General features: G+C 61.1%; 47 protein-coding genes and 2 tRNA genes (1 of these 49 running past the window's edge). 8 read left to right on the plus strand and 41 right to left on the minus strand.

Annotated elements, in window-relative coordinates:
• Nucleotides 1-175 precede the first annotated feature (175 nt).
• Nucleotides 176-637 carry a transcriptional repressor LexA gene (gene lexA / locus Q7L05_RS02340; protein WP_303901343.1) on the minus strand — a complete coding sequence of 154 codons (462 nt, stop codon included), beginning with the start codon at nt 635-637 and terminating at the stop codon, nt 176-178.
• 103 nt (nt 638-740) lie between these two features.
• On the opposite strand from lexA, the gene Q7L05_RS02345 reads away from it, so the two are divergent.
• The 3 genes from Q7L05_RS02345 to Q7L05_RS02355 all read left to right on the plus strand — a co-directional run bounded on the left by Q7L05_RS02345 (nt 741) and on the right by Q7L05_RS02355 (nt 2,539).
• Nucleotides 741-1,394: an SCO family protein gene (locus Q7L05_RS02345; RefSeq protein ID WP_303901346.1), complete on the plus strand. Its 654-nt coding sequence runs from the start codon at nt 741-743 to the stop codon at nt 1,392-1,394.
• A 9-nt stretch (nt 1,395-1,403) separates the two neighbouring features.
• Nucleotides 1,404-2,258 carry an archaetidylserine decarboxylase gene (gene asd / locus Q7L05_RS02350; protein WP_411293308.1) on the plus strand — a complete coding sequence of 285 codons (855 nt, stop codon included), beginning with the start codon at nt 1,404-1,406 and terminating at the stop codon, nt 2,256-2,258.
• A 71-nt stretch (nt 2,259-2,329) separates the two neighbouring features.
• On the plus strand, nt 2,330-2,539 hold the full coding sequence (locus Q7L05_RS02355; RefSeq protein ID WP_303901349.1) for a DUF3330 domain-containing protein: 210 nt from the start codon (nt 2,330-2,332) through the stop codon (nt 2,537-2,539).
• Nucleotides 2,540-2,658: 119 nt separating this feature from the next.
• Here the strand turns inward: Q7L05_RS02355 and epmA are convergent, their stop codons facing one another.
• Both epmA and efp read right to left on the minus strand, forming a co-directional pair.
• Nucleotides 2,659-3,618 (minus strand): EF-P lysine aminoacylase EpmA, encoded by a 960-nt coding sequence (gene epmA, locus Q7L05_RS02360; protein WP_303901352.1) that lies wholly within the window; start codon nt 3,616-3,618, stop codon nt 2,659-2,661.
• Between the two features lie 7 nt (nt 3,619-3,625).
• The gene (gene efp, locus Q7L05_RS02365) at nt 3,626-4,195 is read right to left on the minus strand and encodes an elongation factor P (RefSeq protein WP_303901355.1); all 570 of its coding nucleotides are present in this window, start codon (nt 4,193-4,195) and stop codon (nt 3,626-3,628) included.
• A gap of 238 nt (nt 4,196-4,433) precedes the next feature.
• Here efp and epmB point away from each other — a divergent pair, with 238 nt between their 5' ends.
• Entirely contained in the window at nt 4,434-5,429 is a 996-nt protein-coding gene (gene epmB / locus Q7L05_RS02370) for an EF-P beta-lysylation protein EpmB (protein ID WP_303901358.1), read from the plus strand.
• A gap of 186 nt (nt 5,430-5,615) precedes the next feature.
• Nucleotides 5,616-7,688 carry an EAL domain-containing response regulator gene (locus Q7L05_RS02375; protein WP_303901360.1) on the plus strand — a complete coding sequence of 691 codons (2,073 nt, stop codon included), beginning with the start codon at nt 5,616-5,618 and terminating at the stop codon, nt 7,686-7,688.
• Between the two features lie 96 nt (nt 7,689-7,784).
• Here Q7L05_RS02375 and htpX read toward each other — a convergent pair whose 3' ends face one another.
• From htpX to Q7L05_RS02390, 3 genes are all read right to left on the minus strand, one after another.
• Nucleotides 7,785-8,717: a protease HtpX gene (gene htpX / locus Q7L05_RS02380; RefSeq protein WP_303901364.1), complete on the minus strand. Its 933-nt coding sequence runs from the start codon at nt 8,715-8,717 to the stop codon at nt 7,785-7,787.
• A 561-nt stretch (nt 8,718-9,278) separates the two neighbouring features.
• Nucleotides 9,279-11,165: an ATP-binding cassette ATPase Uup gene (uup, locus tag Q7L05_RS02385; protein ID WP_303901367.1), complete on the minus strand. Its 1,887-nt coding sequence runs from the start codon at nt 11,163-11,165 to the stop codon at nt 9,279-9,281.
• Between the two features lie 135 nt (nt 11,166-11,300).
• Complete coding sequence (locus Q7L05_RS02390) at nt 11,301-11,885, minus strand: DNA-J related domain-containing protein (RefSeq protein ID WP_303901371.1); 585 nt, start codon at nt 11,883-11,885, stop codon at nt 11,301-11,303.
• A 137-nt stretch (nt 11,886-12,022) separates the two neighbouring features.
• On the opposite strand from Q7L05_RS02390, the gene Q7L05_RS02395 reads away from it, so the two are divergent.
• Complete coding sequence (locus Q7L05_RS02395; RefSeq protein ID WP_303901374.1) at nt 12,023-14,662, plus strand: calcium-translocating P-type ATPase, PMCA-type; 2,640 nt, start codon at nt 12,023-12,025, stop codon at nt 14,660-14,662.
• Nucleotides 14,663-14,791: 129 nt separating this feature from the next.
• Here the strand turns inward: Q7L05_RS02395 and Q7L05_RS02400 are convergent, their stop codons facing one another.
• From Q7L05_RS02400 to Q7L05_RS02570, 35 genes are all read right to left on the minus strand, one after another.
• Nucleotides 14,792-15,760: a YihY/virulence factor BrkB family protein gene (locus tag Q7L05_RS02400; protein WP_303901377.1), complete on the minus strand. Its 969-nt coding sequence runs from the start codon at nt 15,758-15,760 to the stop codon at nt 14,792-14,794.
• Between the two features lie 19 nt (nt 15,761-15,779).
• The gene (locus Q7L05_RS02405; protein WP_303901380.1) at nt 15,780-16,937 is read right to left on the minus strand and encodes a class I adenylate-forming enzyme family protein; all 1,158 of its coding nucleotides are present in this window, start codon (nt 16,935-16,937) and stop codon (nt 15,780-15,782) included.
• A 28-nt stretch (nt 16,938-16,965) separates the two neighbouring features.
• On the minus strand, nt 16,966-17,319 hold the full coding sequence (locus Q7L05_RS02410) for an AMP-binding protein (RefSeq protein ID WP_303901383.1): 354 nt from the start codon (nt 17,317-17,319) through the stop codon (nt 16,966-16,968).
• A gap of 255 nt (nt 17,320-17,574) precedes the next feature.
• Nucleotides 17,575-17,651: transfer RNA gene (locus Q7L05_RS02415), tRNA-Met, on the minus strand.
• A 252-nt stretch (nt 17,652-17,903) separates the two neighbouring features.
• The gene (locus Q7L05_RS02420) at nt 17,904-20,123 is read right to left on the minus strand and encodes a Calx-beta domain-containing protein (RefSeq protein ID WP_303901386.1); all 2,220 of its coding nucleotides are present in this window, start codon (nt 20,121-20,123) and stop codon (nt 17,904-17,906) included.
• On the minus strand, nt 20,123-21,835 hold the full coding sequence (locus tag Q7L05_RS02425) for a S8 family serine peptidase (RefSeq protein WP_303901389.1): 1,713 nt from the start codon (nt 21,833-21,835) through the stop codon (nt 20,123-20,125). Before Q7L05_RS02425 ends, Q7L05_RS02420 begins: the two co-directional genes overlap by 1 nt.
• Before the next feature lie 198 nt (nt 21,836-22,033).
• Nucleotides 22,034-22,501 carry a hypothetical protein gene (locus Q7L05_RS02430; protein WP_303901392.1) on the minus strand — a complete coding sequence of 156 codons (468 nt, stop codon included), beginning with the start codon at nt 22,499-22,501 and terminating at the stop codon, nt 22,034-22,036.
• 51 nt (nt 22,502-22,552) lie between these two features.
• Nucleotides 22,553-24,403 (minus strand): Ig-like domain-containing protein, encoded by a 1,851-nt coding sequence (locus Q7L05_RS02435; protein ID WP_303901395.1) that lies wholly within the window; start codon nt 24,401-24,403, stop codon nt 22,553-22,555.
• A gap of 36 nt (nt 24,404-24,439) precedes the next feature.
• A complete protein-coding gene (locus Q7L05_RS02440; protein WP_303901398.1) occupies nt 24,440-25,732 on the minus strand; it encodes a multicopper oxidase domain-containing protein in 1,293 nt (430 codons plus the stop codon).
• Between the two features lie 16 nt (nt 25,733-25,748).
• Entirely contained in the window at nt 25,749-27,011 is a 1,263-nt protein-coding gene (locus Q7L05_RS02445) for a multicopper oxidase domain-containing protein (protein WP_303901401.1), read from the minus strand.
• A gap of 87 nt (nt 27,012-27,098) precedes the next feature.
• Entirely contained in the window at nt 27,099-32,051 is a 4,953-nt protein-coding gene (locus tag Q7L05_RS02450; RefSeq protein ID WP_303901404.1) for a hypothetical protein, read from the minus strand.
• 927 nt (nt 32,052-32,978) lie between these two features.
• A tRNA-Lys gene (locus Q7L05_RS02455) sits at nt 32,979-33,051 on the minus strand.
• Between the two features lie 65 nt (nt 33,052-33,116).
• The gene (locus tag Q7L05_RS02460; RefSeq protein WP_303901407.1) at nt 33,117-34,418 is read right to left on the minus strand and encodes a YeeE/YedE family protein; all 1,302 of its coding nucleotides are present in this window, start codon (nt 34,416-34,418) and stop codon (nt 33,117-33,119) included.
• A 74-nt stretch (nt 34,419-34,492) separates the two neighbouring features.
• Entirely contained in the window at nt 34,493-35,179 is a 687-nt protein-coding gene (gene queC, locus Q7L05_RS02465; RefSeq protein WP_303901410.1) for a 7-cyano-7-deazaguanine synthase QueC, read from the minus strand.
• Nucleotides 35,180-35,333: 154 nt separating this feature from the next.
• The gene (gene queE, locus Q7L05_RS02470) at nt 35,334-35,990 is read right to left on the minus strand and encodes a 7-carboxy-7-deazaguanine synthase QueE (protein WP_303901414.1); all 657 of its coding nucleotides are present in this window, start codon (nt 35,988-35,990) and stop codon (nt 35,334-35,336) included.
• Between the two features lie 29 nt (nt 35,991-36,019).
• Nucleotides 36,020-36,775, minus strand: coding sequence for a tol-pal system protein YbgF (ybgF, locus tag Q7L05_RS02475; protein WP_303901417.1), 756 nt, complete (start codon nt 36,773-36,775; stop codon nt 36,020-36,022).
• A gap of 1 nt (nt 36,776) precedes the next feature.
• Nucleotides 36,777-37,319, minus strand: a complete 543-nt coding sequence (pal, locus tag Q7L05_RS02480; protein WP_303901420.1) for a peptidoglycan-associated lipoprotein Pal — start codon at nt 37,317-37,319, stop codon at nt 36,777-36,779.
• A gap of 10 nt (nt 37,320-37,329) precedes the next feature.
• Nucleotides 37,330-38,631, minus strand: a complete 1,302-nt coding sequence (tolB, locus tag Q7L05_RS02485; RefSeq protein ID WP_303901423.1) for a Tol-Pal system beta propeller repeat protein TolB — start codon at nt 38,629-38,631, stop codon at nt 37,330-37,332.
• Nucleotides 38,632-38,636: 5 nt separating this feature from the next.
• On the minus strand, nt 38,637-39,581 hold the full coding sequence (gene tolA, locus Q7L05_RS02490) for a cell envelope integrity protein TolA (RefSeq protein ID WP_303901426.1): 945 nt from the start codon (nt 39,579-39,581) through the stop codon (nt 38,637-38,639).
• A gap of 2 nt (nt 39,582-39,583) precedes the next feature.
• Nucleotides 39,584-40,000 carry a protein TolR gene (gene tolR / locus Q7L05_RS02495; RefSeq protein ID WP_303901429.1) on the minus strand — a complete coding sequence of 139 codons (417 nt, stop codon included), beginning with the start codon at nt 39,998-40,000 and terminating at the stop codon, nt 39,584-39,586.
• A 6-nt stretch (nt 40,001-40,006) separates the two neighbouring features.
• Nucleotides 40,007-40,687, minus strand: coding sequence for a protein TolQ (tolQ, locus tag Q7L05_RS02500; protein ID WP_303901432.1), 681 nt, complete (start codon nt 40,685-40,687; stop codon nt 40,007-40,009).
• Nucleotides 40,688-40,720: 33 nt separating this feature from the next.
• Complete coding sequence (gene ybgC / locus Q7L05_RS02505; RefSeq protein WP_303901435.1) at nt 40,721-41,137, minus strand: tol-pal system-associated acyl-CoA thioesterase; 417 nt, start codon at nt 41,135-41,137, stop codon at nt 40,721-40,723.
• Nucleotides 41,130-42,194: a Holliday junction branch migration DNA helicase RuvB gene (ruvB, locus tag Q7L05_RS02510; RefSeq protein ID WP_317623081.1), complete on the minus strand. Its 1,065-nt coding sequence runs from the start codon at nt 42,192-42,194 to the stop codon at nt 41,130-41,132. Before ruvB ends, ybgC begins: the two co-directional genes overlap by 8 nt.
• Nucleotides 42,195-42,505: 311 nt before the next feature.
• On the minus strand, nt 42,506-43,117 hold the full coding sequence (ruvA, locus tag Q7L05_RS02515; protein ID WP_303901441.1) for a Holliday junction branch migration protein RuvA: 612 nt from the start codon (nt 43,115-43,117) through the stop codon (nt 42,506-42,508).
• Nucleotides 43,114-43,629, minus strand: coding sequence for a crossover junction endodeoxyribonuclease RuvC (ruvC, locus tag Q7L05_RS02520; RefSeq protein WP_303901443.1), 516 nt, complete (start codon nt 43,627-43,629; stop codon nt 43,114-43,116). Before ruvC ends, ruvA begins: the two co-directional genes overlap by 4 nt.
• Before the next feature lie 46 nt (nt 43,630-43,675).
• Nucleotides 43,676-44,422, minus strand: coding sequence for a YebC/PmpR family DNA-binding transcriptional regulator (locus Q7L05_RS02525; RefSeq protein WP_303901446.1), 747 nt, complete (start codon nt 44,420-44,422; stop codon nt 43,676-43,678).
• 200 nt (nt 44,423-44,622) lie between these two features.
• On the minus strand, nt 44,623-44,997 hold the full coding sequence (locus tag Q7L05_RS02530; RefSeq protein ID WP_303901449.1) for an FHA domain-containing protein: 375 nt from the start codon (nt 44,995-44,997) through the stop codon (nt 44,623-44,625).
• Complete coding sequence (locus tag Q7L05_RS02535; protein ID WP_303901453.1) at nt 44,994-45,593, minus strand: FHA domain-containing protein; 600 nt, start codon at nt 45,591-45,593, stop codon at nt 44,994-44,996. The genes Q7L05_RS02530 and Q7L05_RS02535 overlap by 4 nt, the downstream gene beginning before the upstream one ends.
• Nucleotides 45,578-46,327, minus strand: coding sequence for a Stp1/IreP family PP2C-type Ser/Thr phosphatase (locus Q7L05_RS02540; protein ID WP_303901456.1), 750 nt, complete (start codon nt 46,325-46,327; stop codon nt 45,578-45,580). Before Q7L05_RS02540 ends, Q7L05_RS02535 begins: the two co-directional genes overlap by 16 nt.
• A gap of 11 nt (nt 46,328-46,338) precedes the next feature.
• Nucleotides 46,339-48,651, minus strand: a complete 2,313-nt coding sequence (locus Q7L05_RS02545) for a protein kinase domain-containing protein (RefSeq protein ID WP_303901459.1) — start codon at nt 48,649-48,651, stop codon at nt 46,339-46,341.
• 67 nt (nt 48,652-48,718) lie between these two features.
• A complete protein-coding gene (locus tag Q7L05_RS02550) occupies nt 48,719-49,354 on the minus strand; it encodes an esterase/lipase family protein (protein WP_303901462.1) in 636 nt (211 codons plus the stop codon).
• A 202-nt stretch (nt 49,355-49,556) separates the two neighbouring features.
• Entirely contained in the window at nt 49,557-50,651 is a 1,095-nt protein-coding gene (nadA, locus tag Q7L05_RS02555; protein WP_303901465.1) for a quinolinate synthase NadA, read from the minus strand.
• A gap of 288 nt (nt 50,652-50,939) precedes the next feature.
• A complete protein-coding gene (gene aspS / locus Q7L05_RS02560; RefSeq protein WP_303901468.1) occupies nt 50,940-52,730 on the minus strand; it encodes an aspartate--tRNA ligase in 1,791 nt (596 codons plus the stop codon).
• Nucleotides 52,731-52,946: 216 nt separating this feature from the next.
• Complete coding sequence (locus tag Q7L05_RS02565) at nt 52,947-53,591, minus strand: DUF502 domain-containing protein (protein ID WP_303901471.1); 645 nt, start codon at nt 53,589-53,591, stop codon at nt 52,947-52,949.
• An 11-nt stretch (nt 53,592-53,602) separates the two neighbouring features.
• Entirely contained in the window at nt 53,603-53,860 is a 258-nt protein-coding gene (locus tag Q7L05_RS02570; RefSeq protein ID WP_303901474.1) for an FmdB family zinc ribbon protein, read from the minus strand.
• A gap of 528 nt (nt 53,861-54,388) precedes the next feature.
• Between Q7L05_RS02570 and Q7L05_RS02575 the strand changes: the two genes are divergently transcribed.
• Nucleotides 54,389-56,218: an ABCB family ABC transporter ATP-binding protein/permease gene (locus Q7L05_RS02575; RefSeq protein WP_411293309.1), complete on the plus strand. Its 1,830-nt coding sequence runs from the start codon at nt 54,389-54,391 to the stop codon at nt 56,216-56,218.
• A 308-nt stretch (nt 56,219-56,526) separates the two neighbouring features.
• A protein-coding gene (locus Q7L05_RS02580) for a thymidine phosphorylase family protein (RefSeq protein WP_303901477.1) crosses the window boundary here: on the plus strand, nt 56,527-57,671 show its 5' portion. The gene runs 412 nt beyond the window's last position; the window shows 1,145 of its 1,557 coding nt (coding positions 1-1,145); its start codon is at nt 56,527-56,529; its stop codon lies off the right edge, out of view.

Here is a 57,671-nt window from a genome sequence, read left to right on the forward strand (position 1 = left end):
CTTCGCTCTACCGACTGCGTCCATGCAGTCGTATTCGCCTCGAAAGATCGAAAAAATCTGTCTCAAACCGGCTTCCCCTCGCTACGATCGGTCAAGTCCGACAGGCCCCTAGCCAAAAAGAAGGTCGCGGAGTACAGCAAGCGCTGGCAAGATCCCCATGAAGGTGCAGGAGTGGCTACTCCACCGACCGGATAACTCCGGTGACAATGCCGAGGATCTGCACCTCTTCGTTCTTGAGGTAGATGGGCCCCATGTAGGGGTTTGCCGGTTGAAGGCGAACGCCGTCGCGTTCAACATAGAATTTCTTGAGAGTGACCTGTTCGCCGCCGATCATGGCAACTACCGACTGACCATTCTCGGCCGTTTCGCGCTTTTCGATGATGACGACATCGCCGTCCTGAATATTGTCATCGATCATGGAGTGGCCGCGAACCCGCAGTGCATAGGTGTTTTTCCGCACCATGTTGTGCGGCACGGAGATACTCTGGTTATCTTCGTTTAGGGTTACCGGCCGGCCGGCCGAGATCCAGCCGAGCAATGGCACTTCGACGGTATTCACCGGGGTGGCAGCCACCTTTTTCAGGTCGGGATGCCAGATAGACCTATTGGTCTTGGGGATCAGTATACTAACGGACATTTGAACGCCCTCTGGGATTTCAAGTCAACTTACGTGCGATACCGGATGGCGTCAATGCGATGCTCCGGTGCTCCGATCCATGCTTTTTGAGAGAATTGCTGCCATGAATGGAAACCAACCGCTGAAACCCGGTGTCATCACCGCCGCGCTAATCATCATGGTAGCGGTAGGTTTATTGACGTCGTGCGGGGACACTGATGTGCCTCTTACGCCCGAACTTCGCAATGCCCTCTACCCCGAACCCCGGGAACTGGGCGAATTCAGTCTGACCGGCAGCGAGGGGGAACCTTTTGGTCCTGCCAGTCTCGAAGGACAGTGGTCGCTGATCTTCTTCGGCTATACCCATTGCCCGGACATCTGCCCGACCACTTTGCTGATCCTGAATCAGTTCCACAAAGGACTCGAAGCGCACCCCGGGGCACTGGCCAACACCCACATCGTGTTCATCTCGGTGGACCCCAAGCGCGACACCCCGGAGCATTTGAAGCAGTATGTCACCTACTTCCATGACGACTTTCTGGCTGCAACCGGCGAGCGTGAGCAGATCGATCGCCTGGTGGAGGCTACCGGCGCGATTTACATGTTCGAAGGGGATACTTCGAGCGATGACTACATCGTCAACCACAGTGCCGCCATCTCTCTGGTGGACCCCCAAGGCCGCCTCTACGGGCGATTTTCGCCGCCGCACGATGCCGGAGAGATGGTGCAAACCTTCCTGCAAATCCGGCGCCATTACGGCGACCTTGCGGATTCCTGAGTGATAACCGTGATGGATTATTTCAAGGCGTGGCCGCAGTATTTACTGCCGGGTCACCTGCTTTCCCGACTGATGTACGTGTTGACGCGGATACGGGTCAGCGCGTTCAAGAACTTGTTTATCGACACCTTTATCCGGCTTTACAAGGTGGATATGCAGGAGGCGATGGAGCAAAACCCGCACGCCTACGAGCATTTCAACGCGTTCTTTACACGAGCCTTGCGCCCGGAAGCACGCCCGGTGGCCGGTGAAGCCGAAGCGGTTGCCTGCCCGGTGGACGGCTCCGTCAGCCAGACTGGCGCGATTGTCGATGGCAGCATTTTCCAGGCAAAGGGCCATGCCTATACCACGGAAGAGTTGCTGGGCGGCTCGCGGGAGCGGGCGGCACCTTTCCACAACGGCGCATTCGCAACGCTCTACCTGGCGCCGAGCAACTACCATCGCATTCACATGCCTTTCAGTGGGCGCCTTACGGAGATGGTGCATGTGCCCGGGCGGCTGTTCAGCGTCAGCCCGGCCACCGCACGCGCCATCCCACGGCTGTTCGCCCGTAACGAACGGGTGGCCGCCCTGTTCGAAACCGATATCGGCCCGATGGCGGTGGTGATGGTAGGCGCGGTTTTCGTAGCGAGTATTGAAACGGTTTGGGCCGGCCAGGTGACACCGCCGGCCGGCCGGATCATTCGCCAATGGAACTATCCGGAAGATGAGTCGCCCTACTTTGCCAAGGGGGAGGAGATCGGCCGCTTCAACATGGGCTCGACGGTGATCGTGCTGTTCGGTCCCGATGCGGTTGACTGGGCTTCGGAAATCGGCCATGACAGCGGGGTATGCATGGGTCAGCTGCTGGGGACGCAGCAGTAATGGAAGCCTTGCGATCCCCGAACGGCTTTAACCTATTCTTAGGGAGAGCCGTTTAACGCCGGGAGACGTCCATGGATCCCAACAAATACAAGCGCCACGAACCCGAAGAGCCGGAACATCTCAACTGTCGCGTCTGCCTGAAAGAGATCCCCTCCTCCGCGGCCCACACGGCCGAAGGGGTGGACTATATCTACCATTTCTGCGGCGTCGAGTGCCTTGAAGAGTGGAAGCAGAAGGAGAAGCGGGATGAGGGACCGCTCAACCACCCGGAAGACGTCTAGCAGGTTGATTGAAATGCTCCCTCTCCCCGATGGAGAGAGCTGGGGTGAGGGGGCTCACGTGAAAATTTGGCCTCGCTCTCCCACCTTGCTCGCTACGGACACCTAAGTCCGACAGGCTGCTAGGCCCGGTCGATGGGAAAGCCGATCACGTCGGCGACTGAATCCAGCCTGAGGGTCCGCATGACCAGCCGGTCCACCCCGAGCGCGACGCCACTACAATCGGGCAGGCCATTTTCCAGTGCTTGCAAGAGGCGCTCATCGGCAGCGACATCCTCCTGACCCCCGGCACGCCGCTGCTCCCGTTCGGTGGCGAACCGAAAGCGCTGTTCCCCCGCATCGGAAAGCTCATGGAAACCATTGGCCAGTTCCACGCCCTCCACATAGAGTTCGAATCGTTCCGCCACCGGCGGGTCACCCTCCCGTACCCGGGCCAGTGCCGCCTGCGAAGCCGGGTAGTCATGGACGAAGGTAAGCCCCTCGAGGGTGGACTCCACCCGATGGCTGAACAGTAGATTGAGCCAGGCATCCCGATCGCCTCCCAGATCGGGGACGGGTCCCAGACCGCAGGCTTTCGCACAGGCGCCGAGTTGTGCAGCATCAGCCCGGTGCGGGTCGAGTCCAAGCACCTCTTCAAAGGCCTGGGCGTAGGAAACTCGCCGGGCGGGCGCGTAATTCAGGAAGGAGCGGACCAGGGCTTCCACCTCATCCATCAGTTCCGCAATGCCGAATCCCGGCCGATACCACTCGAGCAGGGTGAATTCCGGGTTATGGAGCCGCCCCATTTCACCCTGGCGAAAGACCTTTGCCATCTGAAAGATGGGTCCGCTGCCGGCCGCGAGCAAGCGCTTCATCGGGAATTCGGGCGAGGTATGCAAGTAGAGCGGGAGACCACCGGCGGCGCCCGGCCCCTGGTAGCGAGTCGTAAAGCTGTCGATGTGCGCGTCGGTGGTCCCCGCCACCGAGAGAATAGGGGTCTCCACCTCCCATACCCCACGTGCTTCGAAAAACGCCCGTATCCGGGAGAGGACACGGGCGCGTTCCCGCAGGCTGCCGAGCGTGGCTGCAGGCCGCCAACCCAAGCTGCCGTTACTCCTTGGCGCGGGAGATGTATTGTCCCGTACGAGTATCGACCTTGAGAACGTCACCGATGTCGATAAAGAGCGGCACCTGCACGACGGCACCGCTCTCCAGCCTGGCGGGCTTGGTACCACCGGTTGCGGTATCACCGCGAATGCCGGGGTCGGTCTCGACCACCTTCAGGGTCACATGGTTGGGCGGCAACACGCTGATGGGCACGCCGTTCCAGAGGGTCACCGTGCAGACATCCTGCTCCTTCAACCACTGCTTGGCATCGCCAACTGCGGTTTCATCGGCGCCCACCTGCTCGAAGGTCTCGGTGTTCATAAAGTGCCAGTGTTCACCATCATTGTAGAGATACTGCATTTCGGTATCGAGAACGTCGGCAGCCTCGATGCTTTCACCCGATTTGAAGGTCCGCTCGATGACACGGCCCGTCTTCAGGTTGCGCAGTTTGACGCGGCTGAACGCCTGTCCCTTGCCGGGTTTGACGAATTCGTTCTCGACAATGGACGCCGGGTCGCCATCAAGCATCACCTTGAGGCCGCGTTTGAATTCGTTGGTGCTGTAAGTCGCCATACCTATCCTCTTGTTTAAACCCGGACATCCACCGCAAAGAGCGGGAGCCCACCCTGCCGACAAGCCATTTGGGCCTTTGCGTCTCTGCGGTGAATCATTCGGGTCAAAGACCTGCCGTCGACGTTTCACGCCAGGACTGCAATAATCCGCCCCCGAACCTGTCCGGCGCGGGAGACTGGGCACCAAATGAACCCGAAAAAACGAACGGTGCGGCGGAAAGCCGCCAAATAAAAGCGCAATGATAACCCGAAGCGAAGACTGGAAAAATGCCCTCGCCGACGCAGTACGGGATCCGGCCGAACTCATTGAGCTACTCGACCTGCCACGGGAGCTCGTCGAAGCGGCCCGGCGGGCGGCTATCGCTTTCCCGCTACGGGTGCCCCGGGGATTTATCGCGCGCATGGAACCGGGTAATCCTGCAGACCCCCTGTTGCGCCAAATCCTTCCCCTGGATGCCGAAAACACGCCGCTGGCGGGTTACACCACCGATCCGGTTGGTGACCGCTCGGCCGCGGTCGTTCCCGGACTGCTGCACAAGTATCACGGCCGCGTACTGCTGGCGATCACCGGCGCCTGCGCCGTCAACTGCCGGTACTGCTTCCGGCGTCACTTCCCCTACAGCGCGGAAAACCCGGCCCGGGGGGATTGGCAGGAAGCGCTAAGCTATCTGCGGAAGCATGAAGAGGTGAATGAAGTCATCCTGAGCGGCGGCGATCCGCTGGTCTATGATGATGAACACTTGGCCGGATTGGCGCAGCGATTGGCCGACATCCCCCATTTGAAGACACTGCGCATCCATTCACGTCTCCCGATCGTTCTCCCCGAAAGGGTAAACGACGCGTTACTGGCCTGGTTGACCGGCAACCGGCTGCAACCGGTAGTGGTCGTTCATGCCAATCATCCAGCCGAACTGAACTACGAGGCGAATGCGGCCCTCGAACGGTTGAAAAGCGCGGGTATCCCCCTACTCAACCAGACCGTATTGTTGAAGGGGGTCAATGACCATCCCGACAGCCTGGCGGAACTCAGTGGCGAGCTGTTCGCTGCCGGCGTGATGCCCTACTATCTGCACCTGCTCGACCGCGTGCAGGGAGCTGCCCACTTCGAGGTTCCCGAAGCGCATGCGATTGAACTCATTGCGATTCTGCGAGCCCGCCTCTCCGGCTATCTGGTGCCGCGCCTGGTGCGCGAGATTGCGGGCGCTCCGGGAAAGATCCCGATAACCGAGGTGTAAAGGCATACCCTTGCTCCATGCTGGCGAGCGATGCACATCCAAAAAATCAAGGTCTTGCATCGCTCTTTTCAGAGCATACGGTTCGCCCGGCCGACAACCTGAAGCAGTGGAAAACGACGGACGATTCCGGTACAAGTAAGCCCCTGCCGAAACCCGGGAAGGTCAGAACACAACGGATAGACGCCAGTGAAACACGAAGACATCATCTGCATCATTGTCATCGACGACTCTTCGAACGATGCCGAAACCGTTGCGAACCGGCTGCGTGATACCGGTCGTGCGGTCCGTGCAGTGCGGGCCGAGGACGACGAAGATCTTCGTAAGCACATGGCCCAGCACCAATGGGACATGGTGCTCAGCAAGCCCGAAATCCCCTTTTTTGGCGCCCACGATGCCCTTGACGTAATCGGCAAGATGGGAGTCGATCTGCCCGTCCTCATCATCGCCGATGACGCCTCAGAACAGACTGTTACCGATCTGCTGGAGTCGGGCGCCCGCGATGCGGTTCTGATGGCACGTCCGCAACGACTTTTGCAAACGATGCTTCGCGAAGTGGATGATCGCCACAAACGTCGGCAGTATCGAAATTGTGAAAGGCTGCTGCAGGAAGCCAATCAAAGGGCCCAGGGACTGGTGGAGAGCTCGCGAGATGCGATTGCTTACGTCCACGAGGGTATGCACGTCTTCGCCAATTCATCGTATCTCGACACTTTTGGCTACTCCGATGTCATCGAACTCGAAGGGCTGCCCATCATGGACATGGTTGCGCCGGAGGACCAAGGAAAGTTCAAGAACTTCCTGCGCCGTTATACCAAGGGCAACACCGAAGCTGACACTATTGAAATCCACGGTCTGAAATGCAATCAGGCCACCTTTGACGTGACCATGGAATTCTCTCCGGCCTCTTATGAAGGTGAAAGCTGCATCCAGATCATCATTCGTGACCAATCGCTCGACAAGGCGCTGAAACAGAAGCTGGATGCGCTCTCCAAACGGGACCTGCTGACCGGCGTCTACAACCATCAATTTTTTCTCGATACCTTGAAAAAGGTTTCCGGGAAAACCGGTCAACACGGTGCCGTACTTTACATTCGCCCGGACAATTTCAAGGAACTCCGGCAAAAAATCGGTATCGCTGCCAGCGATATGGTACTTACCGACATCGCCACGGTGATCAATAACGAACTGAAAAATGGTTCCGAGGCCGTGGCACGATTCGAATCAAACATCTTTACCGCCATCCTGCACAACGCCAAAACCGATAGGGCCGAGGCCGTCGCACGGCGAATCAGGGACGCGGTAGCCGCGCATATTTCCGATGCCGGCGGGCAATCCGTTACCACCACCTGCTGTATTGGTATCGCCTTTTACAGTGAGTCCCTTCCCGATCCACAGGCGGTGATCACCCGGGCGGAAAAGGCCTACAGCCAAGCCACCGAGAAAGGCGGCGGCAGCATCCACATCCATAATCCGGGCACCGACGAGATGGTCGATACGGAGCGACTCACGCTTTGGGAGAAGCAACTAAAACACGCCCTGCGCAGCAACGGCTTCCGCCTTCTCTACCAACCGGTGGTCAACCTCAAGGGCAATGATAGGGAAAATTACGAACTACTGCTGCGGATGCCCGGCAAAAACGGCACCGATATCGCGCCCGGTGAATTCATTCCGGCAGCGGAGAAAACCGGGTTGATTATGGCCGTAGATCGGTGGGTAGTGGCCAATGCGGTCAAAGTGCTCTCGGAACAACGGACCGGAAAAAGCACCAATTTCTTCATCAGGCTCTCCGGGGCATCGATCCGCGATACCCGCCTCCTGCCCTGGCTGCGGGACCTGATCAAAGCCTCCCGACTGGAGGACAACACACTGACCCTGACCATTAGCGAATCGGTGGCAAGCAGTACCATCAAGGCGCTGAAGGTTGTCGCCAAGGGCGCCAGGGAGTTGCGGCTGCAGATCGCCCTGGACCACGTGGGGCTGGCACCAAATTGCATCAATCTGCTGAAACACTGCGATGCCGATTTCGTGAAAATCGACGGCAGCCTGATTGGCCGCATGAGCCAGGACCCGGCGGTCAAGGAGAAGGTCCTGCAGATTACTGCCAGCGCCAAAGAGACCAATAAGCAGGTGATCGCCGAATCCGTCGAAGATGCCCAGACACTCGCTAGCATCTGGTCCTCGGGGATGGACTTCATCCAGGGTCATTTCGTGCAGCCCCCATCGTCAAAGATGGATTATGACTTCAACTCGGCCGGTTAGTGAACCGGTTAGTGATCACCTCGTTTACTACAAGGTCCGCCGGAACAAGGGGTAACCACTGAGAAGGCGTGCGAGGATTGAAGACGCTCTCTGTCCTCAGTGGCTACTTTTTCCTGCGCTCCTCTCCCCCTGTTCCCCTTGGTTCAGGACCCTGGTCTTGAGTGCGGCGATACGCTCCTCCAAAGGCGGGTGGGTCATGAACAGACGCTTGAGCCCCTGGCCGATAGCGCCGTTGATGCCGAACGCAGCCATGCGATCCGGCAGATGAGGCTGACCGGCGGTCAGGCGCAGGCGCTCCAGGGCGGCAATCATATTGCCGCCACCGGCGAGCCGGGCGCCACCGGCATCCGCACGGAACTCACGGCGACGGCTAAACCAGAAGACAATGGCTGAAGCCAGAATGCCGAGCACGATCTCGGCGATGATGGTGGTAATCCAGAAAGCCGGACCGTGCCCGCGCTCCACTTTGAAAACCACCCGGTCCACCAAGTGACCGATCACCCGCGAAAGGAAGATCACAAAGGTGTTCACCACCCCCTGAATCAGAGCCAGCGTCACCATATCGCCATTGGCCACATGGCTCACCTCGTGGGCCAGCACCGCCTCCGCCTCATTGCGGCTCATGTCCTTTAGCAGACCGGAGCTTACCGCCACCAGCGCCTTGTTGCGGTTGGCTCCGGTAGCGAACGCGTTGATATCCGGGGAGTCGTAGATGGCCACCTCCGGCATACCGATGCCGGCTTCCCGTGCGTGGCGGCGTACCGTTTCGGTCAGCCACTGTTCGGTGGCGTTCTTCGGCCGCTCAATGATTTGGGCGCCGGTCATCCGCTTGGCGGTCCACTTCGAGATGGCCAGCGAAATGAAGGCACCGCCGAAGCCGAAGAGAGCCGCGAATACCAACAGCGAACCCAAATCGAGTCCGACCCCCTGCTCATCCAGGATTCGCTCCACCCCCAGAATCCGCAATGTAACGCTAAGCACCAGAATGATGGCGATATTCGTCGCCAGAAAGAGCATGATTCGTTTCATGTCTGACCCGCCTTTCTGTTCTTCATTGAAGAGACATTCGTCAAATCACATAACGATATTTATCGCTCCGGCGACTGGATAGCAGGTGCTTATCTCTTGGCGCCTTGAAGTATGCCGTGCTGCCGGCTGGCAGAATCCGCTGCAGCCGGATCCAATTACCGAACGATCGGGGCGATTCGCGGGGTATCCCTTCTAGCCGACGCGCCTATCGAGTATGGCACTCCAGGAGCCTGTCGGACTTGACCGATCGTAGCGAGGGAAAGCCGGTTTGAGACAGATTTTTCGATCTTTCGAGGCGAATACGACTGCATGGACGCAGTCGGTAGAGCGAAGCAGGATGCCCGAGCCGAGTGGGTCTATTTAATGAGAAAGATCGGAAAACCTGGCCAAATCCGGCTTTTCCGCACGACTCCATGGATGGAGGAGTCAGAGCGAAGCAGGATGCCCGAGCCGAGCAGATCAGTGTTAAGTCCGACAGGCTCCTGGTCTCCTGTCGTCATCGCGGGGCATGCACAAGGGAAATCCAGGGAAACCCGAAGCTGTTAGCCAATAGTTGGCCGGCTATGCCGATTCCAGACTCTCCCATCGCTGGTAAGCTGTGGACAGCTCGTTCTCGAGGGCCTCCAGGCGTGCTTTAATCTCGGCAATCCGCTCGCTGTCAGCGCGGTAGAAGTCGGAACCGGCCATTTCCTGGTGAATCGCATCGATTTCGCCCTCCAGCTCCTCAATCCGCTGCGGGAGGGCGTCCAGTTGACGCTGTTCCTTGTAGCTGAGCTTGCGCGCATCGGGCCTCTCTGGCTCCGCAGGACGCGCTTTCACGCTTGGTTCCGACCTCTTGCCGACCCGCCTGGGCGTCTTTCGCTGACGCAGCCACTCCTCATAGCCACCCACGAATTCTCCGATCTGACCATCACCTTCAAACACCAGTGTGCTGGTTACCACGTTATCCAGAAAGGCGCGATCATGGCTCACCAGCAGCAGAGTACCGGAGAACTCATAGAGCCGTTCCTCCAGCAGTTCGAGCGTCTCGACGTCCAGGTCGTTGGTGGGTTCGTCCATCACCAGCACGTTGGCCGGTTTAAGAAACAACTTGGCCAGCAACAGACGGTTGCGCTCACCCCCGGAGAGTGTGCTCACCGGGGAGCGGCAGCGCTGGGGCGCGAAGAGAAAGTCCTGGAGATAGCTCATCACATGGCGGCTCTGACCTCCCACGGTGACCATATCCCGCCCTTCGCCAACATTGTCGATGACCGTGGCGGTCTCATCCAGCTGGGCGCGATACTGGTCGAAATAGGCCACCTCCAGTCGCGTACCGGGCTTCACCTGCCCCTGGTCGGGTTGCAATTCGCCCAGCAGGATCTTGAGCAGCGTGGTCTTTCCCACACCGTTAGGACCGATTAGCCCGATCCGGTCGCCACGGAAAATCGTGGTCGTGAAGTCGCGGATAAGGGTATGCCCCTGATAGCCGTGGCTGACGTTATCCACCTCGGTAACGATTTTGCCGGAGCGCTCCGCGTCGTCAAGCTGGATCCGTGCCGTACCGACCCGCTCACGCCGCCCCTGTCGCTCTTTCCTGAGTTCCTGCAGACCACGCACCCGTCCCTCGTTACGGGTGCGGCGCGCCTTGATCCCCTGCCGGATCCACGCCTCTTCCCGGGCCAGTTTTTTGTCGAAATTGGCCTGTTGACGGGCCTCCGCCTCCAGCGCCTCGGCCTTGCGGCACAGGTAGGTCGCATAGTCCCCCGGCCAGCTCGTGAGTTGACCGCGGTCCAGCTCAACGATGCGGGTAGCCAGGCGCTGCAGGAAGGCACGATCATGGGTGATGAACAGCAGAGTGCCGGAGAAGCCGGCAAGAAACTCCTCAAGCCATTTGATGGCATCGATGTCCAGGTGGTTGGTGGGCTCGTCCAGCAACAGCAGGTCGGGCTCGGAGACCAGGGCCCGGGCGAGCATCACACGCCGCTTAAGACCACCGGAGAGCTCACCGAAAGCGGCGTCACCGTCGAGCGACAGCTTCGACAGCGCCGTCTCTACACGCTGGTTCAGCTGCCAGCCATTTTCCGCCTCAAGCCGTTCCTGGACACTCTCCAGGCGCTGGAGCAGGGCTTCATCGCCGCTGGTGGCGAGACGGTGGCTCACCTCGTGGTACTCCGTCAAAAGCGCGCCCTGAGCGCCCAGCCCGCCGGCCACCACGTCGAACACATCGGCCTCCACGCCCATCGGAACCTCCTGACCGAGTCGGGCCACCACCAGCCCCTGGCTGCGGACCACATCGCCCTCGTCGGGGACGAGCTCCCCGGAAAGAACATGCAACAGGGTTGACTTGCCGGTGCCATTGCGTCCGACCAGGCAGAGCCGTTCACCGGGCTCGATCTGCAGATCGACACCATCGAGCAGCGGCGGACCGCCGAAACCGAGTTTGATTTTTCGTAGAGTAAGCAGAGGCATGGGGCTGGTTTTCTTTTCCTTAAAACGGCAGTGAGCGCGGCAGCGACCACTCGACAACTTCGATTCGATCGCGAGCGGATAGTTTAGTTTAATGGAAAGTGTGGTTAGGAGTCTGCGCCGGCGCACCGGTTTCGCCTACGGAGGGTAATGGCGGGTCAGTACACCCATGGCGTGGTTGATTTCCTGGAGGCGACTGAGGTCCCCGCCCCGGTCCGGGTGATGGCGCATGGCCAACTGGCGATAGCGGTGTTTGACGTCCGCGTACTCCACCGGCTCCTTTAGTCCCATCAGGGCTAGAGCGGTGCTCTTCTCGCCGTTGGTATCGAACCGGCCCCGGAAACCATCCAGCAGTGCCTTTACATCCTGTTCAGAGGTGCTGACCAGCTGCGAGTGATCCAGGTAATACTCGCGGAGCGGGTCGCTGGTCGCAAGCCCTCCGGTGCCGGAATGATAAGGGTCGAGCGCAATCCGCAGGACATCGATGGCCAATTCCCCCTCCCGCGCTTGCCGGTAACGGTCCCGTAACCGATAGAGAATATGGAAAAGCAGAAAATGCTGCCGAAACAGCGCAAGGCGATCACTCGGGTGGTAACGCTCGAACTCCAGCCAGCCGGCTTTTCGCAGGCGACCGATTAATTCAAACTCCCCGAAACCGCACGGATTGCCATGCAGCTCGTCGCGGATGGCCTGCTCCAGCCTTTCGATGCGTTCCGAATCCATGCCATGATCCTACCGGGCGGGGCGCTCCCCTGCCATGCTCGATCCGCGCTGCTGTTGCTTTTCCTATGCTGTAGGGGACGATTTCCCGACATAGCCTTCCGTTGCAGCGCTACAGCCCGAGCCCACCTGAGGAGCTAATGGCAAAAGCGACACCGAAGCGGGACAGCGATACACCCTGGCATGCGCTCTCGACAGAGGACGCGACACGCCGACTCTGCGCGTCTCCCGAAAAAGGCCTGACGGCCCCGGAGGCCGACGCCCGGCGCGAGCGTGAGGGACCCAATCAACTTGAAGAGCCGCCCCGGGCCGGCCCCGTTCGACGTTTTCTCGAACAGTTCAGGGGTCTGCTGATCCAGCTGCTGCTGTTTGCTGCCGTGCTCTCCGTCGCCATCGGCCACCTGCAGGATGCCGTCGTCATCGCCGCTGTGGTGGTGATTAACGCCTTCATGGGCTTCTATCAGGAGTATCGGGCCGAGCGCGCCCTGGAGGCGTTGTCGGCGATGCTGGCGCCCGAGGCCGAGGTGCGCCGGGATGGACACCGGCAGATGCTGCCCGCATCGGAATTGGTTACCGGCGATGTGGTGCTGCTGGACGCTGGCGATCGGATTCCGGCCGATGGCCGCATCCTTTCCGCCCACGGGCTGGAGGTGGACGAATCGGTGCTCACCGGTGAATCCGTACCGCTGGGAAAGGATGCCGAGCCGGTAGCAGCCGGGATACCGCTCACCGGGCGCCAGGACATGCTTTACATGAACACCACAGTGACCCGTGGTCGTGCCGAGATGCTGGTAACGGCCACCGGCATGCGCACCGAAACCGGGCAGCTGGCGCAATCGCTGGCCACAGAGAAAGCCGGCCCGACGCCGATGCAGGTGGAACTCGATGTGCTCGGGCGCCGCCTGGCTGCGGTAGCAGGCGTGATCGTCGCCGCGGTGATGGTGGGCTCTCTGGTACGCGGCGCCGATCTCACCGAGACCATCATGCGTTCCATTGCCCTGGCAGTGGCGGCGGTTCCCGAGGGACTCCCTGCCGTGGTCACGGTCACCCTGGCACTGGGGGTGCACCGGATGGCGGCCCAGCACGCCATCGTCAGACGCCTGGCTTCGGTCGAAACGCTGGGCTCCACCAACGTCATCTGCACCGACAAAACCGGCACGCTGACCCAAAACCTCATGACGGCCCGCATGCTCTATTTCCGCGGACGGAAAATCGCGGTTTCCCAAGCCGGCGACGATTCGGACCTGCGCCCCATATTGGCCCCCCTGGCGCTCTGCAATGACAGCCAGATCCGGCACGAACAGATCATCGGCGATCCGATGGAGGCCGCCCTGCTTCGTCTGGCGCGGGATAAAGACTTCGAACGGGAACGACAGCTGGAGCGCTGGCCGCGGGTGGCGGAGGTGCCGTTCGATGCAGCTCACAAGTACATGGCGACCTTTCACCTGGACGCAAACCGGGTCCGTATCTTCCTCAAGGGCGCCCCCGAAGCGCTGCTCCCGCTCTGCGGAAATTACCTGGATGCAGAGGGCGAATCACCGCTGGATGAGGATGCCTTCAGGGCAATCCTGGACCTCAACACGGAATTCGCCAGTGCCGGACTCCGGGTCCTGGGGGCTGCGGAGAAGGTCATCGATGCGGGCGAATTTGATGCCGGCAACGACCTCAAGGGCTATCTGCACGGAGTGACGTTCACGGGGTTGGTCGGGCTCATGGATCCCCCCCGCCCGGAGGCCCGGAAGGCAATCGCGCGTTGCGGTGAAGCGGGCATCGACGTCAAGATGATCACCGGCGATCAGAAGGTCACCGCTTCGGCCATTGCCGGCGAACTGGGCATTCGGGGCGATGTGCTGACCGGAGAAGAGCTGGAGCAGCTGAGCGACGACGCCCTGGCTGAACGGATCGCGGCCATTGCCGTTTTCGCCCGCGTCAGCCCCGACCAGAAAGTCCGTATCGTCCGTGCCATCAAAAAGAGCCACCGTGTCGTCGCGATGACCGGTGACGGCGTCAACGACGCACCGGCCTTGCGCAGTGCCGACATCGGCGTGGCCATGGGCGCCGGCGGCACCGATGTGGCCCGCGAGGCTGCCGATCTGGTGCTGACCGACGACAACTTCGCAACCATTGTCACAGCCGTGAAGGAGGGGCGAACCATCTACCAGAATATCGTCAAGTTCGTCCGTTTCCAGCTCTCCACCAACATCGGCGCCCTACTCACTGTCGCCACCGCGCCGCTGTTCGGCCTGCCCCTCCCGTTCAATGCCATTCAGATCCTGTGGGTCAACATCATCATGGATGGTCCGCCGGCCATGGCGCTCGGGGTAGACCCGGCACGAAAAGACACCATGGCCCGACCGCCACGGGACCCGGAATCCAGCATTCTGTCGGCACGCCGACTCGGTAATCTGGCCAGCTATGGCATCACCATGGCCATCGGCACTCTGGGGGTTCTGGCCTGGGGGCTTTCAGCGCGGGAGACCACCCATGCACTCACGCTGACATTCACCACATTCGTACTGTTCCAGGTGTTCAACGCCTTCAATGCACGTGCCGAGCAGATCTCGGCCTTCGGCCGCGACTTCTTCGCCAACCGTTACCTCTGGATGGCGCTCTTTGGCGTCGTACTGCTGCAAGTCATCGCCGTCCACTGGGCGCCGGCTCGGGAGATTTTCGGGACCGTGCCGCTGACGCTGATCGATTGGGGCATCGCCACCGGGGTGGCCTCGAGCGTGCTGCTACTCGAAGAAACCCGGAAATTGATCTTGCGCTGGGTCGGCTAGTGGCTAGTGGCTAGTAGCTAGTAGCTAGTGGCTAGTGGCGAGGGGTGAGGGGTGAGGGGTGAGGGGCGAGTAGCGAGTAGCGAGGGGCGAGTAGCGAAGGACGCTTGCTTGTTCTCGCCAGGAAGTGCATCACGCCTTGAAGCGGTCCCGGTCTTCGCCCGCCACATGGTCGGCCGCAGTCGCACCGCGTCTTCCCCGCGGAAGGGGTTCCCCGGTGGTTGTATCCACCTCCGTCTGCATCTCCATCTCCCTGTTCAATTCAGCGCCCAGCAGGACCACGAAGGCCGAGAGATAAAACCACATCAGCAGCACAACGATGGCCGCCATGGAGCCGTAGGTCTCGTTGTAGGAACCGAAATTGGAGACGTACCAGGAAAACAGTCCGGAGGCGATCAACCACAGCACCGTCGCGGTCAGTGCGCCGTAGTTCAGCCATCGCCATCGGGGAGGATGGCGACTGGGGGCGAAGCGGTAGAGGATCCCGATCCCGAATGCCGCCAGAAGCGCCAGGATCGGCCATCGCAGCCAATTGACCAGGCTTTCGATCACGCCTGGCAAGTTGACAAAACTCAGTATCGCCGGCACCGCCACAACCATTCCGGTGGCGAGAATGACCGCGACAATGGCCCCCAGAGTCAGTAGCAGGGCAACCCCGTTGAGGCGGAAAAAGCCGCGCTCCTCCTGCTCCTCGTAGACGATATTGAGCGCGGTCATCAGTGACTTGGTGCCCTTGGTAGCACTCCAGAGGGCAACGAGAACGCCGATCAACAGACCGATACCCAATTGTGATCCGGCACTGTCGACCACCTGCTGCAACTGGCTGGAGACGATACTCGCCACCTCCTGAGGCATAATGCCCTCCATGGCGCCGACCAGCCGTTCGACATCGGTCGGACTGGCTACCAGGCCATAGAGTGACACCAATGCGATAAGGGCCGGGAACAGCGCGAGGAAGGCGTAAAACGCCACGCCGGCCGATATGACGCTCAGATTATCCTGGCTAACGTCCCCCTTTACCCGTTTCCCGACCGCCCTCCAGTCTCCGGCACTCAGCTCCCTCGGGCGCGATGCGTTCATCGCCTGTTGATGATCTGCCATGGTTCCATCCTCCGGTGGGTCAGGCCGTCCGCTTCATGCCGGCCAGCATGTTCCTCTTGACCTTGCCGGACGGTGTCCTCGGCAACGCCTCCGAAAAGAGCAGTTCCCTGGGCAGCATGTGCGACGGCAGGTGGTGGCGACAGAATCGGAGCATGCTATTCACGCTGGGAGTCACGTCCGGGTTCGGCACCACCACCGCCCGGACGACCTGCCCCAGCAATGCGTCCTCTATGCCGACCACGGCAACCTCCTTGGCGTCCGGGTGCCTGGCGATGACCTCTTCAACCGCCCCCGGCGAAAAGCGGTGGCCACCACTTTTGATCATTTCGTCAGCACGCCCCACCAGGTAGAAATATCCGTCCCTATCCTGCCAGGAGAGATCACCGGTGTGCAGCCATCCGTCGCGCAACACCTCGTCAGTCGCCCTCGGGTTCCGCCAGTATCCTGCCATGACATTCTGTCCACGGGCGCAGAGCTCTCCGATACCGCCGGGCACCATACCCATGCCCTGCTCATCCCTGATGCTCAGTTCGACTCCGGGAATCGGCAAACCGATCGAGCCTCGCTTCTCGGCCCAGCGGTCCGGCGGTAACCAGGTGAGACGTGCCGTCGCCTCGGTTTGGCCATACATCACATAGAACGCCACACTTGGCAGTTGCTCCCGGACCTGATCGACTGCATCGGCCCGCATCCCGCCACCGGCCTGCGCCAGATAACGCAGGTGCGGCAAGGGCTGTTTGAATATTCCATGCTGAAGCGCAAGGTAGTACGTGGTCGGTACACCGAAAAACCCGGTCACCGCCTGCTTCGCCAGGAGCTCTCGCACCGCATGGGGATAAGCCATTCCGTTGCCGATCACCAGGCGCGCACCGGCGGCGATATGGGTATTGAGAATGGAGGTCCCATAGGCGTAATTCAGGGGTAGCAGACAGAGCCCGATATCATTTTGGTGCAGATGGAGGTACCCGAGAATGGAGCGGGTATTTGCCTCAAGATTACCATTGGTGATCATGACTGCCTTCGGATTTCCGGTAGTTCCGGAGGTGCAGGCAAGAGTGGTCAATCGGCCGGGATCATTGAGAGCATCGTAATCGGGGTCCCCCGATTCAGCCGCCAGGACGGCTTCCCAGGCGAAGACCCGACCACCCGACGAAACTGATGGAGACCGTTTTCCCACCAATATCACGTCCAGGGTCGGGAGCTGATTACACGACTCCTTCCAGGAACGTTCGGTCCCTTCCGTGATTCAGCCACCTGGCTTCAACCCTGTCCGTCATCGTGGCAAGCTCGGAAACGCGCACATCGGGTCTGAGCGGCACGACCACGGCCCCCGCAGCGATAATCCCGTAATAGGCAGCGACGTACTCGACTCCGTTGGCCAGCGCCAGGATCACCCGGTCACCGCGCTTCACTTTCGATTTTTGGAAGAACCCGCAAACCGCTCGTACCATCGACCAGAGTTCGTTGTAAGTGACGCCGGAAGCGCCGAGGCGAATAGCCTCACGATCCCCATTGGCGATTACCGACGCCTCAAGCTGATGCACAATGCTCCTATCCATAGAGTCCACCTTCCCGAAATCAGGCCCGGAGCTGCTGCCGACGCGAGAGAGGCCAGTGTCCCCCGAGACGATTGATACTTTGGCGACTGCCTTACGGGAACCCCCTGCAAGTGCCGCTTCCGAAAAGCCCAAAGGTATCGTTGAGGATAGCCGGTTTAGCACTCTCCAAGGGATTGCCGACAAATTCACGGAAGGCAAGCTGAACAGGACGCAAAAAAAACGCCGACACGGATTACCGTATCGGCGCTTCAAATGTGGTAGCGGGGGCAGGATTTGAACCTGCGACCTTCGGGTTATGAGCCCGACGAGCTACCGTACTGCTCCACCCCGCAACTGTCTGTTTCCCGGCACCCGGGAGGAGCGAAAGGTTAGTGGCTCCGGTCCGAACTTGCAACCTCTATTTTCGAAACCCTTCGCCTATTGCTCGCCAGAATCCGCATCGTTCGTTCGCGGGAGCGAAAACCAATGAACACCCGGAAATAAAAACGGGACCGATTCATGGCCCCAAGGCGGTCGCCATACCCGAGCCGAGGAGACCCCCGAGTTCGGCCGGTACGGATATGACGATCTCGGTGTGGTGCCTATCATTCTGCTCTCGTCGGGCTGAGGCGGTTTGCGACAACTAATCTCATACTCATAATCAGCGCGATGAGAATACCGATTCCTGCCGACCCTCCACCGCCACTGTTTTCGGGGAGGTCGGGGGTTGGTGCTACGAGAGCCTGCTCATCATCCAGAATCGCAACCGTGACCTCGGCAAGGACATTGTCACCCGACGCATCCAGTAGACTGACAAGAAACGATTCATCTCCTTCGACCTCACTGTCATCTATCAGTGTGATCGGAACGGAGAGTTCGGCCTTATTGGCCTCGAAAATGAGATTACCCTGCCGGGCAAGGAAATCCTTCCCGGCTTTGGCCAGTCCGTCCAGGGTTCGAAACCTGACCTCCAGTGGCTGGGAAGCATCACCCATGCGCCTGAAAACGACATTGGCGAGCGGTGCGTTCTCCCCGACCTCGATTTGCGAAATCGCCGATATGGCACTTTCCGTCCCGCTGTCATCGTCGAGAACCGAAATCTCTGCCGTCGCGGGTCCACTGATGGGAGCACCGCTCAGTTCCAGCAAAAAAGCTTGCCGGGGTTCCGCTACACCATCATCAATGATGGGAACCGAAACGGTGTGCTGTTCCGACGCCCCTGAAAAGCGAAGTTCGCCGGCTACCGCTTGATAGTCGCTGCCGGCCACTGCCGTTCCGTCCCGTGTCGCGTATCCCACCGCCAGCTCCCTCTCCCCACCGGTGCGGTATACGGTGACATTGACCGAACCGGCCCCTTCGGAGACAGCCGGGGAGACGTTGAGGATCTTGACAACACCGACAGACGCGGTTTCATCATCAAGAATCGTGATGCCGGTTGTGGCTGTATCGATTAGCGCATTGATGGGGTTAGAGAGCTGCAGAGTAAAGTGCTCCTCCCCTTCCAATTCCGTATCGTCCGTGACCGCGATGAGCACGGTCTGCAGGGAAATGCCTGCAGGGAATTCGAGGGCTCCCCGGGTTGCCACGTAGTCGGACCCCTCCAGGGCCGTTCCGGGGGCGGTGGCATACTCCACGCGGCTGTCTGTCGTAGTCCTATCCCGCTGTATCGTCACCGCCAGCGATGGGTCGGTTTCATTCACCTGGTAGGTCTGCTGTGAGAAGCTCAGAATCGGAGGAGGCGTGCTTCCCGGCTCCTGCAGGGATACCGCAAGCACTGCCGTTTCCCCGTAGCCACGACAGCCTGTGATAACGTCGGGATAGCCGTCGCCATTCAGGTCAGCGACGGCTACCGGGCCGGGCTCGATGCAGTTGACTATACCCTCCCACATTCCTCCTGGACCCGACCACTCGATTAATCCAATGGTATTGTTTGCGCGATCAGTACCCACCAGTTCGGCGCGTCCGTTTCCATCCATATCCGCTCCAGCCAGCCCCCAGGGGGAAGGAGCGGCAACCGAACCCACGAAAGCCGGCGGCTCGTTTGCAGCGGTAATCTTCCATATGTCGACGCCTTCCGACGTGCCTACCGCAGCCTCGGGATGACCATCGCCATCAATGTCGGCGGCGATAATAGCCGTCGAACCGCCGAGCAGGGCCATTTCCGAAAAGCCCCCGGCACCATCCGACCTGAGAATGCCCTGGGGAAGCGCGAGCTCGGGTCGGCCGTCACCATCGAAATCGGCGCTCGTTCCGTCCGTTGCCTGCCAACGCAGGGCGTCGGCGATGGCATGGCCCGTAGCGAACCCGCCTCCGCCGTCGCCAGGGAAAAGAGTCACCCCGGCACCCACCGCAGCGATGACCGCCAGGTCCGGGGACCCGTCACCCGTGAAGTCCCGAGCGACAATGTCAGCGGGAAAAGCACCTGCTCCGTCCAAGATGCCCGACGGCGAAAAGCCGCCTGTCCCGTCGCCCCTGAATAGGTGGACGAGCCCCTTGTCATCGCCTTCGGTCACCGCCAAATCGACTCGCGCATCGCCGTCCCAATCGCCTGCGGCGAGACCGTAGGGTTTGAACGCTACGGCCAGCGGGTGATCGGTCAAGACACCGTCGCCTCCGTTCAGATGGACGCTGAGCTTGCCGTCGCCGCTACTGAGCCCGTACATCGCTACCGCCACGTCAACAGCACCATCGCCGTTGAAGTCGGCGACCTCGATATCCGTAGGGTCAGTCCCGGACAGCTCGTATTCAACGGGCGGGCCGAAGACGGCAGGGCTGCTCAGGGGCCACAAGGCCAATCCCAGCAGAACAAAACGACGGTATCCCATTACCTTATGGCCGTTTCGGCGGGTACGGCGCCTTCCGGTCCGCTCACAGTCACCGTGCCGGGATCGCCGCCGATACCGCGGGCGGTCAACTCCCAAGACAAATCCTTCTTGCGCCAACGCATGTCACCGAAGCCCTCCACCCGCAGCACCGCATCCGGCCCCAATTCGCTGGTGGCGGCAACCGTCAGGGTGTCCCTGCGTGCGGTGTACATCGTCTCGGTTACGACGATAGTCAGGTCGTAGCCGTTGCAGTCCTGGTCGATACCGTCGCCGACTATCTCCTCGGCTCCGGGATAAATGGATGCATCGTTGTCGTTGCAGTCCTCTGCCGCGGAATAGCCGTCGCCGTCCGCATCGTCGGGGGCGGTGCCGGCCAGAGCATCGTAGGCCGCGGTTAACCGGGGCAGGCCGTTACCGTAGGCGTTGTCCGCACCGGCCGGCCCGAGGTCGGCGGCCGAACCTGCGAGCGCCGCCTCCAGCTCAGCGACGCTGGAAGTGGGATAGGCGTCACGCATCAGAGCAAAAGCGCCCGCCAAATGGGCCGCGGCAATGGAGGTGCCGCTGACCGACACATAACTGTCCGGAAACAGACCGCCGTAGGTTAGGTCGGCGGTGTAGACCTCCACCCCCGGCGCGCTCAACTCGGGGTAGATGCCCCCATCGCAGGCAGAGGGGCCACGCCCGCTGAAGTCGGCCACGGAATACGAACTGTCCACTGCACCGGCTGCAAAGGCATTACCGTAGTTTCCCGGGCTCACGCTGCTGCCGCCATCCGGACCGCTGTTGCCACCGGAAAAGGCGACAGCAATTTCGGCCAACTTGAGCAGTTGCACATCTTCCAGAAATTCCGTATCGCAGGTCCCGACGCTGTTGAGCAACGCCCATGCCGCCACCACGACTTCCGGCGAATCGTCCACATCCGGATTACCATCGGGGTCCAGCGCCCACTGAAAGCCCTGGTGGATGCCGCTCAGGGTGGCCCGACCGCTGTCGTCGAACACTTTGGCGGCAATCCATTGCGTCCGCGGCGCAACGCCGATGGGAGAGCCGCTATTGCTGCCCCCCACAGCGACGCCGAGCACCTGGGTGCCGTGCCCGCTGGCATCATACGGCGTGACGTGTTCCCCGTACGGATCGAACCAGTCACTATCGCCGCCGCGCCATCGGGGGCCGAGGTCGGGGTGTCCGGTATCAACCCCACTATCCAGCGAAGCGACGGTAACACCGTTGCCGTCATACCCTGATGCCCATAGCGCGTCGGCCTCGATGCTTTGCAGATTCCACCCGGGCATTGCCGAAGCTCCAACTTCATTCGCCGTCAGAGTCACCTCCGCATCGAAGATAATCCGCCGAATCCCGGACCGTCTCGCCAATACCGTTATTTCACTCGCCGGCAGCTCGGCAGCCAGGGCGTTAATGTGCCACAGCTGCACGGGCTGCCCGAAAGGCCGTAGCTCCCGCAGCAGGCCGGCCTGACTTTGCTTCGCGGTATTCCGGAGCCGCACGAGCAGTTCGGCCCGGCGCTCCGAACGTTCAAAGCCCGCAAGGTCATCGGTCCGGGCTTGTGCGCTGAACTCGAGAATAACCGGAATCCGCTCCTCCGGCGATGCCGACGCCAGATGCTCTTGAAGACGCTCACCGGTCGTCCCGGCCTGGGCATGCAGTGAAAAGACAAACCCCCATCCATACAGCAGCAGCTTTCGCGCATCCATGCCTGACTCCCTGTCATCTCTCCCGTCGTCAGCCCGCATTTTTCACCACAGAGGACCAAATTCATCAATACTCTCAGTTGGACTACCTGAGTTTCCGAGCGGTGTCTCGGTATGGCCGCCTCTGTGATCGGTGTGGTTGTTCATGAAACCGGAGATTAGCCCTAACAGCTAACACCGGCTTCTGAGACGCTTACGGCGTCACTGAATGGGCACCCCTTCCACGTGCACTCCATCCAGGGAGACCGTAACCCTGTCGCCGTGTCCGAGGCTGCGGCCGGGATTGGCGAAGAGCACGAAATAGATTAGGCCCTCCTCCAGCTTCTCCGGCGATTGGCGCAGCGCCCCCACCTTGGCAAAGGAGGGCGTGGAGAGTTTTCGGCCGCTGCTCTCATCCACCAGATACGGCTTCCACTGCGCCATCAGCGGTTCGGCCTTGTCGCTATCGGTTACCTGGTAACGCAGATCCAGCATGTGCCCCGCTGCTGACAACCGCAGCGCCTGCAACTCGATGCCGAAGCGTTCGGAAAGCTCGGCGGAAGGCACGTTGATCGGTTCCCCTCCCTCTTCGGGAACGGGAGAGTTGGAAGCGGGATAGGCCGCTCCGCTCGCCAGGAGCAGTCCCAGGGATGACCACGCTACTAACCGAAACGCGGACAAAGTTTTCATCGATTTCCTCCTTGACCGTGGCGGGCGCCAAAGCGCCCGCTCATTTTCATGTTATTTAATGACATCCACGCGAACCGTGGCTTCGTTGGAGAGCGCGCCTTCGGTATCGGCAACCGTGTACCCGAATGCATCACTGCCCCGGAAGCCCGGCGACGGGGTGTAGGTGATGGTGCCGTCGGCGTTGGCAATGGCGGAACCGTGCAGCGGTTGTGTCACCACAGTTACGCTGGCCGGTTCGAGGTCGCCGTCGGGATCGCTATCATTGCTGAGCACGTTGATGGTGACCGGCTCCCTGAACGGTGTGGTGGCCTGGTCGTCGCTGGCCATCGGTGCAATGTTGGCGGCTGCTTGGACGGTCAGGCTCACGAGGACTTCAGCATGGCTGACGGTGCCGTCACTCACCGTGTAGGTGAAGCTGTCCGGGCCCGTATAGCCGGCATCAGGGGTATAGGCGAATCCGCCATCCGACTCCAGCGCAAGGGTGCCGTGGTCCGGCAAAGCGGCCGTCGCCGCAGTGAGGGTATCTCCGTCCGGATCACTGTCGTTGGACAGTACGCCGGGGGCGGCTACCGTCAGGGTGGTGTCCTCGTTCACCGCATAGCTATCGGCGGTGCCGACCGGCGCATCGTTGGTCGGGTTGACGATCAACGTGACCGTCGCCGGTGCACTCTGGAGCGTGCCGTCATCGGCCCGGTAGCTGAACACTGCACTGCCGCTGAAGTCCGGCGGCGGCGTGTAGGTGAAGGAGCCGTCAGGCTCCAGATTCAGCGACCCGGCACTGACTGGATCGTCCAGCGTTGCCGTCAGCGTCCCGTCGGCAGATTCGTCGTTCCCCAGAACGCCGGGCGCGGCCACCGCAAGCGGCTGGTCCTCATCCGTGGCATAGCCATCGTCGACGGCGATCGGCGTGCCGACCACCGTACCCACTTGCAATCCGGAAAGCATACCGCCGCCGGGCCGGCCGGCATCGGTCAGATTCAGTCGCCGGTCATAAATCGGGTACACCCCCTCCTTTTGCGGCGTAAAAACAGCATCCCGGGTCTTGGCGGGCGACAGGGTCACTGAATACTGCTGTCGCAGGTAGGGATAAGCAAAGCCATCCTCGGCCACGACCTGAAGATGGCTGCCCTGCAGCACGGGCACATGGGTGTTCAATCCCATATTGAACAGCCTCAGCAGGGTTGGCTCGCCGACCGCGCCGGCGGCGATCGGGGTCGAAACGCCTGACTGGTAGGGCTCTCCGTTGATGAGAAAGTATTTCGGACTGTAATCGACGGAACTGGGGTAAGCCGCCGTGCCGTATTCGCCGCTGGTGATCGCGGCGTTCAGTGCCGGATCGATCTCGCTGAAAAACAGCAGGGCTTCAGTGGTGGCAGCGACGCCCGGATAGGGCTCGCCGGCAGCCGCATCCTTGGTGATACCGCCATAGAGGCCCATCGGCACCTGCATCTGCGGTGAGGTCGCGCTGTGATAAACGTGACTGCCGGCGGAGAGTGACGGCCAACTGTAGGTTCCGGTTCCACCCGGTGCCGTCTCATGGGTCAATGAGCGGGCCCGGCGACGCCCCTGCGCATCGGTGGTGAACACCGGATCACCGCCCGAGGCCTCGCCGGGGATGATAAGGGATACCGGGGCCGACAGGGTATTGTGCAGGGTGATGGTCAGCCCCGGATCCTCCGGCGGGATGTCGATGATCGGACCGGGCGACGTAGACGTTTCGGTCCCGTCCAGTACGCCGTTGGCGTTGAGGTCTTCGGCGAATCCCCACTGCGTCAACTGCACGCCGTCGGGCATGATCTTCGTCAAGGGCGCAGCGATGAGGTGCACCTCCTTGGCCCCCGCCGAACCGCCGGCAAGCACCAGCGCCGCGCATAGAGCACTCCTTGTCCTGGTTACTTTCATAGTCCTAGTCCTTTGTCCGGGAATCCTTGGTTGACATTACGGAATTGGCGTGCCGGGCGGCTCGACCACCATCATGGTCATCATGCCGCCGGGGAACACGTCGAAGTTGGTCATCTCCTTTTCGACATGGGAGTGCCACATAAAGAAGAAGCCGCCGTACTCGTTAAGGCCGCCCTCACCCGGAGGCAGGCTGCCCTCGGTCCCCAGGAACGGGCTGCCGCTGTATTGACCGCCGAAGGCCAGCTCCTGTGCTTCCGGCAACTGCACCGGAAACGGCTCGCCATGGTCCGGGCAGTATTCCCAGGTGCTGTCATCGAAGTCATCGCCGTCACCGTCATTACACTCGTGTGGCGCGTCTCCGTAGATGTCCCAGCCCATCTTTCTGCCGGTCCAGTGGAACAGGGCGTCATAGGTGGCGCCGGGCACCGTCTTGATCGTGAACTCAGAGTAGGCAAGGTCCGCCCCCGCCCCCGGTGCGCTCTGCAGCAGACGCCCGTCCCTGGCGATAACCCGAGTGTTATTGCCGTGGTGGTGAAAGGGGTGCAGATCCCGACCTGCGCCGACAATGCGCATCAGCATGGTATCCCCCGGCCGCGTCCGGATCATTGCGTTGTAGGGCTGGGTCGGCAGCCATGAGGCGCCCGCCGGCGCCATGGTATCGGGCGCGGCCCGGCCGTTGATGAACCAGTACATGGGGTAGTAGGCACTGGTATCGACGCCATCCAGATTGCCGGCGGCCACCTGCTCGTGGAGGGCCGGATCCATTTCCGTTAACAGAAACAGATATTCATGGTCGAACCGGGAGTCAGCGTGGTTGTAGGCCAGGCCGGCACCCTGACTCGGCCGGACGATAAGGGCGCCTAACAACCCCATTTCCACCTGCAGGTCGGGGCGGGTTCCGCTGTGGTACATATAGGTGCCGGGCCGCCGCGCAACGAAACTGTAGGTAACCGGATCGTCCGGGCCGGTGCTCTCGCGCGTCAGCAACCCCTCGCTTCCGCCGCTGGCTGTCACCCCCGTCTGACCGGGAAAGAGCATCGAAGTGGGAACCGGCGTACCGTTGACGGCAATTTCGCTGCTGAGGGCTACCGTCACCGTGTCGCCCTGGTTGACGATCAGGGTCGGCCCGGGGTACTGACTGCGGCTGCCTTCAGGGCCGTAGCCCCAAACCGGGACGCTGCCGCCGTCAGGCATGGAGATGGTGTCCGCTGCGGCCGTCAGGTTGAAGGTGGGTCCGGGGATACCATCTATAGCCGCCCCCGCCGATGGGACTGCCAGCGTCAGCCAGCAGAATCCGGCAATCCAATTGCATATCCTTGTCCATTTCATGGCTGCCCCGCTCTCCTCAGTTGATCACGATTTCGGTCATCATGCCGCCCACATCGGCACCGTTATTGGTCAGGTACTGAAAATTGGTGGTATAGAGAAAGTACGTTCCCGGCTGGATGCCGGTGGTATCGAGGAGCACGTCCGCCGCCTCCCCGCCGCCAAGCGTCACTGAACTGGTCCGGTAGTACAGGTCCCTGCCATCGGGGGTGCCGCCCCCTCGAAGGATTCGCGCACCGCGGCCGATCACCTGCATCGGGATCCCCTGGGAGCTGACGGTGTAGAAATTGGTGACGTTCAGGTTGGAGAGCCTCAGCAGTATCCGTTCACCCTGCTGCGCCTCAATCAAAGAGTCCAGCGGCTGCGATTCGATACCGCCGTTTTCGGCCGGTGCTTGCGGCGGGGTGGAACTGACCGTGTCCGGATAGCCCCGTCCGTTCAGCATCGCGTAGCGATCTTCCATATAGGCGAACGGCAGCGGCTGAGTGGTTTCGCTGGCGTCGTGGAAGGCCGGGTCGAAGGAGCCGAGCTGTATGGCGTAATCCACGTCGTAGCGGGTGGAGCCGTCGCCGTCGTTGTAGGCGTAGGTATCGCCCACGGTAGGGTCATCGTCGTTCCGGTCGGCGTTGTAATCGGGGTTGCTATGGACGTGCGTCCCGAGTGCGGTGCCGTCCGGCAGCCGGTTTTGGATCGGCCGGATATAGAGGTTGCCGAGCATCCCCATCTGCATGTGCTCCGTCGCCTCCACGTGGCAGTGGTACATATAGGTGCCCGGCTCCACCAGGTTGTAGTAATAGGTGAGGCTCGATCCCATGTTGATGGAAACCGAGGCCTCGGGAACCCCGTCAAAAATCGAGGACGCCTCGGGGAAGCCGTGGTAGTGCACGGTGTGAGGGTCGAAGAGGTCGGGCCGCACCGCCATGCCGACATTGGTCAGCGTCAGGTAGAGCTCATCCCCCTCGTCGGCCACAATGGTCGGTGCCGGGAAGGTAGCGGCCAGCATGCCGGTATCCATCGCCTTCTTCTCCGAAATTCCCGTGAGGTCGGAGAAGCCGAACATGTACAGGGGACGCCCGTCCGCCATGCGCACATAGCCATCGCCGGCCCCCAAATGCACACAGCGGGCATTGGGATGGTCCGGGTCACCCCTGCCATCGGAGATCGCATCACCGTTCTGATCACCGGGACACTGGACCGTGACGCCGGCCAGGGCCGTACCGGATGCGCCGGCGGCGATTGCCACGGCGAGAGCGGTCCGACATGGCCATAGAATCCTTTCCATTGTTCATTCCTCCTTGAATGTGGCAGCCTCTTAAGCCGTTTCAGCGGTGCCTGGTAAATCCGGCACCGGCGAAACGGCCCGGTCCCTTTACGGCATCTGTTCATCGGCCCCGGCGTCATACCCGAGACCTGCGGGGCGGGCATTTCCGTCATAGTCCACGGTCACCCCGGCGTCCGTTGCGAAGTCCAGTGCCACCGAGCCACTACCAATGTGATAGTCGCCGTTGGACAGGCCAAGCGGACCGTAGTGCACGTCGATGAAGTTGCCGCCCTCGTCGAACGCGGGCATCACCGCGAGTGTGGTCTTCGGCTCGGGATAGATGACTCCCGGAGGCCCTTGGTTGAGGTACTCGGCCAGGAAGGCGGGGTCGCCCTCGACATTGCTGCCATCGTATCCGGCTGCGTCGGTCAACACGCTGTAGAGCGGATTGAGACTATCAGCCGGATCCCCGGTCCCCAGTACGGCCAGGTCCCAATACTCCGGCGCCTCGCCGACATCCAGGTTCGGGGACAGACCGAACGGCGGGTCCTGATTGGGGTCCATCACGAAGCTGAAGGAGCGGTTGTGCCAGATGATGTTGTTCTCCAGCCCCGGGCTCGAGAACAGCGGCTCCCGCATTCGTTCAGCCGTTGCCGCCAATGCCGGGCTGTGGGCGTGACCCACAATACCCGCGGGCTGGGGGACGGACTGGTTGGGCTGCCCCGGCGCGAAGGCCGCTCCGGCCGTGGCGGTACTGTCGTTATTGGCGATGGTGTTGTGCAGCACCGTCACGTTGCCCGCGTCCTGCAGCGAGATCCCGCCGCCGGCCAGACCGGAGACGTTGTTGACCACGAAATTGTTGATGATCTCCACTGCATACCAGGTTCTCTTGGAACCGTGCTCCATGTCGAGCCCGTTCACCGACTCCAGGCGCATGCCGCCGCCATGGCCGGCTCCGGCATGGTTACCCTGGACCCGGTTGGAGAGGATCCGCACCAGCCCGGCGCCGGGGCTCAGCAGTCCGCCACCCACCGGTGCGACGCCGCCGATGAAGATGCCGCCGCCGGATACCGTGAGACCCTGATTGAACGACTGGTTGAAGGCGATGATGTTGCCCTCAATCAGCCCGTCGTTGCTCAGACCCAGGTGGCCGACACCGGCCCCGTTGCCCTGCGTGAAGTTGCCGCACACCAGGTTGTCGGTCACACGGTAGGCATCGGAACCGGTATAGAGACTGATACCCCCGCCCGCACCGCCACTGGCGCCATTCGTGTACACATGGTTATGGTGGATTGCGATACGGTCGTTGTACGCATCCTGGTACTCGAGCCCCTGGTTGGTCTCCAGAACCAATTCGGGGTGGCCCAGCCGGATGCCGCCGCCGTAGATGCCGTGATTGCCGAACACCCGGTTGTTGGCAATCGCCATGTCGTTGGCGTAGCCGTTGACGACGATTCCGCCGGCATGGTCGGCACCGGTGATGGCGAAGCCGTCGACCCAGGCCAGGGGCAGACCGTCCCTGTCCCGGCCAAACCCGCCCTTGTTGGGCATTTCATCCTTCGCAAGGACAATGACCCCCGGCCCCTCCTCGGTAAAGAGTGTGGCCGGTTCGGGCAAGCCGAAGCCCAGCTCCTGTGCCGGGAGCAAGTCCACCTCACCTGCGGTGATCAGCCCCTCGACCTTGTCTCGCCACGCCTGGAGCTTGTTGCCCGGCGCCTTCAGCGCGTCGATGACCGTGTTGGCGCCGAAGCCCTGCAGGCGGATCGGCTTCCACATGATCACCAACTCCTCGTACCGGCCGGGATGGACCAGGACCATGTCGCCGGGCTCCGCCTGGTCGATGGCATCCTGGATGGGCGTGGCGTTCGTATCAGCCGCTGGCCACACCTCGTGGACCGCCGCTTCCGCCCGACCGTTGGCGGAGAGCAGCGAGCCGACGACGATGGTGCTGCTGACACCCGCCTCCGCTCCGGTATCCGCGCGGACGATCTCCAGTTGGCCCGTAGCGGCATCCGCCGGCACGGTCCCGCTGATCAGGGTGTCGCTCCGGGCGATGCCCTCCAGCGGTGTGCCGCCGATGGTCACGCTGCCATCCGTACCAAACCCGGAACCGGCGATCTCAATCGCCTCACCCGGCTGCACATAGGGGCTGGAAACCGAATCGACCGCGGGCGTTCCCGCCGGATAATCGCAATCCAGAGTGGCCTGATTGGGTCCGGCGAACGCCGATACCGGGACCACCGGGGTATCCAGGTAGGTGGTAGTGCCCGGCATGTACTGGAAGGTGTAACAGAACTGGCTGTACTGCGGGTTATGCCGCGGGTCGTTGGCCGAGTTCATGCAGGTGATGAGCATGTTCGGCGACATGCCGCTGGGCATCGGCAGATTCGCCGTGTAGGTGGACGGGACCAGGGCGTTGTAGCGTCCCCAGCGATCGGAATAGGTGCGGGCGATCTCGTTGCCCGTCCAGTCGCGAATGGAGACCGGCAGTCCCGGCGGCGAGTATTTCTCGCCGAAGTTCGGCGCGGCCGGATCGAACTCGTTGGAGAGGTCGTCCAGGATGAAGCCGACCACGTGACCGGCCGGCGGGACCTGGGTAAACATGAAGAATTCAGCCGCCGCATTTCTCCCGTCGGACAGCGTCACCTGCTTACGGTTACAGAGGGGCCGCTGGTCACCGGCGAACGGCGCCGCGATGAACTGCTCGGCCGACCCAACCGGATTGCCGTCGCCATCGGTCTGGAAGCTCATATAGTCCGGCACCGTACGCAGCTCACCGACACAGGCCGGCGGAAGGAGCTGCGGCACATAGGTATCGCCGAAGTCGACGTTACGATCCTCCTCCTTGACCGTCTGGTAGACCGGGTGTTCGCCGGTGCCGACAATATACTCGCCGGCAGGCAGGCCCGCGACTTCGGCACCGCCCGAGACGATGCCGTCCGGGTGGTAGCTGTCAAAGGCGTAGCCACCGTCGAACACCGCCGGACGCGCCTGATTGAAGTTGCGAAGCCCGTCATAGCAATCGGTGGGGTAGAGACCGTCAACATAGAAGACTTCCCCCTGACAGCCCGTAGGCAGGCTGTCGTCCCAACTGTCGGTGGTGGTGATCTGAATGGCGTCACCGGCATCGAACAGACCATTGTCGTTGTAGTCGATGTCCTCCGGCCCGGCCGTTCCACCGTCGCGCCACCCGAAGGGGTGGTTGTCCACGTCGGCTACGGTCTCCTCGCCATCACCGTCCAGGTCGTCAATCACTCCGTCGCTGTCGCTGTCCTGATACAGGGCCACCTGAATGCGCGGAATGCCGGGCTCCCAGGGTTCGGCAGCGGCATAACGCGGGTCATTCTCCGCGCGGGTGGTGGCGTAGAAGACCATGCCGGACATTCCACCGTTCTCGCCCGGTTCGTAGGCCTTCTTGCCCCACTGGATGACGTTGGTCTGTCCTAGGAAGCCCTGGAAACCCTGCGTCAGGACCGGGCCGGTTTCGGTGCGGTAGGGCAAATAGTCATTCTCAGACTGCGGCTGCGGATTCAGGACACCGCCGAATCCCCAGGGGCCATTGTCTACCGGCCCGCCGTCATCGGCGACGATGGTGGCACCGGTGGCTTTGAGCCGGCCGAAATCCACCTCGGCCACCAGCCAGCTAAAAAAGGGGAATACCTCGTCATAAGGCGCGGCGCCCTCCATGTCGGTGGGCATGCTCTGGTAGAGCGAGCCGTCCCGGAAGCGGAGATTGGTCACCACCTCGGGAATGGGGGCCTCGCCCGGGTCCCAGAACCCGTTTTCGTTCTCGTCGTTGAAGACGTAGTTTTCCAACCGCGCGAACCAGGAGAACACAGGCACATCGAGCAGGTTGCAGCCCGGGGTGCTGTTACAGTTGCCCTGGGTATCCACGCTCACATTGGTCGAGCCGAAGATAACATCCAGGTTGGCATCCCAGATGGCAAGCTGGTAGTCGCCGGGCGGGACATTGGAGATATTGAAGCTGCTGTCGGCGCTGCACGGTGCCGCGAAGACACCCCGGCCAATGCCGACGGACATATCATTCAAACCGATCCAGCAGTCCGGGACCGGAGCCCCGGTATAGAAGGCAAAATCCGGCGGCCGCGAATTGTGCACCTGCCGCACCTGTCCCGTGACCGTGGTACGGGTCGTCCCCGGCAGCGAGGCCAGGTTATCAAAGGATTGGACAAAGCCGATAAACACGTGGGGACCAGGGGGTCCGAACTCCGTGAAATAGGACGGCTCGTCCGCCTTCACCCACGCGTCTACAGTCTTGGTGCCCTCGATGGTACTGGTTTGAACCCAACCCTGGCCCGCTGGCGGGATCACCTCCACCCCGTACTTTCCGGGGGCAAGATTCTTGATAGCAGCATACCCGTCCGGGCCAGTCAGGATGGTCCCATTCCCCATCGCGGCAACAGTGCCGTCTTCGTTGTAGGTGGTCCCCAGGGCATTGCCGAACGCGTCCTGCATCATCTGGCCCCCGGAGGCCCCGTAGCGTCCGCCGGCATCGGAGAGTTTGATCTGGAATCCGGCCAGCCCTTCTTCCTCCGGCGTATCCGGCGCATTGTTGATCGGATAGTCGTCATGAAAGACGAAGATCCGGATCTGGGCCGTGGGCAACGGCAGGCGATTGACCTTCACCTGCACCTGCCCCTGTCCGGGCTCGATGGGTGCCGCCCCGATGGTGGCCCCGCCGTCAGTTCCCGCATCTGCCGGAAGGATAGAGAGATAGTAATGCTTGTTTGGATCGAGGTCCGGAAGGGAACCCCCGGCCCAGCCCTCGGCAACCGGAGGCATGTGGCTCCGATGAAAATCGACGGATAGGCAGTTATCCAGACGCCCTTCTTCACACGTCGCAGGGGGGCCGGGGTTTATATGGTGCGTAACGTCCTCTTCGATCAGCCACCGATAACTGGTAATGGCCGACGTCCCGTCGGTTACCGATAGTTCTGGTATCTGCGCTTGGGAAATCCCGGGGAAGAATCCTAACATGAAAAAAATGACAAAAACGAACCCCAGACCGGGGCCGCCAAGCCCTCCGTTGCCTCGCTTCATGATGCACTCCCTTGCTGAGTTTCCGTCGGTTATTCACCGCGACTTGGGTAATCTTTTTTCTGTTATGAAATAGATAGGCGAGGATCAGCTGAACGGCAATGCCCATCGTCAAAAAAAACTTTGTAACTGCTCGCCCAGGTGATCGCCCACGGCCCCGGAAATCCGTCATCCCGCGTAGGCGGGGATCCAGCAGTCGAACTCAGAATACATCCTGGCCAAGAACCGTCATCCCCGCGTAGGCGGGGATCCATTTTGGGCCATGCTTTTGTTCTCTGGATTCCCGCCTACGCGGGAATGACGGAGGGGGTGAGTAGTTATAACTTTTTGTGAGCACCACCCCGAGCGAGTGCACGGCATCGGAGCGGAGCACTGTGCGTCGGGGTCACTGCGGGTGATGGCCAATGAGCGACGGGTAGCTCATTCAAGAGCTATCGCTCACACTCTACGTCGCCTATTGCGCACCGACAATCGACGCAGCCGCCGAGCGCAGCATCGCCCTCTTCTTTGACGACGTCGATGGTAACCACTAGGAATCTCTCCGAGAATCGCTGACCTACTCGGCTCGGACATCCTCGAGAATAGGTTCCAGACATTCTCTACTACCGCCATCCATGACGGCATGCTGCGCTCTAACTGCTCCACCCATGGAGTCGTGCGGCCAAGCCCGACTGGCCAGATTTCCCGCTCATTTTCGTTAAATAGAACCTTCCGGAGGGCTGCGACCAATAAGGGTGGGTACAAAACCGAGCCGATGCGTTAGCGATACTTCAAACGCCAACTACCGACGGTGGTGCAAAATCGTCTCCAATCCCTCCGAAATAGAGGGCATAAAAAAAGCCCCCGGGTTCACGCCGCGGGGGCTTTTTACGCACCAGGTTTTGTTGCTTTTTGTCGCGGAATCCGCCGAGCCTGAGTGCCAGTTTAAAGTGGGCCGTGTTGGAATCGAACCAACGACCACCTGATTAAAAGTCAGATGCTCTACCAACTGAGCTAACGGCCCGTGAGAGGCGGCATATAGTACCGGACTCGCCAAAAAAGGCAAGCCCGGCACCAACCGTTTATCGCCTAGATGGCCTCGAGTTTGCGCATGGCATTGGGGACCAGGCGCATGTCGGCCAGAGCGGTTATCAATGCCTTCGGGAAAGTCGCTTCTTCCTCGTAGACCATTTGGTAGTACTGGATTTTCATGGTCAGTGCACTCCCAAAAACGATGGAGGCCAAAGCCATCATGGAACCGACCGCCAGCGTGGAGAAGCCGGTGATGCCTTGTCCGATGGTGCACCCCATGGCCAGTACGCCACCAAACCCCATCAGAATGGCGCCGATGAAGTGGTTCATGAAATCACGAACCGAGGCAAACCACTCGAACCGGAAACCGCCGCTGAGAATGGCCCAGATGAACGAGCCGGCGACCACACCCAGAACAGCGACCACGCCGAACGTCAGCGCGGTCTTGGCGAACCCGCCGGCAGCATAACCGAGAGACTGCCCCATGGGGTTGATGAAGGTGTAGGATTGGGGATTGAAATCCGAGCTGGCGGGCTTGGCGTCCCAGCCCTCGTGAATACCCTCATTCATGTCCCAGTGGGTTTGAGCGGGATCGAGAAATTCACTGACCGAGACGGTCATTTCACCTTCGAACGAGTCCTCGAAGGTGAGCCCGATGTTGGAGCTCACATACCAGGCCCCGAGGATCGCTACACCGACTACGAGTCCGCCGAGTACGTTGTCGAAACTGCCGCGGAAATCGGCGGATTTAAAGACGAAGCCGAGCAGCAGCAGACCCAGACCGGTGCCGATCCACAGACGGGCACTCCCCGCGCCCTCGGAGCCGGCGAAGATAGTACCCAGGTCCTGTTGACCGCCGTCCAGGCTGACCGCCAGTGGCCTAATCCAGTCCAGGAACAGCAGCGACATCAGCGTCTGGTCACTGCCGGGAAACGGATTGATCATGAAATAGGCGATTACACCGATGACGCCGAACACCACAATCGATTTCAGATTGCCGCCGCCAATGCGGATTAACGTCTTGTTGCCACAACCCGAGGCCAGGGTCATCCCAATTCCGAACAGCAACCCGCCAAGGATGTTTTCGGCCCAAATCAGGTTACCCGATCGGTACGGAGGAAAGGAACCATCAGCCTGAACCAGACCGACCGCTTCGAGTCCGGTGACACCGAGCAGTGCAATGGCAATGGCGAACATCCAGGCGCGCATGCGGCCCCAGTCGCCCATATTGACCGCATCGGAGACGGCACCCATGGTGCAGAAATTCGTCTTGTTGACGACAGCGCCCATGATAAGTGCGATACCGAAGGCTCCCAAAAGCAGCGCCTGATGCGCCTGGGAAAAGCTTTCAAATAACAATGTTCTCTCCTCCAGTGGTGTTCCTTGACATCTTCGGGAGCCTTGCACATCCGCACAATAGCCCGATGGGAATATTATTGGGTTTTGTAAGGCGTCGGGTCGGGAACGCCCGCCTCGCGGAAACCGGCCGCACGTAGCCGACAGGAATCACAAACACCGCAAGCCCTTCCGCTGGAATCCGGATCATAACAGGACAGCGTCAGTCCATAATCTACACCCAGCCTATGGCCGGTGGCGATGATTTGCGCCTTCGTCATATGAATAAGCGGTGCGTGAATGGAAAAGTGTTGGCCCTCCACCCCGGCTTTGGTGGCCAGATTTGCGGTCTTTTCAAAGGCGTCGATGAATTCCGGGCGACAATCCGGGTACCCCGAATAATCGACGGCATTGACGCCGATAAAGAGGTCCAGAGCACCCAGCACCTCGGCCCAACCCAGCGCCAGAGAAAGGAAAATGGTATTGCGTGCAGGGACATAGGTGGCCGGTATCCCCTCTGACGGGCCCTGTGGCACATCGATGCTGTCATCAGTCAGGGCGGATCCCCCGAACTGCCGCAAGTCGAGGGTGAAGACACGGTGCTCCCGCACCCCCAGGCTCTCGGCCACCCGCCGGGAGGCCTCCAGTTCAATCCGGTGCCGCTGCCCGTAGTCGAAGCTGAGGGCGTAGCACTCAAATCCCCGGTCGCGGGCCATCGCCAGCGAGGTGGCGGAGTCCAGCCCGCCGGAAACAAGGGCAACCGCCTTCTTCGTGAGGTTATTCATAGCTTACCGCGACCCGATTCACCGAAGAGCGCAAGATGATATTGCCTCTCAAAGATACGGCGTGCGTCGAGTTTCCCAATGGTTTTGACGGGAGACGAGTTCCTATCCATCCAGCGGTTCCTGATCAGCGGACCTTTGCGATAGGTCTTTAATCTTAGCGGCCCGGTTCGTCGCCCCACAACAGTTTATGCAGCTGCATCTGGAATCGGACCGGAAGGCGATCTTCAATAATCCAGTCCGCCAGCTGGCGCGGTTCGATCCGGCCGAATACGGGCGAAAACAGAACCTCGCAACGATCAGCGATTCGATAGCGCTTGATCACCGCACGAGCCCATTCGTAATCATTACGGTCGGCGATCACGAGTTTTACCTGGTCCCTGCCGGTAAGAACTTCCAGGTTCTCCCAGCGGTTTTTGGTCTGCTCGCCGGACCCCGGGGTCTTGAGGTCCATCACCCGCACCACCCGCACATCAACATTGGACACATCCAGAGCGCCGCTGGTTTCCAGTGAAACCTGATAATCGGCATCACAGAGTCTGACGAGGAGCTCCCGACAGCCCCGTTGGGCGAGCGGTTCACCCCCGGTGACACAGACATGCCGCACCTCACCATATCCCCGTGAAGCTGCGACCTGCTTCACCTCTTCCATGATGGCATCCAGGGTCATGGTATGGCCACCGGTAAATGCATAGGAGGTATCACAGTACGTGCAACGCAGCGGGCAGCCGGTCAGACGCACGAACAGGGTGGGCCAGCCCGCGTCACGGGCCTCACCCTGCAGGGACAGAAATATCTCGGTGATCCGCAGCATAGTGCGGGAGGCCCCTGCCATTAAGGTGATCAGCCGCCCTGCTTGCCCAAACGTTTCAGCAGGTTCTGCGCCTGGTCCGCCTCGGTGGTGCCCGGATGCTCCCTGACCAGCTGATCCAGCACCGGCCGGGCCTTCCCGTCCTGCTTCAGCTCATGATAGCTATAGCCGATCTTCAAAAGGGCCTCTGCCACCTTGGGGCTATTGGCATGGTTATCCACCAGGGCGCGATAAGCGGCGATGGCCTTGCCGAAATCGCGCCGGGCGTAACTGGCCTCTCCGAGCCAGTACTGGGCGATATGCGCGTAGCGACCATCCGGATACTCCTCGAGAAAGTTCTCGAAGGCCTTGATCGCCTGCTCATAACGCAACTCCCGGAGGATGTCGAAGGCCTGTTGATAAGCCTGGCGCTCGGCAACCAGATCAGCGGTACCCGGGCTCTCCACGCCCGGCTTCTCCTGTGCCATATCGGGCCCGGTTTGCGCCCCGGCGGCAGGCGCCACACCTTCCCGCTCCAGACGCGACAGCCGCCGGTCGGTATCCAGATAGAGGTCGCGCTGGCGTTTTTTGAGTGAATCGAGCTCGTGGCTCACCTCTTCCAGCTCACCACGGATCACGGCAAGCTCACGCTGCTGGCTGTCGATCCGGGTCAGCATCTCCATTAGCGATTGGCTCTCCATCAATCTCTCGAGCCGCTGAACCCGGTCTTGCAAATCGTTTCGCTCGGCCGCCTGAACCGGTACGGCGGTGAGCAGCACGAAGGGGATCAGGTAGCGCAGCTTGGTCATATCAATATCCCGAATAGAGCAATTCGACCCGGCGATTCAGGGACCAGGCTCCTTCATCGTGCCCCATGGCGGCCGGGCTCTCCTCGCCGAAACTGATCACCTGCAGCTGGTCTTCAGCCGCCGCCTGTAAAGACAGGAGCCGCTCCACTGCCTGAGCGCGCCGCTCCCCCAGCGCCAAGTTGTATTCGCGGGTACCCCGCTCGTCGGTATGCCCCTCCACTGCTACGGAAACGTCGGGATTGGAGGCCAGAAAGCGACCGTGGGCAACCAGAGCCTCCCGATCGTTTTCGGACAATTCGCTGCTGTCGAAATCAAAGTAGAACACCCGTTGCGATAATGGGCTTTCCGGGTCGTCCAGCGGACTGCCTTCGAACTTACCGTCCATTCGTGCACCCGCGGCCCGGGCATCGCCCGCCACAGCCCGGTCGTCAATATCTTCGATGACAACGTCTTCACCGGCTCCGTCTCGTTCGGCCACGCCGGCACAGCCGGAGACCATGACGCTTGTGGCCAGCACTCCCCAAAACAACCAAACCTGTTTCATTTCAAACCCTCTATTCTGCAAAGAAAGGTGACCAAGCCGGTTCCCTGACATCGAATCCGGTCAGGTCAAGACGCTGGCCGGCGCTACCATCGACCGCGATCGCCTCCAGCACGCCACGTCCTCTCCTTTCGGTGGCGAAAATAATCATCCGGCCATTGGGTGCGAAGCTGGGCGACTCGTCCAGTCGGGAATCGGTCAAAATCCGGAGATTCCCGGTCTCCAGGTTCTGCACGGCAATCTGAAAGCCGCTGCGGGACTGGTGGACCATGGCCAGATGGTGGCCATCCGGCGAGACGCTGGGCCGCGCATTGTAACGGCCCTCGAAACTGAGCCGCTGCGGGCGTCCCACGGCCCCTCGCGGCCCCGTATCGACCCTATAGATCTGCGGCTTCCCGCCGCGGTCGGAGGTAAACACCAGCCCGTTCCCGTCCGGCATCCAGGCCGGCTCGGTGTCGATTGCCGAGTGTCGGGTGATACGCCTCAGCGCACGGGTACGGAGATCGAGAACATAGATTTCCGGGTTGCCATCTTTCGACAGGGTAAGTGCCAGACTCCGCCCGTCGGGACTCCAGGCCGGGGCCGAATTGATACCCTCATACTCGGCCACCTTTTCGCGCTTGCCACTGATGACGTTCTGTACATAGACCACCGAGCGGCGGGCCTCGAAGGAAACATAGGCCAGCTGCTTGCCATCGGGTGACCAGGCCGGAGACATGAGCGGCTGTTTGGAAGTAAGGATGGTCTGTTCGTTGAAGCCGTCGGCATCCGCCACCGCCAGCCGGAAACGGCGCTCGCCCTCGGCGACATCCTCCACGGTGACGTAGGTGATATGGGTATTGAAGGCGCCGCGCTCGCCGGTGAGCTCCTCGTACACGAGATCGCTGATTTGATGGGCGGTGCGACGCAGCAGCGGTGCGCGCGTGGGCATTGCGTAACCCGCCAGCTGCTTCGCCCTGAGGACATCAAAGAGCTGGAACCGGACTTGATAACGTCCGTTGCTATTTTTGACCCGTCCGACCAGCAGCGTTTCCACTCCCGCCGCCCGCCAAGCCGCAAAATCGATGGCACCGCCGTGATCCGGCTGCCCCACCAGCTGCTTACCCGAGAGCGGGGCGAAACGGCCGCTAGCGGCGAGATCCGCCTTGATGATGGCGGCGATGTCCTCGCTAAGTGGCTCCTCACCTTCCCAGCCGAACGGTAAGATAGCGATAGGCAATGCCCCTTCCGCACCGCCGGTGACGGTGACCTCGAGCCGCGCCTGAACCAGCGCCGGCATAACCAGCAGCAGCAACAAAATGAAACGTTTTGCCAACAACTTTATCCCCTCGGTTTGAAGGTAAATACGATTTCGCGATCAAAAACGTCCGGGTCCGGCGGCTCGGGCAGCGGGGAGGCCTTCCTGACCGCTGCCTCTACCGAGCGATCCAGGGCAGAGCTGCCGCAACTCTCCACGACTTGCGCCTCGACCACCTCGCCGCCGGGGATCTGATGGACCATGACCTTACAGGAAAAGTCATCAGGCGTATCGGAGGGCCGTAGCCATTTTCGACCGACTTTTTCGGCAATCCAGCCGACATACACGGCCTCGGCGGTTTGGAGCTGGCGGGTGCGATCCGCCTGCAACTGTTCCTCCGCGGCCGCCATCTTCTGCTTGAGTGCCTCTTCCGCCTTTCTCCGGCGCTCCTCGGCCCGGCGCTTCTCCGCCTCCTGGCGCTCACGCTCCTTGGCCGCCTTGCGGGCCGCCTCTTCCTCGCGGCGGCGTTTTTCGGCCTCGATTTTACGTTGCTCCTCCAGCTCGGCCAAGCGCTGCTGCTCCTTGCGTTTTGCTTCGGCCAGCGCCTTCTGCTCCGCCTTTTGCTTTTCAAGGCGCTCCTGTTCCGCCTGGCGCTGGCGCTGCGCCTCGGCACGCTGGCGCTCCAGGGCGGCTTGATGCTCCTGCTCCTCCTGGGCGCGCTGGCGCTTCAGGGCAGCCAGTTTCTCCTCTTCCTTTTTGCGGGCCGCCTCCGCCTGACGTTTCTCTTCCGCCAACTGGCGGCGCTGCGCCTCTTCCTGCGCTTTGCGCTGACGTTCGCCGTCGCGAAGGCGGTCCAGTTCCGCCTCCACCTGTCCGGCATCAACGGCGACCGCCTCCATCGGCTGTACCTTCGGGGTAGTCGCAGCAGGAGGTGGTGGCGATTGCAGCATGTTGATGCCAAGTAGCCCCACCAAGGCCAAATGGACGGCGATGGAAAAACTGTAAGCGGGCAGCCACTCTCTCGACATAATCAGTCGTCCGATTCGGTCAGCAGACCCACGCTGGAGGCACCGGCCTTCTGGAGCAGGACCATGGCGTAAACGACTTTCCCGTAGCCCACACGCTCGTCACCTTTCACGTAAACGGGGGTTTTCGGCTTCAGACGAAGGATGGCGGCCACCCGCACAGAGAGCTGTTCGGCATCGAGATCACGACTGATGGAGGTGTCGTGTTCCAGGTGATAGGCGCCCCGGGCATCGACGGCGACCACCAGCGGGGCGTCACTTTGGCCCTCGACCGGTTCGGCATCCGCACGCGGCAAATCCACCTTCACCCCCTGGGTGAGCATGGGTGCGGTGATCATGAAGATCACCAGCAGGACCAGCATCACATCGATGTACGGGACGACGTTGATCTCCGCCATTCGCTTGCGTCGCTGTCGAGGCATACGCTATCAGCCTCCGCGGTTATGCGCCTGGCGCTGCAACAGGGTGGTAAATTCCTCCTGAAAGGAGTCGAAACGGCTATCGAGCCGATCCAGGTCGTTGCTGTAGCGGTTATAGGCGATTACAGCCGGAATGGCGGCGAACAGCCCCATGGCGGTTGCGATCAGCGCCTCGGCGATCCCCGGCGCCACCATCGACAGTGTCGCATGCTGGGCCGTTCCCAGGGCGCGAAATGAATTCATAATCCCCCAGACGGTCCCGAAAAGGCCCACATAGGGACTGGTGGAGCCCACGGTGGCGAGAAAGGCCAGATTGCCTTCCAGGCGGTCCATCTCGCGACGCAGGGCCACCCGCATGGCCCGCTGTGCACCCTCGACGATGAACTCGGGTTCGATCCCCTGCTTGCGCAACCGGGCAAACTCGGCAAAACCCGCCTCGAACAGGGCCGATGCGCCGCTCAGCTCATCACGCCGTTTGGCAATCTGCTTGTAGAGTTCGACCAGATCGATACCGGACCAGAAGCGTTTTTCAAAGCTCGCCGCCTCCGCCTGTGCCCCCCGCAGTACCTGCCATTTCCGGTAGATAACGGCCCAGGACATGACCGAGGCGATCAACAGCAGCAGCATCACCAGCTGCACCAGCACGCTGGCCTCTGCAAACAGGCTGATAAGGGACATTTCAGAGTTCATATTCGGGTTTCGTCCGGTCTTTTCTTTCCAGCTCTAAGAATTGTTTTCAGTCGCTAATGCCAGGCGCTCCATTACGGTCCGCGGGATCCGTCGTGGTCTCATTGTGCGGGCATCGATGCTCACGATGGTCACATGGCCCCGGCACAGAACCTCGTCAGCGCGCCTGGCCTCCTGGTAAAACGTCAGGGATACGCCCCGTTGTCCCACGACCTTGGCGCTCACGGCCAACTGGTCATTGAAAATTGCCGGCCGCAGGTAGTCCACCTGCACGGAGCGCACCGCAAACAGAATGCCTTCTTCATCCCGCAACGCATCCTGTTCAAACCCCAATTCGCGAAGCCACTCGGTACGCGACCGCTCCATGAATTTCAAGTAGTTGGCGTAATACACCACACCACCGGCATCGGTGTCCTCGTAATAGATCCGTATCGGCAAAACAGACTCACTCACCGCCCGATTCACCCTGCCCGAACAGATCCATATCCCGTTGGCGCTGCATTTCGGCAGCCTGCGGCGGCGTCAGCCCGAAGTGCAGATAGGCGCTGGAGGTAGCCAGGCGCCCGCGCGGCGTACGCATCAGAAAGCCCTGCTGAATCAGGAAGGGCTCCAGCACATCCTCGATGGTCCCCCGCTCCTCGCCGATGGCCGCCGCCACGTTATCCAGCCCCACCGGGCCGCCATCGAACTTGTCGATAATAGCCAACAGCAGCTTGCGATCCAGCATGTCGAAACCGTTGACGTCTACGTCCAGCATGTCCAGCGCACGAGTGGCAACCTCGTCGGTAATCCTGCCGTCCGACTTCACCTCCGCATAGTCACGCACCCGCCGCAGCAGCCGATTCGCAATGCGTGGAGTACCGCGGGAGCGACGCGCAATTTCCAGGGCACCGCTGCCATCGATGGTGACCCCCAGGATCTCCGCCGAACGCGACACGATGGTTTCAAGCTCCCCTGCATTGTAAAACTCGAGCCGCTGCACGATACCGAACCGGTCACGAAGTGGAGATGTTAGGAGACCGGCGCGAGTGGTTGCCCCAATCAGGGTAAAGGGCGGCAGATCGAGTTTGATGGAGCGTGCAGCCGGCCCCTCTCCAATCATGATATCGATCTGGTAATCCTCCATCGCCGGATAGAGGACCTCCTCCACTACCGGCGAAAGCCTGTGGATTTCATCCACGAAGAGGACGTCGTGCGGCTCCAGATTGGTCAGCAGGGCCGCCACGTCACCGGGTTTCTCCAGCACCGGTCCGGACGTCTGACGCAGGCTGACACCCAGTTCGTTGGCGATGATGTGCGCCAGTGTAGTCTTGCCAAGACCCGGAGGTCCGAACAGCAAGACGTGATCCAGCGCCTCGTTTCGTCCCTTGGCAGCATGGATGAAGATCGCCATCTGATCCCGAACGGTCTGCTGGCCGACATACTCCGCCAACTGCCGGGGCCGAATGGCCCGGTCCTGGACCTCTTCCTCCACCTGCGGAGCGCCTGCAATCAACCGGTCGGTTTCAATCATTAAATAGAGACTCACCGCAAACGCGCAAAGAGCGCAAGACAAAAAATCACTTCCAACCCCGACAAACTACAAGTTCTGCGCCTGCATGCCCAGCCACGCTAAGGTACACCCAACCACATACGTCGAAGCGCACGGGCGTGAACTCTTGAGATCTGGCCGTCGGCCGTCGGACTGCATGGCGGGGATTGCTCCCGGTACTCCTCCCGCATTCCCCCGTCCCTGGAGGTAGAGCAACCCATGGAAGTGGCCACCGTCGAGCCAGAGATGTGTTTACAGCATTCTTGATATCAAGGAGTTACCATCCCGGACTATCGGCTGACCGCCTGTTTCAAGGCCGCACGGATGAGGGCCTCGGAGTCGAGGCCTTCGGTCCCGACCTTCGAAATCAGCCGGCTGGCCTCCTGAGGTTTATAGCCGAGGGAGACCAGGGCGGCAATGGCATCCTTGACGCCGCCGCCGGTCGAAGCCGGGTCGGCATCCGCCGCCGCTTTGATGTGGATGCCATCCGATATCTGCCAGTCGCTGAGACGGTCCCGCATCTCGACAATGAGCCGCTCGGCGGTTTTTTTTCCGACACCGGGCAACCGCACCAGCGAGGCGGTGTCGTCGTCCCGGATACAGCGGGCGAATTCGTCGGCACTGATACCGGAGAGGATAGTCAGGGCCAGCTTGGCCCCCACGCCGTTGACCTTGATAAGGGCCCGGAACAGTCGCCGCTCCGTCTCGGAGGCAAACCCGAACAGCAGGTGGGCGTCATCGCGCACTACCAGATGGGTGTAGAGCACGATCTCTTTACCCAAAGCCGGGAGCTGATAGAAGGTACTCATGGGCGCTTCGACTTCGTAGCCCACGCCGTTCACGTCCATCAGCAACCGGGGTGGCTGTTTCTCGGCCAGCAGGCCACGCAGGCGTCCGATCATCGCCGCCGTCCTCCGGTCTGTACCGCCCGACTGCTGATTCGCCCCAGAGTCTGGTCGGTATGCAGATGACAAAGTGCCACCGCCAACGCATCGGCAGCGTCCTCCTGAGGAATGCCGGGCAATTTCAGTAGCGCCTGTACCATGTGCTGGATCTGGGCCTTGGCGGCATTGCCTTTGCCAACGGTCGCCTGCTTGATTTCGGCGGGTGTATATTCGCTCACTTTCAGCCCTTCCATCATCAGCGCGCAGAGCGCCGCCCCGCGGGCCTGGCCCAACTTAAGCGCCGAATCGGGGTTTTTGTGCATGAAAACCCGCTCCACCGCCACTTGCTCGGGCCGATAGATGGCAACCACATCGCGTACCGAGTCGAAAATCGTCTTGAGCCGCTCGGCAAATTCACCATTACCGGCTCGAATACAGCCGCTTTCCACATAGGCCACCCGACTCCCCACCCGCTCGATGATACCGAAGCCGGTGATGCGCGAGCCGGGATCGATCCCCAAGATTCGCATTTCTTTCCCAGCCCACTTTTATTTGCCACAGTAACCCGTGGTTCGGTTAGCCCAACTGCTCGATTACTTCATCGGAGAAATCAGCATTGCTGTAGACGTTCTGCACGTCATCGAGGTCTTCGAGGGCGTCCACCAGCCGGACGACCTTTTCCGCATCATCCAGCTCGAGATCGACGGTGGTCGAGGGTTGCTGCGTCACTTCGGCGATCTGCGGCTCCAGCCCTGTCTGGACCATGGCCTCTTTGACGTTCAGAAAATTCTCGGGGGTGGTTACAACATCAATGGAGCCATCCTCGTTGGTGGCGATATCCTCCGCCCCGGCCTCCAGGGCCGCATCCATCACCGCCTCTTCATCGGTCCCTTGCGGATAGGTAAGAATACCCTGTTTGGTGAACAGATAGGCCACGGAGCCGTCCGTCCCCAGGTTGCCACCAGCCTTGGTGAAGGCGTGACGCACCTCGGAAACTGTACGGTTACGGTTATCCGTCAGACAGTCGACCATGATCGCCACCCCGTTGGGGCCATAGCCCTCGTAACGGATTTCCTCGTAGTTTTCCCCTTCCATGCCCCCCGAGCCGCGCTTGATGGCCCGGTCGATGGTATCCTTGGTCATGTTGTTGGACAGGGCGTTGTCGATGGCAGCCCGCAGGCGCGGATTGGCATCCGGATCACCGCCGCCCGTCTTTGCCGAGACCGTAATTTCGCGAATCAGCTTGGTGAAGATCTTGCCGCGCTTGGCATCCTGGGCCGCCTTGCGGTGTTTGATATTGGCCCACTTGCTGTGTCCGGCCATGGCTACCTCGCATTGTGGAAATACCGGGAGTTTACCACTGCGGGCGATCGACGCGGAAGCGGGCCTCAAGTGAGGGTGCAGTTTGTAACCACGGGGAGCACGGGGAAACAGCTTTTTCTGTCGGCAATGGTCAACCACCGGATCCGGGGGGGGCAGAACCTTATATTCGGTTCAAATCCCCGTGTCCCCCGTGGTTGACTTCAGTCCTCGACATCGGGGATCAGGATCACGGTTTGGTCCATCCCCCCCTCTTCCTGATAGAGCATTTCGTGTGCGCCGATGCGGATCCGGTCACCGGGAATAAGGCGGTAACGATCGATGCGACTGCCGTTGACGGTCGTCCCGTTGGTGCTGCCGAGGTCGATCAGATACGGCTCACGGTAGCCCTCGAGAAACGGGCTCTGTTCAAGGATCACCTCTGCGTGGACACCGCTCACTGCGGAGTCGTCCAGTTGCAGCTGGTTATCGGAGCGGCGGCCAATGGTCAGGCGCATGTTTTCCAGGGGGTACTCGCGCACGGTGACCTCTGCCAGCCGGACCACCAGGCTGCGCCGCGGCTCGGGAATCAGGTTCATGCCGGCACCTCCTGGAACCGCATCCGGGTACCGGCAATGGTGATCTCGTCACCCTGCTTGAGTACCGCACCTTCGCCCCCAACCTGCACCCCGTTGACCTTTACTTTTCCCGTCCCCTTGCCCATCGGCAGCAGGCGGTGCTGGTCGGCCTCTCGCATCACGACGGCCACCTGGCCGCCCGGTTTACCAATGGTCGCCCGCCCCCGGCTGATGTCGAGTACGGTACCGGCCTTCCCGCCGCTGATCACCTCCAGCTGCGCCCTGCCGGGTGCCGAAGCGGGAAGCACGACGGTAGCGGTATAATCCTGGGCCTGTTCGTCGATGTATTTCAATTCGTGCTGGCCGATGCGAATGGCGTCACCATGCTTCAGGAGGTGTTTGCTCACCTGAACGCCGTTAACAAAGGTGCCGTTAGTACTCTCCAGGTCGGTGACCGCCGGTTCGCCGGCCATCGACACCGCCGCATGTTCGGAACTGACGGTCTGGTCATCGAGAGGGATATCATTGTCTGGACGACGCCCGATGGTGTGGCGCTGGGTCGTCAGTGCATACTCCCGGAGACCGACTCCGTCCAACGTAATCACGAGTTTCGGCATTGCTCGCTCCTGACTCCTATTGAAAAAGAGGGTTGGATGTCGGCCACCAGGGCCGCAATGTTATCGTTACCACCCGCCTGATTGGCGAGCTCCATCAGCGCGTTTGCGACATTTTCAGGAGGGGCCGCACTATCCAGGCAGGCAGCGAGGCCATCATCATTGACCAGGTCGGTAAGCCCGTCGGAGCACAGCAAAATACGATCACCCGGCCGGCTGTGGTGACTGATGACTTCCACCTCGACCGTGCGCTGGTGCCCCACGGCCCGGGTGATCACGTTACGATGGGGCGAGTGGCGCGCCTCTTCAGCAGTGAGCATGCCGTCGTCTACCAGTTCCTGCACCAGCGAGTGGTCACGGGTAAGCTGCACCAGATCGCCCTCGCGCAGACGGTAGAGACGGGAGTCTCCGACGTGCGCCACCACCAGACGTCGCGGTGTGAAGCGCGCCAGGACGACCGTGGCTCCCATCCCCCGGTGGTGCTCATCCACTGTAGCCCTGACGTGGATCCGGCGGTTGGCCTCGGTCACGGCCCGGCGCAGCAGCCGTTTTATGTCATGCGACGAACGCCCATCGAGCAGTTCCCTGGCCGTCGCCACCACCAGTTCACTGGCCACTTCACCCGCCTGGTGCCCACCCATACCGTCGGCTACTAACGCCCATCCCTGCTCCGTGCTCCACGCGACCGCATCCTCATTGCGTTCGCGGCAGAGGCCCGGGTCGGTCGTACCCCACATCCGCACTCCGTTCACGCCGCCGCCTCCATCGCTTCGTGCCGACAGCGGCGCAGCGCCTCCGCCATGGTTCTGCCGCTCTGGTAGCGGCGTCCGACCTCCTTGTGCAGCGCCTTGTTGATGAGACGACTGACGCAGGCCGGCAAATCGCGGTAGCTGCGGATATCCGCATGACGCTCTTTGGCGATCAGGTACATCAGGCTGGGCAGCGAGTCCGACTTGAACGGCAGATCGCCGCTGAGCAACTGGAACAGGGTGGCCCCGAGGGAAAACAGATCGGAGCGGCCATCCAGGCGCTTTCCCACCACCTGCTCGGGCGACATATAGGAGGGGCTGCCGAGCACGGTACCGGTGCGCGTCTTGCTGGAGTCGGTTAGGCAGGCAACGCCGAAGTCCGTCACCTTGGCCACCGTCTCATCACGGTCGTAGATGATGTTGGCCGGCTTGATGTCCCGGTGGATGACACCCTGTTCATGGGCATAATCGAGCGCCTCCGCCACCTGAATGCCGATGGCCATTACCTCGTCCAGCGACAGCAGGTTATCGGGTCGGCACCAGTTGGCCAGACTCTCGCCCTTGAGATAGTCCATGGCGATGTAGGCCAGCTCCTGCTCCTCACCGACATCATAGATGGTGACGATATGGCGATGTTCGAGCCGTCCGGCGGTCTCTGCCTCCCGAAAAAAACGCTCACGCACCGTAACCAGATCCGACCCTTCAAACTCCTGGGACAGGGCCATGGTCTTGATTGCCACGGCCCGTCCGATGCGAGGGTCACGACCGAGATAGACCATGCCCATGGCACCCCTGCCCAGCTCCCGCTCCAGTTCATAGCGCCCGAGGGTGGGCCGGGCCAGACCGGCCGATTCGAGGATCACGGTGCCCGACGCGGTGGTTGAACCGCCCTTCCCAAGCGTGCGCTGCTCCGCCTCCCGATTGCGCTGCAGCCGCTCCTCCACGTCCCGAAAACGGGGGAAAGTGGCAGCGATCTGTTTGAATACCGCTCCGGCCTTGGTGAAATGACGTCGCCGCTCGAAGTCCACGCCGAGCCCATAGAGCCGGTCGAGAACATCATCATCCGGCGCACAGCGCCGATAACGCTCGAAGGCGGCATCGAGCTGCCCCTGGGCCTGATAGGACTCGGCCAGCAGCCGATTGGTATGGCTCAGGTCGGACCGCAGGGCGCCAACCCGGGCTTCACCACGGGTCTTGAGCCATAGCAGTGGAGCGCCCGCGAGCACCGCGATGCCGGGCACCAGCAGCGGCGTGTAGATCCCCTTTAGGATCAGGAGCCCGAATTCCGTCGTTAACACCATGACGCCCCACAGCGCCAGCAGGATCGACCCGGATGTGATGCCCAGGCGCGGCAGCACGATCATCAGCAACACGCCTGCCAGTGCAAAAGTACCCAGATGGGCCCACCAGGACCAGGGTGGCAGCGTCCAGTAGTGACCCTCCAGCAGCGCCGCCACCAGCCGCGCCTCGGCCTCCAGCGGTGAAATGCGCTGGCCGCCCGGCAGCAGTACCGGCTCGGTCACGTCGGGCGCCATCGAGCCAATCAGTACCACCCGGTCCCGCACGTCGATGTTTCCATCCAGCACTTCGGCGGCCGTGTACTGCGCCACCCGCACTTGCGGCAGGCGGGGATGGATGCGGTAGGCCATGTCGGTTTCGATGGTGCCGTTGTCGAGTTGAATGGACGAACGCCCCAAGGGTGTAGCGTTCGGGTCCACACCAAGCACCTCCATGGCCAGTCGCAGTGCAAATCCGGGCAGCAGGTCATCCCCATAGGCATGCACCAGTGGGACCCGGCCCGAAGAGGCACCCGCGGGGAAGTCGGCTGGGGCAGCGGCGGCACTGTGGACGACGAATAGAGATGCGTCCAGCCAGGCGATGGTCGGTGGTCGGCCCGTGAGCAGTCCCGGAACCCAGGCCAGCCATACCGGTGCCGGTGCTTCCGCGACACTCCAGCTCACGATACCTTCGGGAAGCGATGGGGGTTCACGTGCGGAGCGAGAGAGGAAGCCACGGGCATACACCAGCGGAAGGTCGCTGCCGGCATGGGGCAGCGCGAGCGGCTCTATGACGCCTATCGCCTTTGAGTCGGTCAACTGTTCCAGTAGACGCCTGCGCTCCGCCGGCGCCAGGCCGTCGGCATCCACCACCATGACTTTGGTATTTTTCGGTGGCGTCGCGAAATCCCCGGCAAACGCCAGCAGGCGCGCCTCCAGCGTTACTGCCAGCGGGGTGGCGGTCAACAGCCAAAAGCCGATCAACGTCAGCAGACCGGGAAGCCAGCTACGTGTTCGCTCGGGGCCTTCGCCCATGAAGTCGTCCGTGTTTGGAAGCCTAGCCTCTTGTACACGACACGTCATGATCAAACCATGACGTGGTTCAAGAAATGCTGGATTGACTCCGAGAAAAATGACCGTACCGAAGGAAGTGACAGGTCTCCGCCGCAACGCTTGCAGCGAAAACCAGACCCATGTGGGAGACCGGCAGATCGATCCGTTCGCTGGCGTTCTCCAACGATGTCTCCTCTACGGCGACTACGCCATCGTTGCTGGGCAGACGGACCAGGAAGCGGCCCATGCCGAGAGCGCGGGTGCCGGCAATCACCCCCAGCTCCCGAACACCATCCCATGGTTCCAGTTCATCACAGAGAGCTTCCGCACTGCGCCCCAGCAGTAACCGGCCGAAACGGAGTTGTCGCAGGTGCCTGGCCACTGCGCTGGTGTTGTGGGGGGTTCCGAGGGTGACGATGCGCCCCGGGCGCTGTTGGGGAAAATGCTGGAACAGTTTCCGGATCACCAGTCCGCCAAGGCTATGACCCACGAGATGGACCGTGTCGCCCGGCACAGTTGCGAGGAATCGGTGAAGGCGGTGTGCATTTGCCGACAGATCCCGGCGCAACGAACGGTAGCGAAACTGGTGCGTCTGATACCCGCAACGCGACAGACGCCGACGCAAGAGCGCCATCTCGGCTCCCGTCATCCAGAGACCGTGAACCAGGACCACCGATTCCTTCATCTCCGTGTGCCCCACCTAGAGAAAAACAGAGTTACGGCAAAGATGCCAAGGAGGGCCACTGTTCCATCGCAGAGGCGCAGAACTCGCAAAGGATCGAGGAGTCCTTGATCCCGTGTCCCACCCGGAAAGCAGCCCTCCCCTTTTGCCGCTGAAAATACCCTGCTTAGCGAGCTTGGCACCTTACGGTAAAAAGGAATGACAGCTACGGAGAGACTTCCAACATGCGCTCCAGGGCGAGCCGGGCCTGCTCGGCTTCGGCTTCGGGCACTTTGATTTGGTTAACCACGTTGCCATCCGCCAGATTTTCGAGCGTCCAGGCCAAGTGTTGCGGGTCGATACGAAACATGGTCGAGCACATGCAGACGGTGGGCGACATGAAGTGCACACTCTTGCCTTCGTGCTGTAGCTGCTCGTGCAGTCGATTCACCAGATTCAGTTCCGTACCGACCAGCCAGCGGGTACCCGGCTCGGAGTCGCGGATCGTCCGGATGATCACCTCGGTGGAGCCGACGTAATCCGATTTCTGGCATACCTCAAACGAGCTTTCCGGATGCGAGATGACCTTTGCCTCGGGGAAGCGCTCCTTGAAGCGATCGATATGTTCGGGCTTGAACATCTGATGGACCGAACAGAAGCCTTTCCAGAGGATGACCCTGGCTTTCCTGATCTGCTCCGGTGTCAAACCACCCTTGGGCTGGTCGAAATCCCACTCCACCATCTCGTCCAGGGGAATCCCCATGTCGTAGCCGGTGTTGCGGCCCAAATGCTGGTCCGGGAAGAACAGCACCTTTTCGCGCCGGCAGAAAGACCAGTCCAGTACCCGTTGGGCATTGGATGAGGTGCAGACGATTCCCCCATGGCGGCCACAGAAAGCCTTCAGATCAGCAGCGGAGTTGATGTAGGTAACCGGCGTCACCTGCTCGTCCGGCTCCAGCACCTCTGACAACTCCCGCCAGGCGCGCTCGACGTTGGCCAGGTTGGCCATATCCGCCATGGAGCAGCCGGCACCCAGGTCCGGTAGGATAGAGATCTGTTCGGGTCGCGAAAGGATATCCGCCACTTCAGCCATGAAGTGAACACCGCAAAACACGATGTACTCGGCACTGGAGTCCGCAGCCTGACGTGACAGCTTCAGGGAGTCGCCGGAGAAATCGGCAAACTGAAAGACCTCCTGGCGCTGATAATGGTGACCGAGAATCACCAGACGGTCGCCGAGTTGCTCCCTGGCCGCGGCGATGCGCGCCTCGGCCTCGGTATCGTCAAGCAGGGTGTAATCCTGAATAGGCAGTGCAGTCATTCTCTTCTGTCCAACCTCTTTCAGTGGGTTAGAGCCCCCACGCTTCCCGTTTGTTCGTTTTTGGTCAATCAACCACAGAGGGCACACGACTGCATGGATGCAGGAGGTAGAGCAACGCATGGAGCAGTTGCCGAGAGAACACAGAGAACACAGAGACCTATAGAATATCAGTCGGGCCGTTTGGTGCCCGGTGTAGGAGCGGCGAAAGCCGCGATAGACCTTTCGCGGCTTTCGCCGCTCCTACGGCGCTTTCCCGCTTTTCTCTGTGTACTCTGTGGCAATAACCAATCAGCCCTTTTTCTTTTCCTCGGCCTTCTTGTGGTAGCGGATGCCCAGTTCCACCAACTGCTCCGGGGGCACCTCCGAGGGCGCCTCGGTCATCAGGTCGGCCGCGCTCTGGGTCTTTGGAAAGGCCATTACATCCCGAATGGAGCGGGCACCAGACATCAGCATGACCAGCCGATCGAGTCCGAAGGCGATGCCGCCGTGGGGCGGACAACCGTACTTGAGAGCGGTGAGCAGGAAGCCGAACTTGGCCTGCGCCTCCTCATCACCGATCCCCAGTGCCTTGAGCACCCGTTTCTGCACCTCGGAACGATAGATGCGCATGGAGCCGCCGCCGATTTCGGTGCCGTTCAACACCATATCGTAGGCCCGGGAGTAACACTTCTCCGGCTCGGAATCGAGCAGGTCGATGTGCTCCTCCTTGGGGGAGGTGAAGGGGTGGTGCATGGAGTACCAGCGATTGTCCTTTTCATCCCACTCGAACATGGGGAAGTCCACCACCCAGCACGGTCTCCAGCCCTGCTCGACCATGTCGAGATCGTGACCGATCTTGACGCGCAGGGCCCCGAGGGCCTCATTCACAACCTTGGCCTTGTCGGCGCCGAAGAACACCAGGTCACCATCTTTGGCCCCGGTACGGGTCATGATCTGCTCCACCACCTCATCCGGCAGGAACTTGAGGATTGGTGACTGCAGACCCTCGCGGCCGGCGGCCAGGTCATTGACCTTGATATAGGCGAGCCCCCTTGCGCCATAGATAGCAACGAACTTGGTGTATTCGTCGATTGCCTTGCGGGAGAGTTCGCCACCGCCCGGCACATGCAGAGCCGCAAGACGGGAGTTCGGATCATTGGCCGGACCCGAGAAGACCTTGAATTCCACGTCCTTCATCAGGTCGTCCACGTCCACCAGTTCGAGCGGAATACGCAGGTCCGGCTTGTCGGAGGCGAAACGGCGCATGGCCTCCGCATAGGTCAGACGCGGGAACTCCGGCAGTTCCACGCCCTGCACCCGCGTGAACAGATCCGCCACCATGCCCTCCATCAGCTCCATGATCTCCTCCTCGTCCATGAACGAGGTTTCGATATCGAGCTGGGTGAACTCGGGCTGGCGGTCGGCGCGCAGGTCCTCGTCACGGAAACAGCGCACGATTTGGTAGTAGCGATCCACACCGGAGACCATCAGCAGCTGCTTAAACAGCTGCGGCGATTGAGGCAGGGCGAAAAAGTGACCCTGATGGGTACGGCTCGGCACCAGGTAGTCGCGGGCACCCTCGGGCGTGGCCCGGGTCAGCATCGGCGTTTCCACGTCCAGAAAGGCGTGGTGGTCCAGGTAGTTGCGCAGCACCTGAGTGGCCTGCGAGCGCAGTTTCAGGCGCTTGAACATGTCGGGACGGCGCAGGTCGACATAGCGATAACGCAGCCGGTGCTCCTCGGAAACCTCATCATCCTCGATATCCAGCATGAAGGGAGGGGTCTCGGAACGGTTGAGGATATTCAGCTCAAGGCCCAGTACCTCGACCTGGCCGGTGGGCAGATCCGGATTGACAGTACCCTCCGGGCGACGCCGGACACGGCCTTTCACCTCCAGCACAAATTCGTTACGTACCCGCTCGGCAGCGGCGAAGATCTCCGGATCGTCCGGGTCGATGACTACCTGTACGAGACCTTCCCGGTCACGCAGATCGATGAAGATGACCCCGCCGTGGTCGCGGCGGCGATGGACCCACCCGTAAAGGTGGACGTCCTGGTCAAGATGTGTCTCGTGGAGATGACCGCAGTAATGGCTGCGCATACCGATAAATCCCTACTCAATTCGTTGAAAACTGGCCGGAAAGGTAAAGGCGGAAATGTTACGTGGCGCGCGGTCGGTTGGCAACTGAGAAGCCCGGAATCAGCCACGCATGGGGCCTTTAGAGAACTATGAGGAACGAAACTCCCCGTGCGGGCCGGCCTTCAGGCCGGCAAGGGGAAACAGAGAGCTTTCCAGGATGCTGGGCTGAAGCCCGGCCTACACTACGGCCGCTGGCTGCTTTTCCCTGACCGGCTCATCGCGCTCGGGGGGGACAACCGCACCCATGGAAATGAGCATCTTCAGGCCCTCATCGACGCTCATGTCCAGTTCCACGATGTCCTCGCGGGGCACCATGATGAAATAGCCGCCGGTGGGATTGGGCGTGGTCGGCACGTAGAGATTGACCACTTCACGCGAGGTCCTGCGTTGGGCCTCCCCTATTGCCGTGCCGGTCAGGAAAGCCACGGTCCACACATCCTTGCGCGGGAACTCCACCAGGACCACCTTGCGGAAGGATTGTCCGGTCGAGGAGAAGAGCGTTTCGGCCAATTGCTTGGCGCCGCCATAGACGGAACGCACCAACGGGATCCGCGCCAACACCGCTTCCCAGATCGACACGACCTTGCGGCCAAAAAGATTGGCGACTGCGGCGCCGGTAATCACCACCACGGCTGCGGCGAACAGCAGCCCGAGACCGGGGACGGAAAACCCCAGATAGGCCTCGGGCTGATAGGTCTCGGGCAGCAGCAGCAGGATTCGATCCATGAACCCCACCAGGAGTTTGACCACCAGCACGGTAGCTCCCAGAGGGAGCCACACCAGAAGGCCCGCGATCAGGTAGCGGCGCAAAGCCAAAAACATAAATAGCCTGCTCAGTCGCAGGCGCAGCCGCCGCCACAGGCCGGCGCCGGCGCCTTGCTCTCCGATTCGGCAACGTTTTTCTTACTGCCGCCCTTGAAATCGGTCTCATACCAGCCGCTACCCTTGAGACGGAAGCCGGCCGCCGAGATCAGCTTGCTAAGTTCGCTCTTGCCGCAGGAGGGGCACTCGGTCAACGGTGCATCGCTCATTTTCTGCATCGCCTCCATGTGGTGGCTGCAGGCTGTACATTCGTATTCGTAGATGGGCATCGTTCGAATAACCTCAGAATCTTACAGGGTCTGTTCCCCCCGGAAACAGATTGGGCCGATCGGGGGGAAATCAAGGGAATGGAATTGAATCATTGTAACCTACTTTTGCGCCCGAGGGAGCTCCCTCGAAAACCCTGCGCAAAGGCATCAAAGACGCAATCAACCTACACCTAAACCTATTGCTGCAACATGAGCTGTGGATTAGTCAAAAACCGCAACGAGTTGGGCACTTCTATTTAATCCAACGCGGATTCTGTCGGAGTAATAAAGTGCCTTATGACAGTCCTCAATATCAGGTTGTCGGCCGCACCACGGTATGGATGCAGGGGTAGAATAACGCAAGGAGCCGTCATCGAGGGGCGCGGCCGTCGAGGATGCAGGGAAGTATTCACAGCGCACCTGCAAGGATTTATGTCGTTCGCCAACTCGCGATATATGACGGTGGAGCACCTGTTCGGACAAGCACCGGCTGGCCGGTGGAGTTACTATCGGGATTTGCGATTGTGTCCATTTTCAGCGAATACTTATATGGTCATGCGTGTCCATCATACCGAAGCCCCCAGCACCCAGCGAAACGATTGGCGTACCGTCCGTTCCCTGCTGCCGTACCTGTGGGCCTACCGGGGACGGGCGACGATGGCGATCGGCTTTTTGATCCTGAGCAAACTGGCCAACGTCGGCGTTCCGGTCGCCCTCAAGGGGATTGTCGATGCCCTCGACACCCCCGAAGGGCGGCAGGTTGCGCTTCCGATCGCCCTGCTGGTGGCCTACGGCGTGCTGCGTCTGGGCAGTTCGTCGTTCAACGAACTCCGCGACATGGTGTTTGCCCGTGTTCGCCACGGGGTCATGCGGCGCCTCTCTCTCATGGTACTGGGCCACCTGCACCGGCTGGGCCTGCGGTATCACCTCGAACGCAAGACCGGCGCCATCTCCCGGGACCTGGAGCGCGGCACCAAGGCCGCCTCCTCGATGATGAACTACATGCTGTTCAGCATCCTCCCCACCTTCATCGAGGTGACGCTGATCGCCGGCATTCTGCTCATCAACTACAGCGCCTGGTTTGCCGTTGTCACCTTTGTCACGGTGCTGCTCTATGTGGGCTTTACCTTCAAGGTCACTGAATGGCGCATGCGGTTTCGACACCGGATGAATGCCCTGGACTCCGAGGCGAATTCCCAGGCCGTGGACAGTCTTCTCAATTTCGAAACGGTCAAATATTTCAATAATGAAGAGTTCGAACATCGCCGCTACAGCCACACCCTGGGGGGCTGGGAAGAGGCGGCGGTAAAGACCCAGACCTCAATGTCGGGCCTCAATATGGGTCAGGGAATGATTATCGCCATCGGTGTCACGGCCATCATGACCATGGCGGCCCGGGGGGTGATGGCCGGCACCATGAGCCTGGGCGATCTGGTGATGGTTAATGCCTTCATGCTGCAGATGTTCATCCCGTTGAATTTCCTGGGCGTGGTCTACAGCCAGCTCAAGCATGCACTCGCGGACATGGACCAGATGTTTCGACTGCTGGGCGAAAAACCCGAGATCGGGGATGCACCCGATGCCGGAACGCTCGAGGTGAATGACGGGTCGGTGCGCTTCGAGCACGTGGATTTCAGCTACAGCAGCGACCGGGAGATCCTCCACGATGTGGACTTCGAGATCCCGCCAGGGCAAAAAGTGGCGGTAGTCGGCCACTCGGGGGCCGGAAAATCCACCCTGTCGCGCCTGCTGTTCCGATTTTATGATGCGACCGGAGGGCGGGTCCTGGTCAATGGGCAGGATGTCCGCGACGTCAGCCAGACCAGCTTGCGCGATGCCATCGGCATCGTCCCCCAGGATACCGTTCTGTTCAATGACAGCATCTACTACAACATCGCCTACGGTGACCCGAACGCCTCCCAAGAGGCCATCGTCCGCGCCGCCAGACTCGCCCAGATCCACGACTTCATCGAGAGCCTGCCGGAGGGCTACGATACCCTGGTAGGCGAGCGCGGCCTGAAACTGTCCGGAGGCGAAAAGCAGCGTGTTGCCATCGCCCGCACCATGGTCAAGGACCCGAAGATCCTGGTTTTCGACGAGGCTACCTCTTCGCTGGACTCCGCTTCCGAGCAGGCCATTCTCGAGGCCCTCCACCGGGTCGCCGCCGACCGCACCACCCTGGTTATCGCCCATCGGCTCTCCACCGTCGTCGACGCCGACCAGATTCTGGTCATGGACCAGGGACGCATCATCGAACGGGGCTCTCACCGCCAGCTATTGGAGTGGAATGGGCAATACGCCCACATGTGGACACTGCAGCTCAAGCAACAGAAGGAGAAAGCCGAGTGGCACGAAGAGCCCTCGGCGGCAACTCGGTGAACATTCAAGTCGCACCGCAGAGGCGCAGAGTACGCGGAGATATTATGGATTCAACCACGGGGGACACGGGGAGCACGGGGTATTTACGATGGCGGGAAGAGCCGGATACCGTACTCGGAGTCGCGTCCTGAACCGCTTTCAAGCTCGGGATCCTCAGCGGCCAATCTACCGCCCCGTGTTGCCCGTGGTTCCTCTTTTCTAACCTCCGCGTACTCTGCGCCTCTGCGGTGCAAATTGCCCTTCTTCGTCTTTGCGGTTATTTTGCATTCTGAATCCACTCACGAACCTACTCGGGCCCGCAAACCAGCATGATCGCCGTAAAGCCTGTACGCCCCGACGAGACCCTGATACTGCGCCGCGTCGCCATCGACACCTACCGCGAAAACGTGGCCTACATGCACCGGGAGTGCGATTTCTATCGCGCGGAGGGCTTTCAGGCGTTGACCAAGGTGGAAGTCAGGGCCAACGATTACACGATCTATGCGGTGCTGAATGTCGTGGACGATGAACACATTGTAGGGACCGATGAACTTGGACTCTCCGAGCAGGCTTTCGCACAGCTCGATATGGACCAGGGTGAGGCGGTGCGGGTGGCGCAGGCGGAGCAGCCGGCCTCGATGGAGGCGGTACGGCGCAAGATCCTTGGGGAACGATTAACGCAGGAGGATTTCCGGTCCATTACCCGCGAGATCACCGACAATCGCTATTCCAAAATGGAGATGGCAGCATTTCTCGTCGCCTCCGGACAGACGGGACTGGATCGGGAGGAGATCCTCTACCTCACCCGCGCCATGACCGAATCGGGGGAACAGCTCGACTGGCATGAACCGCTGGTGGCGGATAAACACTGCATCGGTGGCATTCCCGGGAACCGCACCTCCATGGTCGTGGTACCTATCGTTGCGGCCCACGGCATTCTGATGCCCAAGACCTCCAGCCGTGCCATCACCTCCCCGTCCGGGACCGCTGACACCATGGAGTGTCTGGCCAGCGTCGAGCTCAGTCCCAAGGCGCTGCACGACGTGGTACGGAAGACGCGCGCCTGCCTCGCCTGGGGCGGGACGGCCCGGCTGGCGCCGGCCGATGATATCCTCATTTCGGTGGAGCGCCCCCTGGGCATCGACTCCCAGGGACAGATGATCGGCTCAATCCTGTCAAAGAAGCTGGCTGCCGGCTCCACCCACCTGCTCATCGACATCCCCGTAGGTCCCACGGCCAAAGTGCGCCACATGCGCGAAGCCCTGCAGCTGCGCAAGCTGTTCGAATACATCGGTGACCACATGGGCATTCACCTGGAGGTGATCATCACCGACGGCGCCGAGCCCGTCGGGGGCGGGATCGGTCCGGTACTGGAGGCCCGTGATGTGATGCAGGTGCTGCGATGCGATCAGGAAGCCCCTTCGGACCTGCGTCAGAAAGCGCTGCGTCTGGCCGGGCGCATCATCGAGTTCGA

Source organism: Thiohalomonas denitrificans (genome assembly GCF_016841685.1).
GTDB classification, from domain to species: domain Bacteria; phylum Pseudomonadota; class Gammaproteobacteria; order Thiohalomonadales; family Thiohalomonadaceae; genus Thiohalomonas; species Thiohalomonas denitrificans_A.

Bases quoted from the DNA above. Each gene is read 5' to 3' on its own strand.
- lexA (WP_303901343.1), bottom strand. From the start codon at position 637: ATGTCCGTTAGTATACTGATCCCCAAGACCAATAGGTCTATCTGGCAT.
- Q7L05_RS02345 (WP_303901346.1), top strand. From the start codon at position 741: ATGAATGGAAACCAACCGCTGAAACCCGGTGTCATCACCGCCGCGCTA.
- Q7L05_RS02355 (WP_303901349.1), top strand. From the start codon at position 2,330: ATGGATCCCAACAAATACAAGCGCCACGAACCCGAAGAGCCGGAACAT.
- efp (WP_303901355.1), bottom strand. From the start codon at position 4,195: ATGGCGACTTACAGCACCAACGAATTCAAACGCGGCCTCAAGGTGATG.
- epmB (WP_303901358.1), top strand. From the start codon at position 4,434: ATGATAACCCGAAGCGAAGACTGGAAAAATGCCCTCGCCGACGCAGTA.
- htpX (WP_303901364.1), bottom strand. From the start codon at position 8,717: ATGAAACGAATCATGCTCTTTCTGGCGACGAATATCGCCATCATTCTG.
- uup (WP_303901367.1), bottom strand. From the start codon at position 11,165: ATGCCTCTGCTTACTCTACGAAAAATCAAACTCGGTTTCGGCGGTCCG.
- Q7L05_RS02390 (WP_303901371.1), bottom strand. From the start codon at position 11,885: ATGGATTCGGAACGCATCGAAAGGCTGGAGCAGGCCATCCGCGACGAG.
- Q7L05_RS02395 (WP_303901374.1), top strand. From the start codon at position 12,023: ATGGCAAAAGCGACACCGAAGCGGGACAGCGATACACCCTGGCATGCG.
- Q7L05_RS02400 (WP_303901377.1), bottom strand. From the start codon at position 15,760: ATGGCAGATCATCAACAGGCGATGAACGCATCGCGCCCGAGGGAGCTG.
- Q7L05_RS02410 (WP_303901383.1), bottom strand. From the start codon at position 17,319: ATGGATAGGAGCATTGTGCATCAGCTTGAGGCGTCGGTAATCGCCAAT.
- Q7L05_RS02420 (WP_303901386.1), bottom strand. From the start codon at position 20,123: ATGGGATACCGTCGTTTTGTTCTGCTGGGATTGGCCTTGTGGCCCCTG.
- Q7L05_RS02425 (WP_303901389.1), bottom strand. From the start codon at position 21,835: ATGGATGCGCGAAAGCTGCTGCTGTATGGATGGGGGTTTGTCTTTTCA.
- Q7L05_RS02430 (WP_303901392.1), bottom strand. From the start codon at position 22,501: ATGAAAACTTTGTCCGCGTTTCGGTTAGTAGCGTGGTCATCCCTGGGA.
- Q7L05_RS02435 (WP_303901395.1), bottom strand. From the start codon at position 24,403: ATGAAAGTAACCAGGACAAGGAGTGCTCTATGCGCGGCGCTGGTGCTT.
- Q7L05_RS02440 (WP_303901398.1), bottom strand. From the start codon at position 25,732: ATGAAATGGACAAGGATATGCAATTGGATTGCCGGATTCTGCTGGCTG.
- Q7L05_RS02445 (WP_303901401.1), bottom strand. From the start codon at position 27,011: ATGGAAAGGATTCTATGGCCATGTCGGACCGCTCTCGCCGTGGCAATC.
- Q7L05_RS02450 (WP_303901404.1), bottom strand. From the start codon at position 32,051: ATGAAGCGAGGCAACGGAGGGCTTGGCGGCCCCGGTCTGGGGTTCGTT.
- queC (WP_303901410.1), bottom strand. From the start codon at position 35,179: ATGAATAACCTCACGAAGAAGGCGGTTGCCCTTGTTTCCGGCGGGCTG.
- queE (WP_303901414.1), bottom strand. From the start codon at position 35,990: ATGCTGCGGATCACCGAGATATTTCTGTCCCTGCAGGGTGAGGCCCGT.
- ybgF (WP_303901417.1), bottom strand. From the start codon at position 36,775: ATGACCAAGCTGCGCTACCTGATCCCCTTCGTGCTGCTCACCGCCGTA.
- pal (WP_303901420.1), bottom strand. From the start codon at position 37,319: ATGAAACAGGTTTGGTTGTTTTGGGGAGTGCTGGCCACAAGCGTCATG.
- tolA (WP_303901426.1), bottom strand. From the start codon at position 39,581: ATGTCGAGAGAGTGGCTGCCCGCTTACAGTTTTTCCATCGCCGTCCAT.
- tolR (WP_303901429.1), bottom strand. From the start codon at position 40,000: ATGCCTCGACAGCGACGCAAGCGAATGGCGGAGATCAACGTCGTCCCG.
- tolQ (WP_303901432.1), bottom strand. From the start codon at position 40,687: ATGAACTCTGAAATGTCCCTTATCAGCCTGTTTGCAGAGGCCAGCGTG.
- ruvA (WP_303901441.1), bottom strand. From the start codon at position 43,117: ATGATCGGACGCCTGCGTGGCCTGCTGGCCGAGAAACAGCCACCCCGG.
- ruvC (WP_303901443.1), bottom strand. From the start codon at position 43,629: ATGCGAATCTTGGGGATCGATCCCGGCTCGCGCATCACCGGCTTCGGT.
- Q7L05_RS02525 (WP_303901446.1), bottom strand. From the start codon at position 44,422: ATGGCCGGACACAGCAAGTGGGCCAATATCAAACACCGCAAGGCGGCC.
- Q7L05_RS02530 (WP_303901449.1), bottom strand. From the start codon at position 44,997: ATGAACCTGATTCCCGAGCCGCGGCGCAGCCTGGTGGTCCGGCTGGCA.
- Q7L05_RS02535 (WP_303901453.1), bottom strand. From the start codon at position 45,593: ATGCCGAAACTCGTGATTACGTTGGACGGAGTCGGTCTCCGGGAGTAT.
- Q7L05_RS02540 (WP_303901456.1), bottom strand. From the start codon at position 46,327: ATGTGGGGTACGACCGACCCGGGCCTCTGCCGCGAACGCAATGAGGAT.
- Q7L05_RS02545 (WP_303901459.1), bottom strand. From the start codon at position 48,651: ATGGGCGAAGGCCCCGAGCGAACACGTAGCTGGCTTCCCGGTCTGCTG.
- Q7L05_RS02550 (WP_303901462.1), bottom strand. From the start codon at position 49,354: ATGAAGGAATCGGTGGTCCTGGTTCACGGTCTCTGGATGACGGGAGCC.
- nadA (WP_303901465.1), bottom strand. From the start codon at position 50,651: ATGACTGCACTGCCTATTCAGGATTACACCCTGCTTGACGATACCGAG.
- aspS (WP_303901468.1), bottom strand. From the start codon at position 52,730: ATGCGCAGCCATTACTGCGGTCATCTCCACGAGACACATCTTGACCAG.
- Q7L05_RS02565 (WP_303901471.1), bottom strand. From the start codon at position 53,591: ATGTTTTTGGCTTTGCGCCGCTACCTGATCGCGGGCCTTCTGGTGTGG.
- Q7L05_RS02570 (WP_303901474.1), bottom strand. From the start codon at position 53,860: ATGCCCATCTACGAATACGAATGTACAGCCTGCAGCCACCACATGGAG.
- Q7L05_RS02575 (WP_411293309.1), top strand. From the start codon at position 54,389: ATGGTCATGCGTGTCCATCATACCGAAGCCCCCAGCACCCAGCGAAAC.